The organism is Pseudobutyrivibrio ruminis CF1b (assembly GCF_000424005.1).
In the GTDB taxonomy this organism is placed as follows: domain Bacteria; phylum Bacillota; class Clostridia; order Lachnospirales; family Lachnospiraceae; genus Pseudobutyrivibrio; species Pseudobutyrivibrio ruminis_C.
This window is the reverse complement of the sequence record NZ_AUJB01000016.1, coordinates 1-57,671: the sequence shown is the minus strand read 5'-3', so window position 1 is coordinate 57,671 and position 57,671 is coordinate 1. Positions and strand designations below refer to the sequence as shown.

Genomic DNA, 57,671 nt, shown 5'->3' with positions numbered 1-57,671 from the left:
TCTGGGGTATCAGCACTTACAAATCTTTCAACCTTCATATGACATTCTTTGGAGTAAACATATCCGTAGCAAGTGTAATGCTAAAATGATTTACAAAGGTAACTTTCTTGTGATCCACTTTTTCATTTCTCTGATTCCTCCTTCTCTACACTTAAAGTAATCGTAACATCTCCGTTGCTTAAGATATTTGTGAGTTCATCCTCGGACAACTCAATCTTTCCAAGCTTTGTATAAGCCCATGAATTTGAACCATAAAATACAACCAACTGATTACCGCAGTAAAGTACGATATCTCCCGGTTCTGTAGTGGTCTGTTTGTCATCTCTTGCAATACTTGAACCTATGGAACCCACCTGCTCAAAACCACCATACATTGACATGGAGATTTCAAGACCGGTCTTAGCCAGATTGCTAAGTTCTTTAACGGAATTATTATCTTCCCATGTGACAGGAACCACTGTCCCATTTATATTCATGACCATAATTTCCTCCACCTCCTGAAAGGCCTTTTATATCTCTATGTCTGTACTATACACCTTGGAGTTAACTCCAAATCAATAGTTTTCAATAAAATGTAAAACTAAATTCTTGATTGGGGCAAAAAATATAGAGATTGAAGCACAATCCCCCAATCAAGTATAATTGAACTCAACAAATCGAATTTTTTGGAGGAATGCTCACATGTTTATCGAGAATGTAAAATGGACCAGAAAACCTGCTGTGCATGAGATTCGGGAAGATCGGATAGAAATCACTACGGAGCCACATACTGACTTGTGGCAAAGAACATATTATCATTTTCGTAATGACAATGCACCCGTGCTTCAGATGGAAACGGATAAGAAATTCTTTTCTTTCATCGTGAAAACGGACTTCTCTGGTAGTCACCATCGCTTTGACCAATGCGGAATCGTAATGTATCTTGATAGCGAGAACTGGCTGAAAGGTTCTGTAGAATACGAGAATGATCAGTTTCAGCATCTGGGTTCAGTGGTTACAAATCATGGATATTCTGATTGGGCAACGACAGAAATTCCAGCCGATGTGAAAACAATGTGGTATCGCCTCAGTCGGAGAGAAAGTGATTATTGTATCGAGTGTTCAACGGATGGTGAGCATTTTAGTCAAATGCGTGTCTGCCATATGTGGGAGGGAAATGAAATAATTAGATTCGGTATCTATGCCTGTAGCCCGGAGAATTCAAGCTTCACCGCTGTTTTTACGGATATGAAAATCACGGAATGTGTATGGAAAGCACATGATGGTCAGCAGCCGGATTGACAAATTCAAGTTTGTAGCGAGCCTTTTGAATTTTAAGTAATTCCATTATCATCTTGCCATGGCTTTAGATAATTACTTTGTTGAAAAGTATGATGGTGTCTCTCTAGTATTTTTCAAATATTTTGTCTGAATAAGCTTTCGATTCTAGTATCGTCACTTTATCTGGGAAGAGCTCTCTGCAGATACGAATCTCTAGCTCCTGCCTGTGAGAAAAGTGTTTATATAATTCTTCTTCACCAGATATTTTTCTGTTTTTTGCAAAAGGGGATTCATCAAAATACTTCATCATCAATGGAAACCACATTTCATTTCCATTATCATCAGATCGCTCTTTTCTAATAACACCAATATTTTCTTCAATGTTCTCTGTTTTCAGGTAGAAGATGTGTAGTGGCTTGTTGCCTATGATACCAGCAAGTTCCCTGTAGAAAGCCATGATTTGTTCATCTGAAGCTTCCATGTAAAGAATCATATCTTCAACAATATTTTGAAATAAAGCGCACTCTGAAATCATGTTATCGTCATTCCAGTTTTTGTATCTTTCAAATATAATTCTCTTAAACTCATTTAAGGAAAGATGCCCGTTGTATATTTCGTAGTTTTCTAAATCTTTATGAAATCCTGGCACATCAGTAATAATTTGCGTATAGCAAATAATTCTATGATTACCTTCAATATGAGTTTTTTCATTGATTAATGCGCTAATGCTGTTATATTTCTCGAGAATTTCATCAAATTTATCTTTAGTCAGGTATGCACACCAGGCTAATTCAATAGGTGAATAATCCCCTTCACGAAAAACAGTACATACAGGATATTTTTTAGAAAGCTTTTCCACCAACGTACTTTTGCCGCTTCCTTGTAACCCTTCTATAAAATAATTCATATTCTTAATCCTTCGCTCTAAAGAGCTCGGTCAACTCCGATTTATCTATTACAAAACGCTAATACTTTGTCGTAAAAACCTTTATCTTCTTCAAATAGGCCATGCCCTAGACCATCAAAAATCAGTAATTCACTATTTTCAATGCCTTCTTTTAATTCATATGGTGCATCATTTCCAACAGTATTATCACAGTTACCAGACATGATATATGTAGAACATTTGATTTTTGATAATTCTGCTCTCGCATCAAAATCTAATATCGCATATGCGTTTGTACAAAATCTTTTGTAATTATCTGGTTTTGTAAATCTGGCTAACAATGGAAGGTATTTTTTATTTTTCTCGTTGAACTCTTTTGTGTATACCTTTTCAGCTGTATCAAGCATTAGCTCTGTGTGAGTATTCATAGTTGTCATCTCAATCCATTTTGCAACAACTTTTTTAATTGTGTCATTAGCATAAGGCGCTGTAACAACAAGAATAAGTTTTTCAACCATTTCAGGGTAATAAGCTGCCAAAAACTGTGACACCATTCCGCCCTGAGACACTCCCATAACCATAGCTTTATCTATTCCTAAATTCTTCATAGCCAAGGCCTGATCATTTGCCATCTCTTTTATTGAATATTTTTCTGGAAGTATATTTTTTCGGCTAAACATATATACTGTATAGTCTTTAAAAAAATGCTTATATGAACCAGATAATAACCAAGCCTTTCCTTTAACAGTCCATAAACCATCTGATAATCCAGGCAAAACTACTAGATTCTTTTTTCCCTCTCCAAAAGCCACATAATACATGTCTGTATCTCCGACTTTTACACAACCATTTCTGTGCATGCTATTCCCCCACTAAATGTACTATCTTCCGCATTTTATATAACAATAGCGATACAACTGATTTGCTCTGATTTGGGTTGCTTTTTCATTATTATCCTCGCAAATTACCACAGAATTTCTCCCTCTACTAATTCAAAATTGTTTATTACCATAATCGAGCCTAACTAGCCTCTTCCCATTAGGTAGCGGATTATTATCAATTTTTAATAAGCCATATCCAATATCTTCCATCTCTTGTGTCAGCTTCTTTTCTTCCATTTGATGATGGACTGCATCCAAACCGTCAAAGGCATGAATATATGGAGAATTAGAAACCCAAGTTTCCTCGTCTGTATTTTTCTGAATAATACAAGACACATATTTTGCTTTAGATTTCAATATTCCTTTTTTAAATCGCTCATATCCTACATATTCTATGAATATATTTGCTATAACAAGTTCAGACTCCGGTAGAATATATGATTCTTCATTTAAATCAATCCTACAGCATTCAAGAGTTTCTTCTAAGTAGGAGTAACGCTGCTTTACTGCAGCAAGATATTCTTCATTAATATCAATCCCGTAAATCTTCTCATACTTTTTTTGATTGATATGCTCAAGACCATTTCCGCCTGCTACCCCAAAAACCATTGCTGTTTTTACTGGATAGGCCTCAAACTGCATCTTCATCATTTCATTCAAAGTCTGAAGTTGCTTTACGGAATCTAAACTCATATGATTTTCATAATCAGACAGGCTGATTTCTTCCCATGGATTCATATCATTTTTCTATCTTCACAACTAAAATCTTAGTAACTCATAATCTCTTATTGCATCATCAAAATATTCCCTTAATCATAGTAATTCCTATATTCTTTCCAAAATTCTAAGTGCGATTTGAAGCTTATCGAGATTGTGATTTGCATCTTCCAAATCATCAATGCAATAATCATCCTCAACAAGGACATCACCGGCTGCAAGAAAATCATACAAATCAAATCCATAGAAATCACATACTGCCTGAACTCCAGCAACTTCCATTTCTACTGCAATGCAACCTTCTTGCTTTCTTTTATTTACAAGATTTACTGTTTCACGAATCATAGAATCGGTAGTCCAGATTCTTCCCTGTACAAATGGAACTTTTAATTCCTGGAATATATTTGCAACCGCATCTGAATTTTTTATTTTGATATAATCTTTTGCCTCAGCGAAATAATATGAAAGGCCCTCGCCGCGATAAGATTCTGTTGGAATGATAAATTTACCTGCGGTTTTCTCACTATCCAAACTGCCGCATGAACCAAACATAACAAATTTTGTCGCACCTATAATGTGATTAACTTCTGCTACTGTTCCTCCAGCTATTGCTGAGCCTATTGGCGATAGATAAAAAGCGACCTTTTCTCCTTTGTTATCAAATGACCAAATAGGTATTGCCCCATTGCAGGCACTTATTTCATCTAACTTTGTACATTCATATTTCTGAAGCAAGTGGTCATAAATAACTTTTGAAAAAATAACAATACATTTATCTACCAAATGTTTCTGAGGTCCATAAAAAGCTTCTACATTTACTATTGGTTCACTTTCAATATCATAAAAATCATTCAGCATTTAATTGTCCTCCCTTGTATCTTATCCTACCATTCTTCCATTTACACTGATTTTACAGCAAATATTTTTCAAATGCCTTATGTGGATCAATATGAGCCTCTTTAATAAACAACACTAGCCAAATTATAAAAGTAGGTATAGCCATATATGTTGTAATGAAATATGAAAGCACTGCTCCTACTAACATCACACCTGCCCAAATAAAGCAGTCTTTTTTAATATCACGAGAAATAGCTGCTCTATCATACAGTGCCTGCTCTTCCTCGGAAAAAGTGTTAAATCCCCCTACAATATTGGTAGCCTTTTCTTTCATTATTGCAAATATTATACCTACTACCGTAAATGGTATAACCAGTACACCACACATCCAAGCTCCTAAATTCATATCATTTTCTCCTAGCCTTTCCTAATATACACATCTGCTTGTTTAAGTAATTCTTTCTTATTGTCATGCTCGATAGTTTTAATAGCATCTTTGAGACTTAAGCTTTTCAAAGCTTTAACCTCATTAGGTCTTACTACACGTGGTTTTTCACCAGTATATTTAGCAAGAAAATATACAACCTGCTTTGTAACACCTGGCTTTTCAGCAGGGTCATATTGTTCACTCACCCTAAAATCAGTGTTAAGCTCAACCTCAAGATTGGTCTCTTCCTTTATCTCACGAAGTGCTGTTTCTTCTTCTGTCTCATCATTTTCCATATGTCCTTTTGGGAAACTATGGCAACCACTCATCTCCTCCACAAGAAGATATTTAATATCTCCATCTTCTACTGTATAAACGATTGCTCCACAAGATTTTTCAAGTATCATTTTTCTGCCCTCCATGTTGTCCCTACTTAACTGTCCACTCTGTCCAATCGATATGATTGTATTGCATAACATCATCAGAAAACTTCATTCCCAGCTTTTTATAAAATGGCACCGCATTTTCATTTGCTATGAGATAAACTGCAATATCCTTTTCTCCTCCGGCTAATTCATGAGCCTTTTTCATCATGCTTGTAGCAATCCCCTGTCTCTCATAATTTCTGTCTATACCAAGATCAGTAATATATAACCAATAAGAGAAGTCTGTCAGTCCAAAAAGTACACCAACAACAAGACCATCTTTATTTCTGGCCACAAGACTGATGGATACATTTTTTACAAGCTTCGCTATCCTTTCAGTAAACCTTTCCTTAGGATACTGGGAACCCAGATCAGTTCTTTTTAGGAAGTCTATATATTCTTCTGCTGATATGCGTTCTTCACTTATTATGATATTTTCTACTCCCATATCTCCCCCTAAATTAAAAGGTAGATTTATCTCTTTACCTTTATTGTCATTCATACTTTTTCCATGGTCTCTTCTTTGCAGTCCAACCCTTTTCTTTCCAGTACTCCATATCCAAAGGGTTCCAGCCATGTATCTGGACGAGACGCATAATTCCAAATGTGACTCTCAATTTTAATCCCGGCTTTACTTTGCCGTTGCTTCTTACTATTTTTTCTGCAATTTTCGATGTAGTCTTTTCAATCTGTGCTTTTTTCTTTGGGCTTATACCCTCCCAATCTGTGGCAGCTACTGCCAGACCACATTTATAGATTCGTGGTACTCCCCAGAAATACAAACTGTCTTTCATATCCTTAATAGTGGATTTTGCTCCTGCCCCCGCTGCTGTAGCAACGCACACTGCCTGTTTCTTAAACATACCTTCTTCAGGTCTATGTGCCATCCACATATAACAATGATGATCAAGAAATGCCTTCATAGCACCTGTCACATGATAACCATATACAGGACTCGCCAAAATAATCACATCTGCTGAGAGAAGTTCTTCTGTTATGGGCTGCAACTTTTCAAAGTGAGGACAATACTCTTTACCCTTAACAAAACAATTAGTACATCCCACACAAAACTCTCCGAAATCTTTTGGTAAAAAGAATTCTTTAATTTCACCACCAATTTTTTCTGCCAGCTCTCGTGCAATATTGTATGTGCTACCTTTATGGCTCTGTCCGTGAATTATTACTGTTTTCATACTTCCTTCCCCTTCACTACAAACCTATATTTTTACTCAACCGAAAAAATAGTATTCTTCTCAAACATCCCGATAGCAAATCCCATTTTCATAAACAATGGCATAGGTGAATAGGCTGCAAAACTAGTCCTGCTAAACAATTCTTCCAATGTAAGTTCCTCATAATACCCGTATGGATTAGCCACTGTAATTTTATCATTTGGTATATCTGCACCTATTATCAATGAGTAATGCAACGTCCATTCATCACCATATAGCGCAGCCCACTCAAATGGAACTGGCTTTCCTGAAGAGAGTGTGTCATACATGATGTCTATGAACTCTGTGTTAGACACATATTTATGAATCTCCGTTGTATATTCAGGGAACTGCTTATTCATTTCATCACAAAATTTCTGTCCAGTAGATGTGACTATCTTCCCATATTCTTCATACAGTTTTTCTTCTGTTACGCTACCTCCATTCCAGGCAGAAAACATTTCGATAACTGCATAACCACATGAAATATCCTGTTTAATGACTTCCACATTCTTTATCTCTATAGGAGTTTGATATTTCTCATCCGTATATACGTCAGAATACTCATTCTGTGTAAGTTTTGTTCGAATCACTACAATAAGCAAGGCTACAATCACCACTACCAATAGTGCTGCAACAATGCCCCCTACAATCTTTAATAATTTTTTCATCCCATCACCTCTAAATACTCTTTCATTCTAAATTAGGACTATTCTACCTGTTTATAGATGAAAAAGCCACAAAATTAATGATTCGTTTATAACTTAATTACTTCTGTGGCAACCTTTTCCTGAAATCTCGCATCATGCTCCACTATAAGCATAGTAGGACAGGCATCAAGAATCAGTTTTTCTATCTGCATTCTAGAAAAAACATCAATATAATTTAATGGCTCATCCCAGATATAAATATGTGCAGGCGTTATCAGGCTGGCTGCTATAAGAACCTTTTTCTTTTGCCCCTCCGAGAAATCTTCCATATTTTTGTAAAACTGCTCTCTATTAAAATCAAGCTGCCTTAAGATTGCCAAAAACAGGCTCTTTTCCAAACCGCTGGTCTGACAGAAATCCTCGATTGTTCCTTTCAAAAATGAAGTGTCCTGATTTATGTAGGATATTATCAAACCGGAAGCCACATTCAGATTTCCCTCTACTATCTCTAAATTTTCCAGACCACCAAACTCTCTAGCATTGTTATTCCGCAAAATAGCTTTAATAATGCTTGATTTTCCACAGCCATTCTCCCCTGAAATGACAATTCTGTCTCCTCGTTTAATTTGAAAAGTAAGGTTATCAAATAAGGGCTTTGCATCCTTATAAGAAAGTGACAGCTTCTGTGCATCCACCAAAATATTCTTATGAAACTCTAGAGGCATAACCTTTAAATCCACTACATTTTCAATATCCTGTAAAAGCCCTTCCTTCTCCTCAATCTCACGGTCCACTCTCTTTTCATAAGCCTTGACCCTTGCCTGCATTTTCTTGGTCTTGGCACCTATAAAAGAGCGTGTAGATATACTTCTGTCAGTTTCTTTTATCGGGTCGTAACCGATTTTTGAGCTTTCACTTTTATCTGCCCATCTGCCAGTCCTGTCAGCAGCAGCTCTGAGCTTTCCGATTTCCTTTAAATGCTTTTCATTTTCAGCTTTTGCAAAAGCATCACTTCTTTCCTTGTTCTCCCACCATGTTGAAAAATTTCCTGACTGTACCTCTATAGTACTTCTGTTCATAACCAAAACATGGTCACAGACGGCATCCAGTAAATCTCTGTCATGGGATACAAGAATAAACCCCTTCTTAGTTGCAAGATAACTTTTAACAATATCTCTGGCTGCCTGATCCAGATGATTTGTAGGCTCATCAATTAAAAGAAATTCATTTTCCCCGGCAAACAATACCGCAAGCATAACTCTGGTGCGTTCCCCATGACTAAGAGTTTTTATTGGCCTGTACAAACATTCAGCATCTATCTGAATCTGATTCATCTGAATTAAAATCTGCCATTCTTCTACCCCTGGTTTCCACTTTTCAATCAGCTCACTGGCTGTTTTATCCACATCTTTTTGCGAGATTCTATAAGGAAAATAATCAAAGTATGTGCTGCTTGTAATACTTCCCTGATATTTGTAATCCCCCATAAGAAGTCGAAGAAGTGTAGTTTTTCCCTTTCCGTTACGACCTATGAAGCCCAGTTTCCAATTTGTGTCTATATTAAATGAAACGTTTTCTAAAATCTCGTCTGCACTTCCCTCATATGAAAAAGAGAGATTACTAACCTGTATTTGTGCCATAAATATCACCCCTGTCTAAAAATGGGCACAAAAAAATCTGCTTTACACCTAAAGCAGACTAACGTACATATTTGAAAACACGCTATTAACACACAGATTTTCCACATGGCAAAAGCTTCAAAATGAATACGATAATCTAATTAGGCACACACAAACAGACCCTTTTGGGCCTTCTAACTTCATTTGCATTTACCGAATTAAACTATCTAATAATCATTCCTCCACCTTCGCTACACATAGCGCCTTTCTTGAGTATAAACTCATATTAGCACCTTATAAAAAAAAGTCAAGGGAGTTATAGGCACAATAATAAAGCTCCTATCCCCAAGTGAACTAGATACTCTGTCTGTTCCATTAGGGATAGAAGCTGTGTTGTTATATCTTATTAAATTCTACGATTGCTTTAAATAAATCTCCATCAATAGAGAGCTTCAAGGTTCCTCCCATTGCCTCTGTTAGGCTGCGGGCGATGGAAAGGCCAAGACCATTGCCGTCTGTGTAGCGGGATTTGTCACCACGTACAAATCTTTCCATAAGTTCATCAGCTGAGATATTCAGCTCTTCCTTTGAAGTATTTCTAAAAACAAATCTAAGCTTCTTATCATCCTGCTCTAAATCCACATATGCTCTGGTATTTGGCTGAGCATACTTTACAATATTGCTCATAAGATTATCGAAAACTCTCCATAAATATCTGTTGTCAGCCTTAAGATAAACATCTTTTTCGGGAAGGTTTGCTACAACGCTTATATTATTTGCATCAAGTCTATCTGAAAACTCTCCAAGTGACTGATTCAAAAGAACCACAGCATTTACAGTTTCAATATTGAAATTAATATTTCCACTGGAAACCTTTGAAGCCTCAATCAAATCCTCAATAAGCTTTTTCAATCTCTTAGACTGTCTATCAAGCACCTCTAGATATTCTTTAGCTTTTGCATTTTCAATTTCTTCTTTTTCAAGCAAATCTACGTAATTAATTATAGAGGTAAGAGGAGTCTTAATATCATGAGAAACATTTGTGATAAGCTCTGTCTTCATTCGCTCACTCTTTGTACGCTCTTCTAACGCCACTGAGATACCTGACTGAATATCATTCATAGCTTTTGCATGTTCTTCAAGGAAAAGTGGCATTCCCTTTACATCCACGTGAACATCAGTATTTCCTTTAGCTAATGCAATGGCTGCTCCTTTTACTTTTGCATAGTTTTTTAAAAGAATATACAAAGCAATTCCAAAAAGAACTTTTTCTATAAACCAAAGGAATAAAATATCCTCCGCATTAAAAGCCATAATTCCAAACCACTCTATGAATACAAGGATTGCAAATATAGCCCAGATTCTATAAGTCCACTTTATTGTGGAGCGTATATATTTTGTTTCTCTACTTAAAATGTTTAGCCATTTTTTTAATAACCCAATTAATTTATGTAGTAAGCTATTTTTCCATACCCGGTGAAGCTTTACATTTACTGAAATGTTTGATAGCCAGATGAAACCTGCTGCAAATCCTATTATCATCATGCTAACCATTCCAGTGATTGTGATTATTGGCGAATACTCCCTAATCTTATATATAAATAACACAAAGCCTGACAATGAAAGTGTTACGATTGTAAACATCAATACGAAGGCTAGGTCTGTAGGAATCTTATCCGTTAATGAAGCTGTAATTTCTGCCTCGCCTTTCCTATGTCCTGCTGCACGAATAAAAAGTATCAGAGTAACCCAAAACAGAACAAAGGAAAATATAGCAACAAACGGAATAATGATTTTTAATGTATTAGCCACTGCTATAAATGCTTTTGCCTGGCCATAGAAATCATTTGTGTAGGTATTTGAAGAAAGTTTCTCTTCATTAGGAAAGCATACAAGTGTATATTGCTTTGCACTTATATCAGGCAGATAAATTCCAACCTTGGAAATCTCTTCCAGGTATGCTACATCCATACTCTTATCGCTAGTAAGCTGCTTATGTATTGGAGATAAATCTGCTACATTTTTCAAATTTAGAACTCCATATGATCCACCAGGAGTCTGCAGGGTTAGCGAATACTTATCCACAGTATTTGATAATGGCATAAATCCTACATCGTTTATATACAACAACTTATCAGCGTCATCACCGGATGCGTTTGGAATCAATGTTTCTGCTGAATCAGCAGACTCCATTAATTCTTCATCCTGTACTGTTGTATCTTCAAGTAACTTTTTATTAGATTCTATATCAGGTTTGTTATTCGCCCAGATTTTTTCATAAATTAAATTTGTATTATAAGTTCCTGAATCATCAGATCCGCTAGAATAAATATAATTTCCTTCATTTAATGTATAAAAATGATCATTTGCATATATGTATGCTGTCTGATCTACTAAATCATAACCAATGCCATCTATGCTAAATTCCTTGTACATTGGCTCGTTTCTAGTGTCCATGCTATTTGTTGAAAACAAATCGAAAAGCTTTGGACTTGTAATAAAAGTTGTATCATCACTTATAGAGTAATGGCCAACATATGCATTTTTAGGAACTTCCACATTATTGAAGTTTTTATAAATGTAATTTTGTTCCTTATTAAGATAGGTTTCCCTGCTTCCTTCAATCACCCCATAGTAGCAGTTGGTTGTCTCTATTCCCTGGGGCATAAAATCCTTAGATGAAAAAATCATAGGAGCATAGCTATCCCCTGCATATTGATATATTTCATCCTTAAATCTGTCTGTATCACTATCGTACAATCCCAGCTCGCCTAATATGAGTCCAAGCACTGCACTAATCACAAAAAGTACTGCAAACACAGAACTACATATGGCAAGAATTAATCTCCTGGAACTTCTATAAAATATTTTCATATCATCCTCCAAAGGCATTAGCCTTCAAATTTATACCCGTGCCCCCAGACAGCCTTTAAGTGTCTAGGATTTGCACTATCATATTCCAATTTTTCTCTAAGATGTCTGATATGAACTGCTACGGTACTTTCTGCTCCAAGTCCTGTCTCATTCCAGACACTCTCATAAATGTCGCGTGGGGAGAGAACTTCACCCTTGTGGGTCATAAGTAGCTTTAAAATGTCATATTCTAATGGGGTGAGTGATACCGGAGTTCCATCCAATGTTACTTCTTTTGACTTGTCGTTTAACTCAATGCCGCCTATGGAAATAGTATTCGTATTTACGATATTATCATTGTTCTGTGAGCCAAGCATAGTGTATCTGCGAAGCTGAGACTTCACTCTTGCCATTAACTCTACAGGATTAAATGGCTTTGTCACGTAATCATCAGCTCCCACGGTAAGGCCAATCACCTTATCAGCATCCTCGCTTTTTGCTGTGAGCATTATGATAGGTACATTGGAAGTCTTTCTGATTTCTGCCATAGCAGCTATGCCATCCATCTCTGGCATCATCACATCCATAAGGATAAGCTGCATATCTTTTCCATTTGGCCCTGCCATAATGTCCACAGCCTCTCTTCCGTTTGAAGCTGCAGTGACATTCATACCTTCACTTTCAAGGTAAATGCGAAGGGCAGAAATAATATCTTTTTCATCATCACATATTAGAATATTGTTCATTTTTTCTCCCGATTCCTTTTGGAACTGAGTTTGACAAAGTAGCTCGTCAACTCGATTTCCTTTATGATTAATCACAAATTCATTGTAATGGTTATTATTTTAAGTTCCAAGTATGTAAATCTTTAAGATTTGATTAAGAAATATGTAAATGAGTATCTTTCATATCTCTTATATTGCTGAGAAAATCCATCCAAATATCGGTGAAAGCACAATCATAATCACGGAAAATGTAAATGAATTAATGGACATCAATGTAGCTCTTTGATCAGATGGCACCATATCATTTAATAACACATCCGTGCGTACTTCCAGGAAATTATCGAAAAAGGCACCAATGAACCCACCGACGATAATCAACCATACATTTCCTGTAAATATAGATGCAAGAGCTAAAAGTACGCCCAAAATACTCACACTTCCGATTATCATATATCTAAGCTTAGAGAAATACTGAATCACCTTTGCACCAAGTGCTGCTCCTAATCCCATGATGAAGAGGGCAGGTCCAAGCCATATTTTAGGTAGACCAAATTCAGGAAGCTTCGCCTGCAAAAAGAACAATATTAGGATGGATATAGCACCTGTAAGCGCATTGAAAAAGATTATAAATCTGGCTTTTCTATTGTTCTTTATAAATCTGGTGCTCTCCACTGCAACTTCTTTAAATCTACCAATTACACTTTTCTTTTGATTTAAATTTGTTTTGATTTCAAAAAAGGTACCGGCAATTCCTACGCAAATAATAGCAAGTATGATATCCACCAAATTTGCCTTCTTATAACCTAGCATTAGTGCTACACCTATTAGTAGGGTTCCTGTAGAGCTGAAAATCTGATAAATCATCAAATCGTTTGAGGCAAATTTCTGGTATTCGTTCTCTATCCCAGCATCCTTTAGGCTGTCGTAGGCTAAGGCTTCCCTTGTACCAGAAGCTAGATTATAGCTGAGTGCGCTAAAAATCATAGTGACCGCTATACCAACAAAAGACCTTGATAATATCATAAATGTAGAAGAAATAATGGTCATAATACTGCTTAGTATCATTATCTTTTTTCTTCCGAACACATCTGCCAATGCCCCTGATGGGACTTCAAAAATCATGCTTGCCACATGGAAAATACTTTCTGCAAAACCTATCTCAACAGTACTAAATCCTCTCGCTGCCAAAAGAGCCACCCATGATGCACCACCTATCATGAGACCGCCCAGGCTATCTATTAAATATAATTTCTTAATCTGATTTCTAGCTTTATTTTTGTCCATATAAAATTCCATAAAAAAATCTCCTTAATCATTTGTTTTAACAAAATTAAGGAGATAGTCCAATCTTTTTTTCTACTGTCAATTCAGCCCACTATTCGCAAAACCGCTGCTTCACAGCTTTACTTTTGCACCGAATTGCCTAAAAAAGAGCGCACTATCCCCGTAAACAGCTAAAATCGAACCTTTCATGAGATGAATATTAGTTGTTTTCCAGGTCATTCATGTGCTCCTTCCAATGAAAATTTGACTTAAGTTTACTTGTTATTCATCCACTAGTCAACACCATTAGTGGCGTATTTATAAAAATCTCTCACACAGATAAATAAATGCTGGCAGTGTCACAAGCATTATCAAAGTGTTTTGCATTATTGTAGTGGCTGCGTATTTTACATCTGCATCATACTTACGGCCAATGATTACATTCAGCGAGCCTGACGGCATGGCTGTGAGAAGTACCATGGTCATTGCAAGGGACTTTTCTACATTTAATAGTGCAAGCACCACCAGAGTGATACCCGGCGCAATAATCATTCTGAAAAATGAAGTGATGTAGGCCACCTTATCAGTAAAGACTTCATTAGGCTTGATGGTGTAAAGCTCCGCACCAATAATCATCATTGAAACTGGAAGCATACATCCGCCTAACACATCTACTGTCTCTGTTAAAACCACTGGGAAACGATATGGAATCACATAAAGAATAATTGCAGCGATAGCAATCCATATGATTACATTCTTCATAATTGCATAGATGGAAATCTTTTCCTTTTCGCTCTGCAAAAGCATTACGCCTATAGAAAAATACACTACATCAAAAATGCAATTATATACTGCTGCATATAGAAGTCCTGAGCCTGCCACTGTCTCTCTGATAATAGACATTCCTATGAATCCAGTGTTGGCAAAGGCTATAAGCAGTGCAAACATTCCGCTCTTTGTCTTTTTCTTAAAGAATGGACGACTGCCAAAATAACATATAGAGATGACAATGGCGTAGTACACTAACGTAAATACGATAGTATATCCTATTCCTATCATCTGACTGATTGAAAAATCCGCCTGTGATGACACAAATAAATTGGCTGGAAGAAATATATATATCAGCATTTCTGACATTCCTCTCTTCACAGCCTCATCCATGATTTTAAAATGTGCAGCAAAAAATCCTGCCGCCATTAAAACAAAAATTTTTAATGTAATTGATACTAAAACACTCATCTTACCTAACTAACTCAGTTATCTCCTCGTTTTTACCAGCAAGGAAATAACCAAGATTTGCCCCACTAATTCTTTGAAGTTTCTCGATAGACTCCTGACTGTAGAATGCACTATGAGGCGTTATGATTACATTTTTTCGGCGAAGCAGACTACATTTACTTAAATCAGGATCCTCTTCTTCAAGAACATCAATGCCTGCGCCTCTAATCAATCCTCTGTTCAGAGCATTTACAAGTGCATGTTCATCAACACTGCCGCCACGGCCCACGTTGATGAATATCGGTCTACGCTTCATTTTAGCAAAAGCATCCTCATTAAAAAAGTGTCTGTTTTCCTCGGTAAGATTCATGTGATTGGTAATTATATCTGCTCTGGCAAAAGCTTCCTTCTTATCCACAAACTCCACTCCTGCCACATCAAACTGGCTGGCAGCATATGGGTCCACCGCCAGGACTTTCATTCCAAGAGCCAGAGCTATAGTAGCCACACGTCTGCCTATTCTTCCAAATCCAAAAATTGCCAGTGTCTGGCTGCTAAGATTAGGATTTCCATCTATGGAATAATATTTCCATTCCTTCTTATCATTAATCTGTCTGTCATAGAATTTCAGATTACGATTCAGCGCGCACATCAATGCGATGGCATGCTCTGCCACCTCCTGCGTACAATATTCCTGAATATGGCACACTGCCACATTGTTCTGCTTAGCGCTCTCAAGATTGATATTTGAATATCCCACACCACTAACTGAAATACATTTTAAGCTTGGACATGCGGCCAGTATCTCTTCATCAGCCTCAATAAAACCAGTTACCAAACCATCTGCATCCTGCATAGCGCTGATAAAATCATTCTTGTCCTTATACGCATATACGATAGAGTCTACTGGCTCGCCAAGCGCCTCCTCAATACTTTCAATTGTGATGGTATAATCCTCTTCCAATGCGCTTTCATAATCCGCAATTACGATTTTCTTCAAACCTTAACCTCCGCAAGTATCTCTTTGATGGCAATCAGCACCACTGCCATCTCCTGCTCTGTTCCAATGGTGATTCTTAAATATTTATCCAGTTTTGCATCTGCAAAGTGACGAGTGAGAATTCCTTCTTCTTTCAGCTTCTCACAAAGTTCCGATGAAGAAATAGCATCATGATAACAAAATACAAAGTTTGCCTTTGATGGAATAACATGGAATCCCAAGTTCTCCAAATCTGATTTGAACTGCTCTCGATTAGTTACAATTCGGTTAATACATTTATCCAAATAATAGGTATCCTTTACTGCTGCAATTCCAGCTGCCATTGTCACCGAATTGAGATTAAATGGGTTAAATGAGAACTTGATACTATTCATATCTGCAATGATATCTTTTGAAGCAATAGCAAATCCAATATGTGTTCCCGCCATATTTCTTGACTTAGAGAATGTACGGACAACAACAAGATTTGGGTATTTTGTAGCAAGTGGCAAGCATGTCTCGCCCCAGTAATCTGCATATGCCTCATCCACAATTACCATTCTCTCTGGCTTCTTTTTAACAAGCTTTTCGATATCATCGATTGGAATTGCTCGTCCTGTAGGATTATTAGGGTTTGCAAAAATAATATCCCCTTCCAAATCCATATAATCATTTATGTTGATTGAAAAATCATCCTTTACAGGAATCTCTTCCATATCAAGTCCGTATGTTTTAGCATATGTACGATAAAAACCATAGGTAATATCTGGGAAATAAATCTTCATTCCTCTTCTGAAGAAACTCATAAGTACAAAGGAAAGAACCTCATCAGCCCCATTTCCAACAAAAACCTCTTCCTCTGTCACCCCATAAACAGATGCCACTGCCTTTCTAAATTCGTGACAATGTGGATCAGCATAGTAGCTCATGTTCCAAATCTCACTTTTTGAAATAGCCTCAAATACCTTTGGTGAAGGTGGAAGAGAAGTCTCATTGGCGTTTAATTTGATATACAGCTTATCCTTTGGCTGCTCACCTGGAACATAAGGCTCCATCTCTTTATATTCATCTACTAAAAAAATGCTCATTACAATAGTGTCCCTTCATAATTATTTATATGCGTACAAGTGGAAATGTCATACAGTGTGGTCCACCGCCCGCTTTTAAGATTTCGGTAATATCCATTTCGATTACCTTCATGCCTCGCTTAACAAGCTCCTCATTAACCTTTTTATTTTGTTTCAGCGATAGCACGCAGTGATTTCCAAGAGCCTGCAAATTACATCCATGGAGGAAAATTGCCTCCTCTGGAACGGGAATAAGCTCTATTCCTCTCTCTGCAAGGAGCTTCTTGAATTCCTCTGGTAATCCATCCACATATGCCACAGCCAGATGGTCATCCACCAGATTGAAGCACATGTCCAAATGTAAATATTCCCGCTTAAGAGGAACTCCAGTAACCTCGTATCCAAGTGGCTCAAGAATTGCTTTCAACTCCGCAAGTCCAGCCTCATCTTTTCTTTCAGCCATGCCAACTGCCACCCATTTTTCATTCATAAACATGAAGTCGCCCCCCTCAAAGAGACCTTCCTTCACTTCTCCAATTTTAGGAATTCCAAGCTCCGCCATGCGCTTTTCATAATCAACATGCTCCTTATAGCGCATATCTAGCTTAAAGTTTCCAAGTATATAGCCTTCCTTCACACAGCCACCAAAATCTCTTGCAAAAACTGAGTTTGGACGCTCATCATCCGCATCTAAAAACTCTACTTCGACACCAGCATCCTCATAGCTTTTTACAAACTCCTGATGTTCACGAAGCATCACATCCACATCCATAGTGGTATCCTTCCACTTCTTTGCTATCTCATTTATTGGAGCTGGCTTTAAATATTCTGGCCTTGAAACCAAAACCTTTTTTAATTCCCCCGTTCCATTCTTAACAAACATTTAAAAATACCTCCGTAGTTTTCATAATCAGCTCAGGCAACACTCCAAAGCTGTATGGTATCTGTAATCTTTCTGTGCTTTTATGAGCATCTTTTCCGTAAACTCCAAAATTGACTGCCTTAATATTCAGCTTTTTAATCTGTTCCAATGGAAGTGGATACAACTGCTGCATCTGTGGAAAGTTATGCTTAAGTGTCTCTATAGATTCCATGGAATCATCCAAGGATAAATAACTGCTGTCGGACAGGCTAGGGAAGAATCCGTCCATTCTATATTCAATGTTATTTTCTTCCTCCACTACCTTGAGAATCTTTTCCAGCTTCTCTACAGCCTCATCATTTTTCTCTAAGGTATTATGTGGACAATAAGGAGTTGCATAGTAAAGCACTACAACTGGATGATAAATATTTGCCCTTGCAAGCAAAATTCGTATATACGATACAGGAATCTCCCTTTTATCCACTCCAGCCTCCTGTAGCTTTACAGTCTCCTCAGCAAGAATTTTATCTATGTATTCATCATGATTCTTTACCATCTGATATAAATCTTCATATGACATAACCGACCAGTTGTTTTTTATCTGCTGAAAATCTTTTCCAGACTTTTCACAAAAGGCCTTGTACTTAATATTCAAATCTGCCGATGCTCGTCTAACAGCCTTATCCCCTGCAGACACAAGCTTTTTAGTAATGTCACGAACATCTGAATTCAAAACAAAATAATTAAAATATACCAAAGCTTCCTTGGCTGTCTGCACGTTATACCAGCCCTTCAAGTCCTTACTTTTTAATAAAGTAGGTGGCAATGCATATTCACCTTCATAGACGTCCGAATACTCAGGATTTAAATTCATTTCCTTTATTAACTCTGCCATCACTGTAGTAGGATCATAGCCCTCGAAGCACTGTCCCACATGAGTCTCTCGACCCTGAATATAAAAACAGGGAAGAAGCTTTCCGCCCACTCCTGTGTATATATAATGATGCTTATCTCCAGGATACATAGGACAGGTGTAGTCATTATTTATGGCAAGTACATAATCTAAGTCATATTCTTTCTTTAGCTTTTCAATTACTTCTATTCCCTCAATAATTCCAGTATGAAGATTTTCTTCAACAGGATTCAAAGACAAAAGAATATTTCCCGATAAATCACTGACGTGCTCTGAAAGCTCCTTAAGCAAAATCATGAATACTGCATCTCCGCTCTTCATATCACAGGCACCGCGACCAAAAAGATACTCACCAGACTCTAAATCCTTTTTTACTTCCTCTGGCAATTCAATTTCCTTTAACTGTTCTGCCAAGCCATCACAATCAAAGGCATAGCCGGCAAGAGCCCCATAATCTTCCACTCCCACCGTATCGGTGTGGCCATGGAAAATTATGGTTTTACTATTTTTATCCTTCTGGCCAAGCAACAGTGCAAACACATTTCTTCGTTCCAACTTATCGTTCTTAAGTGTCTGCACAATAACCTGATTGGGATGTTCTTTAAAATATGGTATCGCTCTTAAATAATCTTCAATGAAGAGCCCTATATCCTTTTCTCCCTTTGTAGTATTTACACTGCTTACAGCCACCATATCTTTTGTCAGCTGCAACATTTCTTCATTTATTTTCAACATTTTCCCAAAATAAAAAGGCACTACATCTCTTACAATGTAAAGCGCCTTTGCTTTCTCCTATATTACTTTGTCTAAAAATGTTTTAAGTCTTTCTGACTGTGGATGCTCGAAAATCTGCTCCGGTGTTCCCTGCTCAATTAGCTGGCCTGCATCCATGAAGACTACCTTGTCTGCTACTTCCCTTGCAAAGCCCATCTCATGGGTAACAACCACCATACTCATTCCCTGGGATGCCAGTTCTTTCATTACATCTAAAACTTCTCCTACCATCTCTGGATCCAAAGCTGATGTCGGTTCATCAAACAACATAATCTTAGGATTCATGCAAAGTGCTCTTACAATTGCAATACGCTGTTTTTGACCACCTGAAAGCTGACTAGGATACGCTGCAGCCCTATCTGCCAAGCCAACTCTTTCCAAAAGCTCCATTGCATATTCTGTAGCTTCATCCTTTGACTTTCCTAAAAGTCTGGTTGGTGCGATAGTGAGATTTTTCAAAATGTTCATGTTAGGAAACAGATTGAAGTGTTGGAATACCATTCCCATTTTTTGTCGATGCTTATTAATATCCGTCTTAGGATCTGTAATTAAAACATCATCTACAAAAATATTTCCCTCTGTTGGAATCTCCAGTAGATTCAACGAACGAAGTAACGTGGATTTTCCCGAACCAGAAGGCCCGATAATTACAACAACCTCACCCTCATCTACATTTATTGAAATATTATCCAGGGCCTTGATCGTTCCACCCTTATAATATTTCTTCAGGTTTTCCACTCGAATGATTTTGTTATCTTTCATTAGCGCGTAACCTCCTTTCCAGTTTTCCAACAAGATATGTCAATACAAGTACTAAAAGAAGGTAGATAGCTGCCACTCCGAAAAGTGGAAGGAACGCTGAAAATGTACGTCCTCGAATTAAATCTCCAGCCTTTGTTAAATCCGTAATTCCAATATAACCTGCAATTGATGTTTCCTTAATCAACACGATAAACTCGTTACAAAGAGCTGGTAAAACATTCTTTACCATCTGTGGGATGATTATGTGGAACATTGTCTGCACGTAATTAAATCCTAATGAACGTCCTGCTTCAAACTGCCCCTCCGGCACAGCCATAATTCCTGCACGGATGATTTCTGCCACATAGGCACCTGAGTTAATTCCAAAAGCAAATACTGCTATCTGAACATCGTTATTTGATGTGGCAAATACAATAAAGTAAGCAATCAACAGCTGCACCACGGTAGGTGTTCCTCGAATTACTGTCAGGTAGATTTTGCAGATTACATTACAAACACATAATATGTAGTAACCTAAATTTTTTCTTTTCTTCAGACTTTCAATGTTCTTATCATAGGTCGAACGAATTGAAGCCACCACTGTTCCAAGAGCAATACCGATTAGCACTGCGAACAATGTAATTTCAAGGGTTACTAACAATCCTTCAATGATTAGCTTATAGCGTTCGCTCTCAAGAAAAACAAATTTGAAATCTGAAATAAATTTACTGAGCCACATCATCTTTAGTCCTCAGCAGAAATATATTTGCTTACAATTGAATCGATTGTTCCATCAGCCTTAAGCTTAGCTAATGCATCATTAATCTTTTCAAGAAGCTCATCATCATTCTTTGAAACACAGATTGCATATTCTTCTTCGGCGTATGCTGAATCAAGTAATTCAAGTCCATCATTTGCCTTTACATATGCTTTTGCTGGCTCGTTATCAATGATTACGCAATCAACTTTACCTGATGCCAAAGCCTGAACTGCATCTGGGCCTGCTTTGTAACGAACAATTGCATCATCGCCATAATCGTCTGTAGCATAAATATCACCCGTTGTATCCTGCTGAACACCAATCTTTATGTCAGCTGAAATATCATCAATGGATTTGATATCAGAACCTGCTGGAACTATAACTGACTGAACAGCCACCGCATATGTATCTGAGAATTTTACACTCTTTTTTCTCTCATCTGTAACTGTCATACCAGCCATTCCCATGCTGTATTTACCACTTTCTACACCTGCGATAATAGAACCAAACTCCACATCCTCAATAACAAGTTCAAAGTTCAATTCTTCTGCGATCTTTTCAGCTATCTCAACGTCAATTCCTTCGTACTCTCCATTTTCAACGAATTCATATGGAGGGAATGTAGCATTTGTTGCCATTATCAACTCACCTTCATAGTCTCCAGCCTTTGTCACACTAGCTGCAGACCCACAGCCTGTCATCACTGCCATAGCAACTACCAGTGTCATTATCAATGCTACTAATTTTTTTCGATCCATCATACCATTACCTTCCTTTTCGTTTATTAACGTAAATGCGTTTTTGAATACAAAAAAGGGGCACATGTCATTTGACATATGCCCCTTTGCACATCGACGTTTTATTTATGTGCAAAATTATATCTATCCTTTATTTTGTTTGTCAACAAGAATGTTTATAACACTTTTGTGTATATTTATACTGTGTTAAAAGTGGAATTTAGCGTTAATTTTTATAGCAAATTATTCTCTCTTTTTTCATGTCATTGCATAACATAAATCCCATATCGCTCACATCGTATATACGAATTATATCTTTCAAATTTTCATATTTGGAATCAAACTCCTCAAGAATATTTTTACAATCTTTCAACAGCTCAACATTGAAAATCTTTGTCTTGTCATTTTCAAAAATGGCATTATAAAGAATTCCTGATTCCACTAAATCCTGAAAGAAATGGCTGCCATAAGAAAGCTCCGGATTGTATCCTGCCTCAGAATTTGCAATCTCACATATGGCCTCAAATTCACTAATATCAGCAAAGGATGTAGGCACGCCAAGCTCTGGTGAAGTGGTACCAATGCGGCCCGGCACCATAAGAAGCAGCTTCTTGCCAGAATCCCTCATCTTCCAGTTTATAGTTCCAATAGCATTTGCGATGGTATATTTGTCCTTGTAGTCCATGTTGTAATAATTTACAGGATCCACATAGACAATCATATCAAGCTTCTCCGAACGGGACAGTCCCATGGCCGACTTCTCGCATTCGAACAGTACCTTTTCAGCTCCAATCTCATCAGGCATTTCAAAGTCTCCCGAATCCTCGAAAACCTGTAGTGGTCTGCACTGCAGAATGTTTATTACATAGTCTCCATCCTCGGAAAAATTAATGGTAAACTCAGTATCCACAGGGTAGTCGTATTCCCTCTGAATTGTCCCCAATATATCTTTCATCTGAGCCATAATTTCCTGTTTTTCCACAATACCCTGACAGGAAATAAACTGGATATCACGGTTGTGTCCCTGTTCCCTGAATAATCGCTCCACATCAAAGTCATGCTCCAACAATAGGCGCTGAAGATAATACGGCATAAACGGCTTAATCACATCCAGCTCCACCTGCTGCAATTTTCCTTCACCTCTGTTTATCAGTTCCAGCTTCTTCTGTGAATATTTATGCTTCTCCCCACAGTCTCTTGCAGTGGTAGCCTTTGGATTATCCAAACTTACAAGTCTTGGATAGGAGCCTTCCGTTCTATCTACTGCCGATGTTCCAAGTCCCATTACAAGACGCAGCATACCTGCCTCAGGATCAAGGCTTTCCATAAATCTGTATGGACTGTAGGAATAGCCAACACCTGCTGCACAAGGCATATAAAATTCTCCGTAATAGGAGCCTGAAACTCTCTGAATCAAAAGTGCCATCTGCTCATCACGGGCCTGAAGACCACGTCTATTTCTGTAATCCAATGCAGACTTACTCATTGTGCTGGCATAAACAGTTCTGATAGCATCCTCCAGCTCATTTAATCTCTGATCCATATCACCGGCATTTGGGCAGAAAACCGATTCGTATTTTCCAGCAAATGCATTTCCAAAACCATCCTCCAGAATAGAGCTGGACCTTACGATAATTGGATCCTGACCATAGTACTCCAAAAGCTTTACCAGCTCCTCTTCCATATCTCGGGAGAATTTTCCATCTAACAATCTCTGAGCAAATTCATCAGCCAGACTGAAGTATTCTTCTGGCTTTCTCTGACGCACCCTAATATCCCAAAAATGATTTTCCACTATAAATGTATAGAACACATCAGAGCCCACATAGAAGGAATCATGTGGTTCGAACTTTTCAAACATATCAGGTCTGTTATTCTCTATTATCTTTCTTGCCAAAAGCATTCCGCATGCCTTACCGCCAATCATGCCAGTACCTATCATTCTGCTTTTCACATGAAGATAATCCTCTGGTTTGAAGTTCTCCTTTATCATGAAACGCATCCGCTCATCTCTGGTCATCATGATATTGCACATCCTGCTGCACTGCTCAGTCACATCCATACCATTTTCATGCATGGCTGCAGTCAAATCAAAAAATCTGTCCCAGCTATCCTTGTTATCTCTATCTGAGCTGGTGGCCTCCTTTTCCAATAGCTGATAAAAATGACTGGCCCTAACTCCATCCAGCATTGGCTTGAATGCACCGGTAGATGGCTCATATACATGAGGCAAAAACATAGTCTCTGAGTATCTGTTCCACACCTTATCCGGACGCACAAAGACATTATTAACATCTGAATATACATCCAAAAACAACTGGGTTGTATCACGAATTTTTGCGATTGCTTTAAAAGAATGTTTTCCTCGAATCAGCGGAAAGAACGCCACTGTATCCAGTTGGAAAAGATATGGGCAGGTCACCTGGAAGAAATTGCCCATCATAAGGTCTGTGGCCCACGCAGTCTGCAACTCAGAAAGGCAGTCGAATACATAGAAGGCGTCAAAGCCCTCCTTCTCAATTATTTCATGGATGTCCACTGTGAAGGTTTCAAATCTGTGGGACAGCTCCACATTTACAATCTTCAAACCTTCCTGTGGTTCAAACAGCGGTTCATGGCTTGCAAACCTGATATAAATCAGATTTCTTCCATCCTTTATGGCTTGCTGCACATACGGCCCTGCAAACAGCTTGAAATCCTCCAGCTTATCCACACGCCAAACCACATTATCCCCCAGTCGAATGTTATCAAACTGCTCATCCATCTGTGGAATTCCAGAACACACTCTATCAAACGCTGCCATAAAAACCTCCCCCCAATCCAAGTCCTATATAAAAAAAGGGCGCATGCTACCTGTAGCAAACGCCTTTGTTTTAATTTAACTTTACATCTATTTGGGCTGATATTCAACCCTCGTTGTAGTCCGGTCCTGAAAATCCCGTATCTATTCCATAAACATTATTCAACTGTAACAACTTTTGCCAAATTTCTTGGCTTATCAACATCAAGCCCCTTATCAGCAGAAACAAAATAGCAGTAAATCTGCAGGGCTACGATTTCTGGGAACGCCATATACTCATCTTCCAGATCTGGCAATCCGATAACATGATATTCCTCAGAAAACTCTCCTTTTAGTTCGTTCTTTGCAAGCAGCACGACATTTGCCCCACGAGCTCTTATCTCCTTAACATTTGAAAGAGATTTAGGTATCAAGTGAGTCTGTGTAACTGCTGCAATAACCGGAGTTCCCTCTGAAATAAGTGCAATTGGTCCGTGTTTAAGTTCACCGGATGCATAGGCTTCCGAGTGAATATATGAAATCTCCTTAAGCTTAAGAGCACCTTCCATGAGAACATAATAATCAAGTCCCCTGCCTATCATAAACAAGTCTGATGCAGTAATTACTTCCTTTGCAAGCCTGTGAATAAAGTCCTTCTGTCCAAGGACTGTCTGAATTGCCTCTGGCACTTTTCGTAAGTTATCAATAGCTGAAGCAACATCTTCCTCACTCATCTTACCTCTGACAGTAGCAGTTTTTAATGCGACCAAATAGAAGATAAGAAGCTGAGTTGTATATGCCTTTGTACTGGCAACAGCAATCTCTGGACCTGCATCTGTATAGAGTGTATAATCTGCCACTCTTGAAATGGAAGAACCACGAACATTAAGAATGGCAATGCAAAGTGCTCCGCTTTCCTTAGCCTTGTTCATGGCTTCAAGGGTGTCTATTGTCTCTCCTGACTGGGAAACAGCGATAAACAAAGTATCACTGTCAAGAACAGTGTCTGAATAGATAAATTCTGATGCCATCTCGATTTCCACAGGGATACCACACCATTTCTTAAAGAGCTGTGCCCCCATCATGCCAGCATGCAAAGCTGTTCCACAGGCCACTATACAAATTCTGTTGAAGGACTGTAGAGCTTTATCCAGCTCACCATTAAATCCTAACTCTATTTCATTATTGAGTAAGTAATTGGAAAGAATTCTGCGAATGCAGGAAGGCTGTTCGAAAATTTCTTTTGCCATGTAATAAGGGAATCCCATTTTATCAACAGCAGAAACCTCCCAATCGACCTTGGTCAACTGTACTTCCACTGGATTCTCATCAAAATCTTCGACAGTATATCCTGAAGGTGTCATTGTGAGAATTAAGTCTTCTCCTAAGACATAGTACTCCTTTGCATAGGCATAAAGAGCCGCCGGATCAGATGCAAGAATTGTCTGCTCGTCGGTCTTTGCTACAACAATAGGGCTGACATTTCTGACTGCAAAAATGGTATCAGGAATATCATCAAACATAATTACAAATGCAAAGGTACCCTTTAGCTTTTTGATAGTACGTTTGATTGCTTCCTTTGGATTGCCTTTATAAAATTTATCAATCAGAGCAGCGACCACCTCAGTATCTGTCTCAGAAACAAGCTTATCTTCCAGTTCGAACTCCTCTTTTAATAGGGCATAGTTTTCGATAATACCGTTGTGAACAAGAGTAACTTTTCCTGATTTATGAGGATGGGCATTTTTATCGCTGACACCACCGTGTGTCGCCCATCTGGTATGACCAATGCCGCAGCTAAAATCAGCGTTTGATGGAGCAATCTCTCTCAAATCACTGACTCTGCCCTGGCATTTATAAATCACAGACTGACCCTCGCTATTTCGTCGCACCGCAAGTCCAGCACTGTCGTACCCTCTGTACTCTAATAACTCTAACCCGTTTAAAATATTCGCTAAAGCATCATTTCCAATGAATCCAATAATTCCACACATGATTTATTCCTCATCCTTTCTATGAATGACAGCTACGCTGTTAAATTTATTGTTAATACCTATCGCACTGTTTTTGTTTTGCAGTTACCTGCATATTTGCCAATGCGTACGCGCTAGGCTGCACGGGAGGGCACCCGCCGAATTTTCGAAAATCCCTCCTCCTCGTTAACCAGTATTAACTGGTGCATGGCGCTAAAACGAGGAATAAATACGTGATTTCAAGACCTATTAAATTTTCAATCTACAACAAAAATGATTCTAGTATACCTTATAACCCCTGTCAATTAAAAAGCACACCCTCAGGTGTGCCATCTCTGTCAGAATCCTAAAATATTTACCAGCACGCCTATTGCAATACCTATTACAGTATCCAAAAATCTGTTGCAGGCAAATAAATATGGATTGGAATCCCCAATGTGATTTACAACAATACTTAAGAAAACCACACAGGAGAAATATGACGCTTGCTTTTTCTTTATTATTACCGAGGAATAGATAACAAGAATCACCATCGCAGAAATCATAACAGAGCCAATATAATCATAGGTTCCTATTTCCCGCAAAAATAATTGCTTAATAACAATATAAAGAAACCCATAGAAGGTCCCAATAAATGTTCCAATCATTCGCTGCTTTGCATTCTTAATCGTGCTCTCCTTTGTGGCTTGCATGCACCATAGAGCAGACAACTGTGAATAGAAAACAATTCCTGCTCCATTTCGAAAGTAATCAACTACAAAGCACAAAAGAACTGCTATGGAAGATTTAATTATTCGCATTCCAATTCTTGGAAACTCTAAATGTAATTCTTTCAGTCTCTTCAATAGTTTTAATCCACCAATCCATTTTGAAATCTTGACAAATGTTCGAAAGGTAAAATCTGTCGTCCTCTGAAAAGACCACAGCCATCATTAATTAAACTGTTATTCACCGCTGTAAACATATTTACATCCAGCTCTGACAACTCTATATCCTCCAGTGAAACAACTCTCTCATAAGCCTCATCAAAGTATTTACATTCGCCTACAGGAATCTCCTGTCTTCTATTCTTTTCCTGTTCCTGTGACTCCACATATCTCAGGTGATTTGATACACCAATTTCTGCACTATCATCCATTGATTTTGTTCTTAGCTGAACCTCCACATGGCACCTTGCCATATCATCAAACAAAGTCAAATGTAAAGACCTGTAGCCTGCACTTGTTGGCTTATAAACATAGTCTCTATAGGTGGTCCACAAACTCATATCCAAAAGGTCCGAGCACTCTCGTCCGGTGGTATTTGCTTTTACAATGGTAAATCCCTGCCCCTCCAGGAAGGTCGGTAATTTATTTGCAATCTCATATAAGAGTTTAATCTCTTCCTCTTCTATATTCTGTCCTTCTTTCAAATGACACTTAGGCAAAGAGATAACTATCCTGTATGCAATTATGTCTCTGAAACAGCTGAGCTTCTCCTTGATTTCCTGAAGTGCTGGAAAGTGATGATACATCTGATAATAATCATAAATAAAATCTACAATGTACCTGTTAAACTTTTCCTCAGATCTGATAATAGATTTTATTCTTCCCTTAAATGTAAAAGCCAGATATGGATACTCCACCACCATGTACTTATAAAACTCACGAATTCTCTGGGACTGGGAAGTCAAAAACTCATTATGCTCTAACAACTCATAAATAGTTTCAAGAAATGAGCAGTGTACCAAATCAATCTGATTATGAGTTTCTAGCGCATTTGATTCCAAATCATCTATGTATTTCTGAAGTATCCTAAAAATTGTTTCTCCGTCATATAAATAGTCATTAAGTTTAATCATGCTGCCTTCTCCGTACATTATTTACATTTATTTATAAAAGCACTTACCAGCTTCATGCTGTCCTCATTACTCTCATAAGAAAACTCTGGGTGCCATTGAACAGCTATAGCGAATGTTTGATTTTTCACTCCTATTGCCTCAACAAGTCCATCCTCTGATACTGCCATCTTTTCCACCTCAGGTGATAATTCTTTTATGGCCTGATGATGATAACTGTTCACTTCATGAATACCCTCGCCCAATATTTCTGCCAGCTTTGTCCCTTTTAATATTTCAACCTTATGGGCCGCCCTGTCATATGGAGGTTCCATGTGATGCTCCACTTTACACTGATATTCTGTAGGAAGATCTTGATAAAGTGTTCCTCCTAAATACGCATTTACGAATTGAATACCTCTGCATATTCCAAGTAATGGTTTGTCATCTTCAATACATTTTTTCAAAAGAAAACATTCCATGGAATCCCTTTCAAAACAATCCATGCCGCAGGTACTCTTCTTTTTCTCACCATACAGTGTGGGAGATACATCATGTCCTCCAGTAAAAAGAATACCAGCACAAAGGTTATATGCCTGTTCAAGCTCTTCTTTATCTGTGGTAAGGGGAAGCATTATAGGAAGTCCCCCGCATTTTTCCACAACCTTCATATATCCTGGAAGCATCCAATAGCTCTCTTTTTCGTCATCATACAAAGGTATTAATCCAATAACCGGTTTCAATTTTTACCTCCGAATTTAATACTTGTACTTATGCCGTTGTACCCAAATATGCCTTCTTTACTCTTTCATCCTTTAACAGTTCCTTACCAGTGCCTTCAATGGTAATTCTGCCATTTTCAATAACATAGGCTTTATCTGCCACATGTAATGCCATATTTGCATTTTGCTCTACCAGTAAAACCGTAGTTCCAGCCTCATTTACTCTTTTAATAATTTCAAATATTTCGTTTACGATTATTGGAGCAAGTCCCAGTGATGGTTCATCCATCATAATAAGCTTAGGATTTGCCATAAGAGCTCGTCCTACAGCAAGCATCTGCTGCTCTCCACCTGATAAAGTTCCGGCAGCCTGCCATGATCTTTCTTTTAATCTTGGGAAGATGGAATAAACCTTTTCTATGTCTTCATCCAGATTTCCTTTTCTCAGATAAGCTCCTATTTTTAAATTTTCAAGAACTGTCTGGTCTGGAAATACATGACGTCCTTCTGGAACAAGTGTTATTCCATTTCGAACAATTTCATCTGTGCTGGAACCCATCAACTCCTTACCTGCAAGCTTTATACTTCCTGACTTTGCCTTTACAAGACCAATGATTGAACGGAGTGTACTTGATTTTCCTGCACCATTGGCACCAACCAAAGTTACAATCTGTCCTGATGGGACCACAAAACTTATATCCCTTACAGCCTCTATTCCACCATAATTTATAGATAATCCTTTAATCTCAAGCATCTCATTCCTCCTGTGTTCCAAGATAAGCTTCAATAACCTTTGGATCAGAAGCAACAGCTTCCGGCTTACCCTGCGCAATCATTTTTCCAAAATCTATACAATAAATATGATCTGAAATGCCCATTACAAGATTCATATGATGCTCAATCAAAAGTACTGTAAGATTATACTTATCTCTTATCTGACAGATGAATTCAGCAAGCTCATCTGTCTCCTGTGGATTCATACCAGCAGCAGGCTCATCAAGGCATAAAAGCTTTGGCCCTGTAGCAAGTGCTCTGGCAATCTCCAGTCTTCTTTGCATTCCATATGGAAGACTTCCTGCCTCCCAGTCAGCATACTTATCCAGCCCCTGCTCTTTTAAAAGCTGCCAGGTTTCTTCTCTGCTTCGCTGCTCCTCACTCTTATTTAATCTAAATGTAGCAGTAAAAGGATTCTGCTTTGCCCTCATATGCTTTGCTATCAACACATTGTCAAAAACTGACTGTTTTGGAAACAGTCTTATATTTTGAAAGGTTCTGGCAATACCAAGCTTTGTAATTTCATCTGGTGTATGAGAAATCTTAAAGCTGTTTGCTATAGTTTCACCGCAAAAATCCACCTTTCCATTAGTTGGATGATACACACCTGTAATGCAGTTAAAAGCTGTAGTTTTTCCCGCTCCGTTTGGTCCAATTAGAGCAACTATCTCGCCCTCTTTTACCTGTGCTGAAAGATCATTGACAGCAATTACACCTCCAAACTGCATGGTAAGATGTTCTATATTTAATACTACGTTTTTATCTGCCATCTATTCAGCCTCCGATACAGCTTTTTCTTTCTTGCTTCGCATTAGTTTCTTAGCACCATTTATTAATCTGTCCCAAGTAATCTCTTTACTTCCTGTAAGTCCATGGTTCCAAAAAAGTACCACCAGCATAAGAAGTAAACTAAACACAACCATTCGAAATCCATTTCGTAGCAAAGGAACATTCATGGCACCAAAGCCTGTATTTCCAATGCCTGGAATAAGTTCTGACCAGGTGTACTCTCTGTCTAAGAAACGTAACCACTCCTGCGAACCAGTTACTATAAATGCTCCCAGAATCGAACCACTTATACTTCCAATTCCACCAAGTACTACCATCAACAAAATGTTATATGTCAAAGCAACAGTGAATGTACTTGTAACTGCTGATCTCATATATACTGCTAGAAGTCCTCCTGCCACTCCGGCAAAGGCACTTGATACAACAAATGAAAGCTGCTTGGTTCTAAATAGATTTATTCCCATAGCTTCAGCAGCAACATCATCATCACGAATCGCTTTAAAAGCACGTCCATAACTACTGTTCACCAAAAGAATCATAATAACAATACAGACAGCCGAAATAATAACGCATTCAAAAATACTTTTAAACTCTGGAATATTAGAAACTCCATAAGATGCATTTGTAATTTTTCCCAAGCCATCCCAGCCAAAAATTGCTCTTATTATCTCTGAAAAACCAAGAGTTGCTATTGCCAGATAATCACTCTTCAAACGAAGCACCGGCCAGCCAATCAAGGCTGCAATTCCTGCACAGACCACTGCACATAAAATAAGAGTTACGATAAGTGGAAGCTTGATATCATGTAGCCATGATGCCATTCCATACAGGTAGAAAATCTGGTCTCTCATCTCTACAGGAATAGTTAAGACACCAGTGATATATGCTCCAATGCACATAAAACCAGCTGTTCCAAGTGAAAACTGTCCAGTGAATCCAATAATTAAATTCATGGATACAGCTGCCACTGCATAAATACAGCTTCTTTCAATAATGGTAATTGCATAGGAATGAGCCACACTATCAGACTCCAAAATAAATAAGTATAAACAGCATAGTAAAACCGCTGCTATGCTGAGTATTAAGTTTCTCTTCTCTTTTACTTTCATATGCCTACCTCACACTTTCTGTACCGCTTTTTCACCAAACAAACCTGATGGTCTGAATATAAGAATAAGTACCAGCAAGGCAAAGGTAAAAGCATCACTAAATACTGAATAACCCATAGCCGTGATGACAATCTGGCAGATACCTACAATAAATCCTCCAATAACAGCACCCTGAATATTTCCAATACCACCTATGACTGCTGCGACAAAGCATTTCAATCCTGGAAGTGAGCCGGAATAAGGCTGAACTGTATTGCGGTCTGTGAAATATAGAATTGAACCTACAGCTGCCAGACCACATCCAATTACAAAGGTTGTTGTAATGATGTTATCAACCTTAATTCCCATGATTCTTGCAGTTTCCTGATCCTTACTGCAGGCTCTCATGGCCATACCAAGTTTAGTATGATTTACAAGCATAATAAGTAGGAATGTAAGAACTATGGTAAGCACTGGGGCTATTATAGTTACTCTGGAAACACTTATATTTCCGAATGTATAAACATGTTTTAGGATATCAATCTGAGGATAGCTCTGAGGCATTGCTGTAAAAAGATAGTTTGCAAGATTCTGTAATAGATATGATATTCCTATGGCACTAATCATTACAGACATACGAGGTGCATTTCTAAGTGGCTTATATGCTACTCTCTCGATTACCACACCTAGTACGATTGTGCATAAAATGACAAAAGGTATCGCAAAATACCAAGGAAAAACAGCTAACGAAAAAATCATGAAGTATCCTGCCATCATGAATTCATCGCCGTGAGCAAAGTTAATCATCCTAAGTATTCCGTATACCATAGTGTAACCAATAGCTATGAGTGCATAGGCTCCTCCTAAGGATAATCCATTCAAAAGCTGCTGCAACAAATATGAAATCATATAGTTTTCCACCTTATCTATAGTTTTAGGGCTGTGTGTAATGCACAGCCCCATTTTGCAATCAAATGCTATTTTTGTACTGTCTCAGTACTCTGATATGTCCATTCACCAGAAGTAATCTGGCAGATGTATGATGTATCTTTAATTGCATCACCATTAGCATCAAATTTGTATGGTCCGCATGCGTATCCTTCGCTCTCATCCAAAGCAGCCAGCGCATCTCTAATTGCCGGACCCTCTAATGAATCTGCAGCTTCGATAGCGTCACATAACAACATGTATGCATCGTAGGATACTGCATGATTACCTACAATTGCATCTGTATCAAGGTTGGTAGCTTTTCTTGAAGCATCTGCATTGAGCCATTCCTTAAAGCCTGCATCAAATTCTGGATTACCACCCTCTGAATAAAATGTATCAGCTACAACTCCATTTGCATTATCACCAGCATCCTGAATAAGAACGTTTGAATACCAGGTATCTCCTGCAATCCACTGAACATCAAGACCTAAGTCATGAGCCTGATTCAAAAGAAGTGGAGCATAAAGATAATCAGTAGGAGCGAATACAGCCTTAACACCGCTGTTCTTTATGTTTGTAAGAATAGCCTTAAAATCACTTTCGTTTGTCTGGAATGTTTCCGAATCTACAACTGTACCACCTAAAGCTGTGAATGAATCTGTGAAGGTCTTTACTAGACCTGATGTATATTCGTTACCGATGTTATCGATTGTTGCTACTTCTGTGAAGCCATTACTGTATGCCCAGTTTGCCATTACCTCGCCCTGGAATGGATCAAGATAACATGCTCTGAAGTAGTAATCATTTCCAAGAGTAACATTTGCATTTGTGCAGGATGTTCCGATTGCTGGAATCTTTGCATTGGAATAGTAAGAACCTGCTGCTATACATACACCTGAACCGTATCCACCTACAACTCCAACAACGCCGTCAGCGATAAGCTTCTGTGCAGCTGTAACTGCCACTGTCTTATCTGACTGATTATCCTGCCAGTCAAGTTGAATTTTATATTCCTTACCTCCAACAGTTACGGTTGGGCGAACATAATTCGCATATTCGATAGCCAATTCTTCCTGTGCGCCACCGCCACCATTCTCACCTGTCTTTGGCTCAAAGATTCCAATCTTTATAGTATCTCCTGATGCCGCATCTGAGCCGGTTGAAGAGGACGATGAAGACGCACCACAGCCAATCAGGTTCACAGCCATCAAACATCCAAGAGCGATTCCAAACAATTTAGATCTTTTCATATTACATTTCCTCCTTGGTAATTTCACTTTCGAAATGCATATATGAATACGCAAAAAGGCGCCGCTAAAAAATAGCGACGCCTTTGTCGAAAGCAAAATATATTTTTCTGTATTTTATTAGTTATGCCCATTAATGTCAATACAATTTATATTTAACATTTGGCAATCATTATAATGGTATCAATTTAAAAGCCGCTGTGTTCTGATACACTATCGGGCTATCATATTCAAAGGCTATGATGCCATCCTCCGGTGCTGTCACAATCTGGATGATATCACCTGTTAGTGGCTCTGTGACATGTGCCATTACCTGTCCCCTGATAACCACATCTCCTGCCTGAACCAGCGATTCCATAAAGCCTGCCGAACTGGTTCTGACACTAATAAAATTATTACTGTCAATCACTTTAGACTGACATCCCTGACTGTTTTCATAATCTATTATTTTTTCTTTTTCCAGGAATGCAAGGACTGCATCCACTCCCTGTCTGGCGCTTTTCCTGTTTATCTTTTCCGTACTGGAAGTATAAATAGAGAAGGCAAAGGTGTCCCAGATTTGCCAGTTGTAGTTTAGGGTTGCTGTATCAAAGGGTCTTGGGTTGTGAAGTACCACAAATGGTAATCCGAACTCCTTCGCCATCTCCACGTTTTCATTTCCAGTTTTCATGATTCTTACCTGCGGCACAAAATGCCCTGGCATATAAAAGGATGCAAACTGAATTCCATATCTGTAATCCTTTATCTGGTTAAATATTCCTGCAGCGATTCTCTGTGTGGTCTCGCCTTTATCATATCCTGGAAACATCCTGTTTATATCTGTATTGTCAATGCTCCAGAATCGTTTCTTGATATTTACAGAATATGGATTTCCGCAGGAAACTACCATGATTGATTTGCCCTGCCTAATCTTTCCCGCTTCTTCAAGCTTCTTTAGTTCCTTTATCAACAAGCTGCACACGTATATCTGCTGGTATTCGTTACCTCTCAGACTTCCAACGATGCAGACTGATTTTTCACCTTCTCCAAATTTAAAGCCCTTCACCCGGAAGCTGTCTCTGTATAATCCGTTAAACGAATAAATAGTTTCTTCCTTCATACCTGATTCTCCAATAATACTTTTTCTTTGAGAATTCGTCCCATCAGAGAACCTTCTTCAACTACTGGGTATTCCCTGACTGTAAAAATCATCCCCTTCTCAGGAGCCGTTATTTCTGCCAATACAGCCCCACTTAATGGATTAATAATTTTACCTACAGATTCTCCTTTTTTCACCCTGCTTCCATGGTCCTTTTCCTTCATGTAAATTCCGGAACAAGGAGCATTGAGATAGCATACATCTTCTTCATTGGCGTCATATGCTACTATAGCATTTCTTATTTCAGGCACCTCTCCAGTCCATATTCCCAGTTCGCTCATAAGAGAAAAAATACCGTCTGTAAGCTGATTTCCATATTCTTCCGTGATTCTCATTCCCACACCCATCTCCACAACAAGTGTATTCGTTCCTTTGTTGTTAAGAGAATATGCAAGTGTAGACTCAAGAACTGTGCTTGCTCCATGTACCCAAATCAAATCCATGTTTGCTCTTTTGGCAATTGGAACAAGCACATCTGCATTCAATTCGTTTATACGAATTTGTGGAACTTCCGTCAGGAAAATATTGCTGGCATGAATATCAATTACAAGGTCTGCTCCCTCCAGTTCCTCGATGATTCTTGATGCCACATACTCATTCATATCTCCCTCGAAATTTCCTGGAAATATCCTGTTCATATCAAGATCAAAGGCTGGAATTCCTCTAGTTATAGAATCAATTCCAAAGGGATTCATGGCAGGATATATGTCTACTATGCCGTTTAAGCTGCTTGCACATTCTCTAATACGCCTTGACAGCTCATAGCAGACATATTGTCCCTCAAGTTCATCTCCATGAATTCCGGTCACTATACAAATTCGTCTGAGTCCTTCCTTTTTAGATGACATCAGCCTGTGCTTCGTAATTACGAATTCTTCATCCACTGGAAGGGAAAGTCGTACCACATCTTCAATTGATTCTATTATTCCATTCATCAAAAACCTCTTCTACCACAACATTAATTTCCTGCATCTGACTGACATTTCCCGTGAATATACCCTGATTTACGAGACAATCCTCCGAATCCCGTCCGTTGGAAATCTTAATATACTCATCATTTACAAGCTTATGATTTGTAGGGTCATAGCCAATCCATCTGCCTTCATTCCATATCTCCACCCATGCATGGGATAATCCTTCTCCCATCATCATTCCCGCCACATATCGACAAGGAATTCTTTCCATCCTGCATAATGAAAGCATAATGTGGGCATAATCCTGACATACTCCACATCCACCTGCGAATGCTTCCTCCGCAGTGGTTTCCATATCTGTAATTCCCTGAACATACTGAAAGGCTTCACTGAGGCTATCCATGATGGCTGTGGCTTTATCAGTGGCGCTACCAAATCTTTTTAAATCTAATTTCTGATAGAACTCCAATATTCTGAGCCCCGGTTTTGTCTTTTGAGTCTGGTACTTAAATATACCTATCTTATGAAGTTCATCTGCTTTCTCGTACTCTTCTCTGCCAGTTACGGCAATTCCTTTTACGTCAAATCCGAAACTGTTATGGAGCTCATTTGTATATCCAAATAAGGTAATGTTTCCGTAGGAATCCTCATCCTCACTGGTCACATTATCTGGATATACCTCCACCGACATATTTTCAATTTTTTGTAAATCATTATCATGTGGAACACACTTAAGTGAAAATCTATGATTTTTTACGTAGTCACTAAAAGTAAGCTTCATATGATAGCCAAACTGTAGCTTTTTCAAAGCTCCTCACCTACCAATTGTTCAATCTCATCTGTTAACGTCTCATAAGGCATATCATCCAACTGGACCAGATAATTTATGTGTGCCATCCTCGTACTGTCATATCGCATGGTGCTTTTATCGATACGATTAGTTAGTCTTCTTGTCTCCTTACGAATCCTCTCCGGAAATACTTTTAGTCGTGAATATAAATCAATTCGTTCCACAAGCTTACCAACACGTATCATGTTCCGTATTGAGGACTCCTCAATGTCATCATCCGCCATTCCCCAGAATGCAGCTATATTGTCCGTCACATGCTGCAAGCCAATTAATGGTGATTTGTTAATTGCCGCCTGATTCATGGCATATACCGCCAATTGGATATATGAAAGGGATTCACTTCCGATTTCTTCCCTTAGCACAATCGCATTATCATAGGCCCTCATCAGGTTAGAAAAGATTGAATTCTCATCCTCCAAAGAAAAGCAATATCGAGCAACAAAATCCTCCTTGCTCTTGTAGATGTTTGGAATATCCTGACTTTCACAAAACTTTTCGTACTCCAAATCATCAATATCAATCATTGAATCAAATCTGGCTTCAAAAACCTTTATAGTTGTATACACTCGCTCTGTATATCTGCCAAGCCAGTATAATCTGTCTGTGTTCTCTACTGAGATAATACCCATGTATCTTTAAATCCTCCTCCCTGCGAAGAATTAACAATAAATGAATCTGGATTTCTGGAAAATCTGGTCAATCCACTTTTCCATACCATTGGTTCATCCCCCATAAGTACAAAGGCTCTCAAGTCCGCTTTTCTTGGAAGAAGCTCGCATTTTTCCATGATATCGATATCCAGAAAATCTATAACCTCCTGTGCAATAAATCTTCGAGGCTCACTCTTCAACATCTCCTTGAAGTTTACTTTTTCCTCTGAACTCATCTTGCTGCCGAACACTACTCCGTAACCACCAGCCTCTGCCACATCCTTTAAAACTAGCTTGTCAAAGTTCTCAAGCACATACTTCATATCCTCTTTGTAATATGGTAAATAGGTTGGTGCATTCTGTAATATTGGTTCCTCTCCCAAATAATACTTCACCATCTTTGGAACGAAATAATATATTCCCTTATCATCAGCCACACCATTTCCTGGTGCATTGATAAGTGCAACATTTCCCTTTCTGTAAATATCAAAAATGTGAGGAATGCCAATTACTGAATCCTTCCTAAAGGTCATTGGGTCAAGATATTCATCTGATATTCGTCTGTATACAGCTCCTACTCTCTCTTTACGTCCAGAATAATCAATAAAATACAAGTGATCATTTTCAACTATCAGCTCGTGTCCAGAAGCCAAATGCGCACCTGTCTTTTCTGCAAGATACGAGTGTTCAAAATAAGCTGCATTATATCTGCCTGGAGTCAAGATGACCGTGTGTCCTCCCATATTCACATGGTCCATAGTACGACGTAGCATAGCGGCATAGTTTCTGTTATCCTCAACATGTTTTCCTGTAAAAAGATCCGGTGAACTTCTTCTGGAAATCATTCGCGCAATCATTGGGTAAGATGCGCCTGAAGGAATTCTTAGATTATCCTCCAGAACATACCAGTCTCCATCCTTCGCCTGAACTAAATCAATACCTGCTATGTGGGCATATATTCCCTTTGGTGGCTTAATTCCATCGCACTGAGGTAAGTATCCGCTACCGGCGTAAATGAATTCCTCCGGTATGATGCCGTCTCTAACAATATGCTTATCGCCATAGATGTCGTTAATAAAACAATTTAGAGCTACAACTCTTTGCTTCAATCCCTTTTCAAGGTAAGTAAACTCATCCTTATCAATGATTCTTGGAATCATATCAAACGGAAAAAGCTGCTCTTTGAATTCATTGTTTTTATAAATTCCAAACTTAACACCATACCTGGCCAATTGCTCATTAACAGCCCCAGAACCTGCATAGATTTCCATATCCTCAACCCGTTCTTTTTTACTAAAAATGTCTGCGTATGTTGTCATGCTCTCTCTCCTCCTTTCTGTAAAATAAAAAGGCGCCTCAAGCCACAATTGTGACTCAAAACGCCTTTGTTTGATTAAAGTATACGGAAATTCAAAGAATATGCAACCGTTTTCTATTAAATTATCTCAATTTCTTTCATCCAAAGATTTACTGCTGCATCACTTGGCATTCTGAAATCTCCTCTTGGAGATAATGTTACTGTACCAACCTTGGGACCATCTGGCATGCAGCTTCTCTTGAACTGCTGAGTGAAGAATCTCCAGTAGAACTTCTTCAACCATTTAAGGATTTCTTCACGACTGTAGTCACCATCAAAGGATTTTTGTGCAAGCCTGAAAATCTTTGATGGTGAAAATCCAAAGCGAAGCATGTAATACAAAAAGTAATCGTGAAGCTCGTATGGTCCCACCAAGTCTTCTGTCCTCTGCGAAATCTTTCCATCTTCATCTGGTGGAATAAGCTCTGGGCTGACTGGTGTATCAAAAATATCTTTTAGTGTACTGCTGAGAATTCCCTCTGTTCTGTTTGCCTCATATTCCACAAGCCATCTTACAAGGGTCTTTGGAATAGACGAATTAACAGCATACATTGACATATGATCACCATTATAGGTAGCCCATCCCAGTGCAAGCTCCGATAAATCACCCGTACCAATTACAATTCCACCAAGCATGTTTGCCTTATCCATAAGAATCTGGGTGCGCTCTCGTGCCTGACCATTCTCGTAGGTGACATCATGATTATTACTATCCTGACCAATATCTTCAAAGTGCTGGCTGACACTTGCTATAATGTTAATCTCCTCAAGGGTTGTGCCATATGCTTCTGCTAGTCTGCAGGCATTGATGTAGGTTCTATCTGTAGTACCAAAGCATGGCATTGTAATACAGTGGATTCCCTTTTTATCAAGTCCCAATCTGTCATAGGCATGAACTGTAACAATAAGAGCAAGTGTAGAATCAAGACCTCCGGACAAACCAATAATCACATTTTTGCAACCAATATGTCTGATTCTAGTCATGAGACCTACTGCCTGCATAGTAAGAATCTCCTCACATCGGCTTTCCAAATCATATTTTACAGTAGGAACGAATGGTGTCTTTGGTGGAGCAAATGTTATCTTTGTCTCCACTGGCTTTAATGAAAACTCTGACTGATGACTTTCACAATCCGTATTTACGATAAAAGTATTCATGCGCCTGCGCTCATGAGCCAGTCTATCCACATCTACATCAGCAATTATCATCTCATTATCGAATATCTTTGATTCCGCATATACGGTACCATTTTCTGCAATGATATTGTGACCTGCAAAAACCATATCCTGTGTGGACTCTCCCACACCTGCATCTGCATATGCATAGGCACAAAGAAGACTTCCCGATTTTGCCTTAATAAGATTTCTTCTGTAATCAGCCTTTCCTATCACCTCATCACTTGCTGAAAGATTGAAAATAATAATGGCTCCGCTTTTAGCCAGATTTACCGATGGAGTCTCTGCCACCCAAAGATCCTCACAAATCTCTATTCCAAATTTCAGATTATTAAGCTCCTGGCAAACAAAAATGTGATTGCTGCAAAGTACTGCGATCCCTGCTGCACCAAAGCTAATCTCTTCATAAAGGCTGTCATCTGCTGGTGTGAAATGTCTCAGCTCATAGAACTCGCTGTAGTTTGGAATATTCCTTTTTGCTGTGGCACCGATTACTTTGCCACCCTTAATAACTGCTGCAATGTTATATAGCTTATTTCTCACCTGATACGGCAAGCCTACAATGCTGACAATATCTAAGGTGGCTGTAGCACTGGCAATATCCTCTACTGCCTTCACCGCCCCCTTTAACAAAACATCCTGTAAGAACAAATCTCCACAGGTATATCCTGTAACACAAAGCTCTGGAAAACATATAATTTTTACTCCCTTTTCCTGGGCTTCTTTGACTAATCTAATTATTTCATCTGCATTGTGCTCTGTATCTGCCACCTTAATATCAGGTGTAGCACATGCAATTTTTATAAATCCGTCTTTCAATTTAATTTCCTTCCCGAAAAAAAATAAAAGACGCCCGCTATCATAGCAGACGCCTTTGTCTTTTAAGATTTTAAAACTTATGATTTAATTTTGCAATACTTGGCCAGATTCATCATTGATTAGTCTATATAGACTTTATATGGCTTCCCACAACCTCAGAAACATCTGAAATGGTGGTGAAGGTACTTCCTGGAAAATCATTAAGCAGTGCCTTGAGCTCATAAATCTCAGCACGGGTTACAACACAATATAGAATATCCTTCTCATTGTTTGAAACAAGGCCTTCGCCGTGCATAAATGTTACAGTGCGCCCCAGCTTTGTGAATATCTCGTCAGCCAGCTTACTTCCCTCGTCAGTAATTATCATTACAGACTTTGCACTGCCAAAGCCTATTTCAACAACATCAATCACCTTTGAAGAAATAAAATACATCAACAAAGAATACATTCCTCTGTCAAAATCAAATACAACTCCGGCAACTGTAAAAATAAATACATTAAAAATCAAAATAACCTGACCTGTGGATATAGAAAAATTCCTGTTTAGGATAACAGCAACAACTTCTGTTCCATCCAGGCAGCCACCACCTTTAAGTACCAGACCAACACCCAGACCAAGAAGAACTCCGCCGTATGTAATGGCAAGCAACATCTCACCTGTAGCATTTTCAACTGGCTCAAAAACTCCTGTCATTACAGAGAAAAGAATGATGGCGTAAACCATTCTGACAACCAGCTGATGTCCCATTTTTCTGAAAGCCACTATAACAAATGGTGCATTTATAATTACAATCATTATTCCAAGTGGAAGTTGTATAAAGTGAGACACAATCATACTTATACCAGTAACTCCACCATCAAAAATCTTATTTGGAACCAAGAACTCTTCAATAGCAAATGCCGCTATAATAGCACCTAAAGTAAGCTCAACATAGGAAACCAACAGATTTTTCTTCTCTTTCATAGGCGATTCCTCTCACTAAAAAGCACATTAAATTATCTGTCTGAAGGTGTATAACAACATTCTAATCGTACAACTTCTCCTTTTCAAGAAAACTATCTGTTAAAATTTCTTGTAGACTTTGCTGCTTTAATGTGCTAAACTGTCCGTAATTTATTATGGCTTTAATTTTGGAGGGTTGTATATGGAAAACTTTTTAGCTTCTGTCGAAAACATCAATAATGCAGTGAATGGTTTCGTCTGGGGACTACCTATGCTTATCCTTTTGGTAGGTACTGGTATTCTTATGACCTGTCTTACAAGATTCTTTCAGATTTCACATTTTAAACATTGGATTAAGAACACTATAGGTGGTATCTTCAAAGATTCTCACGTAACAGCTCACACTGATAAAGAAGATACTCAGATTTCTCAGTTCCAGAGTCTTTGCACAGCCTTAGCTGCAACAATTGGTACTGGTAATATCGCAGGTGTTGCTGCTGCCATCGCTTCCGGTGGTCCTGGTGCGATTTTCTGGATGTGGATTGTTGCATTCTTTGGAATGATGACAAACTTCTCTGAAAATGTTCTCGGTATCTACTACCGTAGAAGAAATGAAAAGAACGAGTGGTGTGGTGGTGCCATGTACTATCTTCGCGATGGTCTTGGCGGAAAGAAGGGCTATAGACATCTTGGCTCTGGCCTTGCAGTTCTGTTCTCAGTTTTCTGTATTTTAGCTTCATTTGGTATCGGAAACATGGGACAGATTAATTCCATCGCTGTGAATTTAAATTCCGTTTTTGGAATTCCTTATATCGTTACCGGTATTTTCCTTATGATTTTCGCCGCTCTGGTAATTGTAGGTGGTTTAAAAAGAATCGCCGCTGTTACAGAAAAGTTGGTTCCATTTATGGCTCTTATCTACATGGTTTGTGCACTTATTGTATGTGCCTTCCATATTGACCAGTTCGGAGCAGTTTTCACTTCTATCATCAAGAGTGCCTTTGGTATGCGTGCTGTTGGTGGTGGTATCGTTGGTAGTGGTGTTGCCATGGCTGTACAGTTTGGTATGAAGCGAGGCGTTTTCTCAAATGAGGCAGGTCTTGGTTCTTCCGTAATGGTTCACTCAAGCTCAAATGTAAGAGAGCCTGTAGTACAGGGTATGTGGGGAATCTTCGAGGTTTTTGCTGATACAATCATTGTTTGTAGTGTTACAGCTTTTGCTGTCCTTTCAAGTGGATTGGTTGATTTGGAAACTGGAAAGGTAATTTCAGATCAGGTTTCTACTGCACTTGTTGCAGAGGCTTTCTCTACTGTATTTGGAAAATTTGGTTCTGCCTTTATCGCTATCGCAATAATTCCATTTGCTTTTTCTACTGTTCTCGGCTGGAGCCAGTATGGTAGCAAGGCTTTTGAGTATCTTTTTGGCAGAAAAACAATCAAGTTCTACCATATAGTTTTCGTTGCTTTTATCGTAGTTGGTGCCACTATGGATTTGACACTTGCATGGGATCTTTCAGATACATTCAATGGACTTATGGCTATACCAAACCTTATCGGTGTAGTTACTCTTAGCGGTACTGTTATGAAGATTACACACAACTATGTTCAGAGAAATATCCTTCATATGAACGTAAAGCCTATGCTTTCTGCTTTAGAAGACATTCAGGAATTACATGAGCAGGAGCTCCTTGAGAAAGCTCTCCAAAAAGAATTAAAAGAAAAAGAAAAAACAGCTTAAATAACTACAAAAAATTAGAGCTAAGACATTTGCGATATGCATTGTCTTAGCTCTTTTTTTATCTTTATTTTAAATATTCTGCTCATGAACTAATTTCATGGCTCTATAGGAAATCAACTCATCATCTGTCATGGCCAAAAGTTCATCTCGTGAAATCCATCTGTAATCAATTGTCTCACCCTCCTGCAAAACAATAGAATCTTTTTTGCAATCAGTCTCACAAAGGTACAGAACGTAGATAGAATGATTCTTATCAATTGACATACGACCGATTTCTCTTAGTGTTCCTTCTATGCCGGTTTCCTCTTTAAGCTCTCGCTTTGATGCCACCTCTGGTCCTTCGCCCTGTAGTGCTGAGCCTCCAGCAGAAAGTTCCCACTGACCACCATGAGTTTTCTCATGGTCGCGCTGCATTATCAGGTAGGTTCCATCTACATGTCTTACGATAATATCGCAAACCAGGTGATAGATATTGTCAGGAATATGCTGTCCACGTACAAGTGTGGTGCCTTCTATTTTAGTAAAATCTTTGTTGTACGCATCCCATAATTCTGCCATAAAGACTCCTTTCATCGACTACTTATAGCAATGATAAAAGATAGTAGCAATATCTACCACTACCTGTCCATCCTTTTCCAGTAATTTGGCAAAATATTCTTCAAGCTTTTTGCTGTTAGCCTTAATGTATTTTCCGCTGTTTGGGTAGCGTCTGTTGAGACGCTCCATCAGCTCTTCTACAGTAGTAAATCTAAGTGGCTGAGGAAGAATATCTACCTCAATCTCACGAAAAAATTCGGAAAGCATCTCCTTAGTCTGAGCCTGACGCTGCTCCATGGCTACACGCTCCTCCACCGCAAATGCTGGATTCACTCCTGCATCCTTGAGAATACACTCCCAGTAGCCATACTCTTCTACAACTCCATAATAATTTACAGAGAACATTCCGCCTGGCTTTAAAGTCTTTGCTGCACGCTTTACAAAAGCCTTCATGTCACTGAAGAAATTCAAAAGATAATGTGCAATCACCTTGTCATAAGTATTTTCTGGAATAGTGTCCCATGTAGCTTCCTGCTCCAGGTCTCCCCAGTAAAGGTTAATCTCTGTATCCTTTGAAAGTGAAGCCTACATGCTTAAGTGCAATTATCTTCTCCAAAACTGCAAGAGATTCATTATCGTATAAACGATAATTCCCTTCTGTGTATCCTACTGGCTTTAATAATCCCTTCTCGTCATATAATCTTAAAGCCTTCTGTGATACTCCTGTCTTCTCAGCGATCTCTCCTGATGTCATTTTCTTTTCCATTTTAGTTTTCCCTTTCCGAGGAAAGATTTCATGCGCATGTTTTGTTTCCCCTTGCTCTTCTTGTTTACAAATAGAAGAATAAAGTATGCCCCAAGGGAAGAGTCAACACATAATTTTAAAAAATTCCTTTTAAATATTTATAGCATATATCCAATATGTAATCACTTTGTGTCTTACATTAAATATTCATAAATTCTGTATGTCAAAAAGTCTAATGCTTCTTCATCCACCGAATAAATCATGAAGCTACCCTTGCGACTTTTTGATACTAGCCCGCCTGCACTCAATACTTTTAACTGCTTTGATACAGCAGCCTCAGATATTCCCAGCTTCAAAGCCAAATGTTGAGTTGTGTCCGGCATATTTTTCAGGCTTCTAAGGATTTTCAATCTGGTGCCATCTGCCAAGCCCTTGTAGAGCTTCACCAGCTCCTCAGGAGGACATGTATCCACAGCCTCCGCATAAAAGTGCTTCACTGTAAACAAATTATTCTTATGCAATCCAAGTATCAAATGTGGACTGAGGAAAATACTTCCTGTCACATATACTTTCCCCACATTCTCATATTCGAAATGATATTCCTTGTTCTTATAAAAAATAATTTCTTCCTGGGTAAGCTTTAATCGCTCATGAATTTCTGACAGGGATTTTGCCATCCCCTCATCCTCCCATGACTTCAACATTTTTCTTAAGGCTGAATTCATAAGAGGCTCAATTATAATTATCTCCTGATAAAAATATTTATCATAAAACTCTCTGGCAACCTGAATAATTTTTTTCTTTTGCGTTGGCGTAATTGTTTTACCATTGTCTTCAAAAATTCTTTTCCAATTACTAATGGGATAGGCTTCTAAAGTTATCAACGCCTCAGGTACATTCATATCTCTGATTTCCACCGATGCATCGCCAAAGGCAAAATCCATCGGTGCAAGCCATTCATCCGTACAATCTGACAACCCTCGAATTTCCTCTATCAGCTCTTCGTCTATCTGCTGCTGCAATCTTTCCCACCAATGGAGCCTCGCCGTGTGATGCTCAGGATTGCAGATTACATGCATAGCCGCAAACATCTCAAAAAGTGGGGAAAAGAAAATCTCCCCACTCATTTGATAAGTCAACGAATCTTCAATTCTATCAGTGCAAATGCCTATCCTCATAAAACTACTTTCTAAAACAGGACAACGTTTCCTGTCTTTCTCATATGTTTTTCAACTATTTGTATTGTAATCAATGTTGCACCTAAAAGCACCATAATTATTACCAAGCTGATTAAAATTGTTGTCTTTATTGAGGATATGCTGGCTGCATTTAATGAAACCTGTCTAAGGGCTTCCAGTACATAGGTCAAAGGGAAAATGCAGCTGATTATTCTTGCCCATCCTGGGAAAATCACCACAGGAACCTTCACCCCAGCAAATATTTCCATTGGCTCCTCCAAGATAGTAAACAGAAAATCTGTATCTCTCGAATATAAAAAGCACGCATTCAAAAATACTCCCCACAAAAGTGCCATCACCATAAAAATCGCCAACACCAAAATCAGTCCTACAATATTTACATTAAGTGCACTTCTGTTGAACAGTATGATGAGCATTCCAAAAATAAACATTACCACCGCACTTTCAAATACAGATGAAAGGGCATTTCCCAGTAGAACCGCCAGTCTGTTTGCTGGTGAAAGGTAAATGTACTCCAGTGTTCCGCTCTGTCTCTCCCGGGAAAAATTCCATGCGGACTGCACTACTGATCTAAAAAAGCTCATGGCCATATAGCCTAAAAGTATAAATACCAAAATGTTTTCTGTGCTGATATACGAAATAATATTTCCACCAAAATCAAATGCTCTATAGCTGTAATAGGCTGCCAAAAAGCTAAACATTGGCCATACAAATAGGGATACATATATCAGCCTGTTATTAAAATAATTTCTATGTTGCTTGTAGCTTTCAGCCAATAAAACTTTCATAAAATATTTCATGCGATGCCCTTTTCCTCTCTTTCAATATTTTTTGATAGCTTTATCACTGCCTGCTCCAAGGATGGCTCCAGCTTGTGAAGCTCGTTAATAACAAGACCCTCTCTAACTGCAAACTCTGCAAGTATGGATGATAATTCCAAGCGTGATGATATATTGGCAGTCCTTCCTTCCAGCTCTACACTTGAATCACCATCAAGGATTAACAAATGATTTCTCAGCTTTGCCACAACAGCTTCATCCATCCCCTGCACTGAGAATGCATAATACTTCTTCGTAAATACGAAGTCAGTCAATTCCTTCTTTGTTCCTTCCACAACCAGCTCACCATTATTTACCATATAGATATAATCGCAAAGCTCTTCCACTTCTGACAAATAATGAGATGTTAATAGGATTCCTTTTCCCTGCTCCTTGGCAAGATTTTTGATTTCCTCATGAAGCTCCTGAGTTACCACAGCATCCAGGCCTATTGTTGGCTCATCTAAGAAAATGTACTTTGGATTATTTATCATTCCTCTGGCTATCTGCAAACGCTGCTTCATGCCTTTCGAAAAAGTCTCCACAGGAAGATTTGCCTTATCCTCCAATCCTACCAGCTTTAAAAGCTTATCGATTCTACGGCGAAGCTCATTGTTTTCAATTCCATATAGCTGGCCATAGTACCAGAGATTTTCATAGGCTGTCAGTCGCCAGTAAATCATTCTCTCGCCACCAGCAATCATATTTATCTGCTTTTTAACCTGATGAGGATTCATCAACGCATCCATTCCATCAAACATATATGAGCCAGAAGTTGGTTCTATCAGTGTTGTAAGCATCTTGATTGTCGTTGTTTTTCCTGCTCCATTTATTCCAAGCAGACCTACTATCTGCCCCGCTTCTATTTTCATGGAAATATCTTTTACGGCTTCCACCTTCTCCCTTGTTGAATGGAAAAAGTTCTGTCTTCTCTTTACGTCATAGGTTTTCTTTAAATTATGTACTTCAATCATCTTCTAGCCCTCCATCTTTTCCAACGCTATTCTCTCCACCTGTTTCATCAGTGGAAATCCCACCACAATATATATTGTTCCTAGAATAAATACTCTCAAACTTACTAGCATAAAGCTTTCTGTGGATAACCCACCTAATAAAGCTCCGCGCATCAAGGTAAGTGCATCTGTAACAGGAATTATGCTTCCTATAAGCTGCAACCAACTAGGTAAATATTCCTTAGGAAATGTGATTCCACACACTAAAAACATTGCCGTAAACAAAGTGTTTTGGGAAATGTATGTATCTCTGGCATAGAGCATCAAGCATCCAAGCATTAGTGATAATCCGAAGAAACCATATAAGGAAAGTAATGTGGCTACCACAAATTTCAATAATGAAAAATCGTGTATTCTAAGTCCAAAAAATACTCCGATTAATGTGGCTATTGCTGTCTCACCAAAGGTCATAAACGTCTGAAGAAGCATGTTTCCCAGAAAATATGATGTTCGTTTGAAAGGAGCCAACATCAGACTTTCCAGTGTTCCCTCCCTCAGTTCCGTAATCAATGTCCTGCTTACATTCAGGCAAGTCCTGACCACAAACAGATACATCAAGCTACCAACAATGGCATAACTCATGTAATCACTGGTTCCTGCCAGCTCCGTAAAATCCACGGCTAATCGTTTTCTAAAAAAATAATGATACATAAGCCATGCACCAAAGGTGGTATAGAAGGATGTCAAAATGCATCCCACCATGAAGCTCATTGGGTAGGCGTGGAGTCTTATTTGAAACTCCTTTTTAATTGTTGCGTTCAAAACTTTTAAGTCCATTTACCCTCCCTTTTGATTAACCATTTAGTTAATCATTTTTATTTTTTCAAAAATATACGGAAGTATAATGGGTCATAAGCTTTTTGTCAACAAAAAAAAGAGACAGGTATATAAACCTGTCTCTCAGCTTATAAAGTTTTTTTAGCTCTAATCACTGAATACTTTTCTAATTCACAAACGTCCCCAAATTTAGCAAAGCCATTCTTTATCCAAAAGGCCTCTGCCTGTGGGTTTCCATCCACCCACGCCAACTGAATGGTACTAAAGCCATCATTCACAAGAACAGCTGACAGCTGGGCTATAATATCACTTCCGATGCCCTGCTTTTGCAAATCAGCATCTACCATGAAAAACCCTATATAAGCAGTCTGTGGACTTGGATATTTGCGAATCAAATCCAGTACTGCTATAAGCTTGTCCCCATCATAATATCCCACATAAAATTTATCTGAGATATTCTTACCAAAAGGCACAGCTTTCATATCAGATTCTATGCTCTGCTCAGTAACATATGGCGGGCAATAATCATAATACATTTTATTCTTGCTACACAGATTATATATTACCGGTATGTCATCCTGCTGCAATTTTCTCACAACGTAATTTTTTGAAAAACCAGCTATGTCCATGTGATACCCCCAATTCGTGCCAAATCCAAGTCTTTATATTTTGGTGACTTCTATAATAGCACTATTGAGTGCCCATTCTGTGACGTGAAAGAAAATTATAATAATCCGCCGTATTCGTAACCAGCTTCCTCAACTGCTGACTTGATAGCTGCCTCATCAACATCCTTTGAGTTATTGATTGTCACAAGGTTCTCCTCGTGTGATGCTACTACGCTGTCAATACCATCGATAGCCTCAAGTGCCTTCTGTACATGAGCCTCACAATGTCCACACATCATTCCAGTAACTTTAATCTTCATTTTTTTCTCTTCCTTTCTATCTTCAACTTTATTATTTTGTTCTATTAAAATCCCTGATACAGGGTTCTTAATCATTTTATCTTTTGAGCTATCATATGGCTTAATCAGGTTAAGTCTCAGTGCGTTACTTACCACGCAAAAACTTGATAGCCCCATAGCTGCTGCGCCAAAAATTGGATTAAGCTCCCATCCAAATGCAGCTACGTAGCATCCTGCTGCAAGAGGAATGCCAAGTACATTGTAGAAGAATGCCCAGAACAGGTTCTCATGAATATTTGTGAGAGTCTTTCTGGAAATCCTTATGGCAGCTGCCACATCTTTAATACTACTCTTCATTAATACTACATCTGCAGCATCAATTGCAATATCTGTTCCTGCACCAATGGCTATTCCAAGATTTGCGGAGGTAAGTGCTGGCGCATCATTTATGCCATCACCTACCATGGTAGTCATGCCATGTTCCATAAGCTGTCTTACCACAGTTTCCTTTCCATCAGGCTTCACTGATGCCACAACCTGGTCAACTCCTGCCTGCTTGGCAATAGCATCTGCCGTAATTTCATTGTCACCTGTCAGCATTACCACATGGATTCCCATGTTCTTAAGCTCTGTGATGGCTTCTTTGGAATCTTCCTTGATTACATCAGCTACTGCGATTATGCCTAGAAGCTCACCTTCCCTGGCAAAAAGTAGTGGTGTTTTGCCCATTCTTGCCAAATCATCGATTACCTTCTTATTCTCCTGGCTAAGTTCACCGGCAACACTCTTAATGTATTTGGCATTTCCACCATACACAATCTTGCCATCTATTCTTGCCTTCAATCCACTGCCTGAAAGTACTTCAAATTCTGTAGTCTCTTTCAGCTCTAAATTCTTCTCAGAGGCATATTCTGTAATGGCCTTTGAGATAGGATGTTCACTTTTTGACTCAAGTGCATAAGCAATTGTCAACAATTCCTCCTGTGAAATGTCAGCTACAGGAGTGATGTCTGTGACCTTCATCTCGCCTGTTGTGATTGTGCCAGTCTTATCCAGAGCCACAATCTGAGTCTTGCCAGCCTGCTCCAAAGAAGCTGCAGTTTTGAAAAGTACTCCAGTCTTTGCTGCCACACCATTTCCAACCATGATGGCTACTGGTGTTGCCAGGCCAAGTGCACATGGGCAGCTGATTACCAGCACTGATACAGCCCTTGCTATGGCATAACCTACAGTCTGTCCGACCAAAAGCCAGGCAATAAATGTTATAACCGAAATAGAAATTACCGCTGGCACAAACACTCCAGACACCCTGTCAGCAATCTTTGCGATAGGTGCTTTTGTGGCTGCCGCATCACTTACCATCTTTATAATGGCAGAAAGTGTTGTGTCCTCTCCTACTCGCTGAGCCTCGCAGACCATATATCCCGATGAGTTGATTGTGGCAGCGTATACTTTGTCGCCTACAGCCTTCTCAGCTGGAACGCTTTCGCCTGTGAGGGCCGCTTCATTTACAGCACTTTCACCTTCCACTACGATACCGTCCACCGGTATGCTGTCTCCAGGTCTTACTACAAATCTGTCGCCCACCTGCACCTCTTCAATAGCTACTGTGGTCTCCACTCCATCTCTGAGGATTACTGCTGTTTTTGGAGAAAGGTTCATCAATCCCTTTAAGGCATCCGTAGTCTTTCCTTTTGATTTTGCCTCAAGCATCTTACCAACTGTAATCAGTGTAAGAATCATGGCTGCAGCCTCAAAATAGAACTGCTTCATGAAATACATTACCTGCGTTTCGTCATTTGCCAGCACGGCTGATGTCATGGCAAAAAGTGCAACCACGCTGTACACATATGATGCTGTGGCACCTAATGCCACCAGCGTATCCATATTAGGAGATCTGTGAATCAAGCCCTTAAATCCACTGATGAAAAACTTCTGGTTAATCACCATGACAAGTCCAGCTAAAATAAGCTGATACAATCCCATTGCCACGTGATTGCCATCAAGAAATCCTGGAAGTGGCCAGTCCCACAGCATATGTCCCATAGACACATATAAAAGTGGAATCAAAAGAATAATTGAAGCAATCAATCTCTTCTTCATCTTTGGTGTCTCTGTGTCTTTTAGGGAATCATCGGATTGGGCCTGCGTCTTTTTGCCACCTTCTGCCTTAATGCTTGCACCATAGCCTGCTGCCTCAACAGCTGCTATGATTGCCTCGGGAGATGCTGTTCCCTTTACTCCCATAGAATTTGTTAATAAGCTGACTGCACAGCTGTCCACACCTTCCACAGCACTAACTGCCTTTTCTACTCTGGTCTGGCAGGCAGCGCAGCTCATTCCTGTTACTTTGTATTGTTCCATATAATCACCTAGATTCTTCTAAAAGCTAATTTCTAAGTCCTACTTTTAATCACCACTTAATTGTAAGAATTTTTATTAATTTCTAATTCATACTTAATTGCAATGATTATCCTTTTATTTCATTAATTTTTGTAATGTGCATACAAGCTCATCGATAACCTCGTCATTGCCTTCACGAATATTATCAGCCACACAGGTCTTCATATGATTTGCCAGTAAGACCTTGTTAAAGCTGTTTAATGCAGATGTAATAGCTGAAACCTGTACGAGAATATCTGTACAGTACGCATCATTCTCAAGCATGTTCTCTACACCTCTCACCTGGCCCTCGATTCTCTTGAGCCTGTTCATGAGATCCTTAAACTCTTTATCATCTCTTTCCTTTGTCTTTCCTGAGCAGCAGCAACATTCCTCCTGCATCATGTTCTCTTTATTTGTATTCTCTGCCATAAGAATAACTCCTTTTACATTTCTAACCGGGTATCCCAGATACCCCTATGGGGTATCTTTATTGATTGGATTATATACCCCCATAGGGTATCCTGTCAACCTAAAAAAGAGATAGGCTTTGACCTATCTCTTTTTGTTTGAATCGCTATGTTATTAAACGCTCTTTAGGATTAGCATTACTCCTGAAATAATCAAAAGAATTATCACTATTCTCTTTACTATTTTTTCATCAATAATAGTGGCACTTTTAATACCTGTAAATAATCCTATAAGTACAAATGGCAATAAAATGGCTGCTTGTTTTATGCTTGAAAATGTAATGATCCCCAGCACACTATATAGAATTAATCTGAATGTATTATCAACTATAAATACTGCACTGATATTAGCTTTGAATTCATTGCTGGTGTCTGCCACTCTCCCTATGTATGCTGCCAGTAATGCTCCTACGCCAAATAATCCACAAAGGACACCTGACAATATTCCAATAATCAACAAAAGTACTTTAGATTCTTTGAATTTTAGCGTCTGAACTTCTCTCAAATACATCTCTATCCCAAGAAGAATTATTATCACTCCAAAGAATGCTTTAATATGATTTGTGTTTGCATTCTTCAAAAGCAACGCCCCTGGAATACTTCCAAGTAGTACTAATATTGATAATGGAAGAAATATTTTTATATCCAGCTGCTTTCTATGTCTGTATGTGAGTATGAGATTTGTGGGATAACCAAGCATAAGCTCCACCGGCGATATGGCAATATTATTAACTCCAAATCCCAATATTGAAGTAAACACCAATGTATTTGCAAACCCGCACAGCCCCTTAATATAAAAAGCTGCCAACGTTGCTAGTATCCATAAAAACAATTTTCAAAATCCTCTTTTCTTTAAATAACTCTTTTAGGATTTTACACCAAATGAAATCAAATGACATCTGGCAGAAAAATAATTTGTGGCATCACTATATTTTTCATCTATGCCATGGTTATGCATAAAGGATTCTTTGCCTTCCTTGTAGTTTTCGGTCCCACTTTTGCTAATAAAATCCACATAGTCATTGACTCTGACTGAAACATTTTTCAATCCCAGCTGATTCATATAGCCAGGTATTTTCAATCCCACCAAAAAGTCTCTTCCACCATTTGAATATTCCTGCTGCCATCTCTCTTTTAAGAATTCATCATTCTCAAAAACATCAAAATCCTTGTCATCGATATAAAGCCCTGCATTTTCCATTCTTCTGCTAGGCTCTATACATATTACCAGACCTCCAGTGACTGCAGAATCTATCATCTTCTGTAAAACTTCTTTTACTTCCGGAATATGGCGGAGTACAGACTGACATATTACAATATCATATTTATCTGTGGGTTCGTATTCTAGAAGATTTATCACCTCAAAGTCTGTATTGTATTTTGTCTCCTTAAAATCTTCTCTAGCTTTTTCTATCAAATCCTCAGCGATATCTATTCCTTTATAGCTGCTTCCATCAGGAACTATAGGTAATAATCTTGTACCTAAATCACCATATCCACAGCCCACATCGAGAATCTTTACTGGATGATCTATCTTCCATACCTGCTTAACCAGAAATTCAAAATAGTCATCATTCCACATTCTTTTACGAGTATTTTCTAAATAGCCAACTTCTTTATTCCAGTCCTTCATTACCTCTCCTTGTTTAATTTTTTCTGAGTTTACACCTTTACGCTGCGTTAAGGTCAATACTACTTTTTAATTATTTTTCCTTGCAACAAAAGTTACTACATTTGTGGATAAAGAGCTTCTTATATTTTCTCTTGGAATCTCATAGTTCTGCTGAACCACATTCTTTTTAAGAATTTTCCAATCTTTGAAAATACTATCCAGCCTTTTTAAAAGGACCTCAGTAGCCAAATTTACTTCGAAGTTAGGCTCTATTTCAGCCACATTATTTATATTAAATTCAGTAACCTCAGTGTTTATAACCAAGCACACTATTCCGTATTTACGAATCCCTAGCTCTATCTCTCTTAGTTTATCAAAGAAATGTTCCTCTGTATCTATGTGTTCCAGAGCTGAAATAGCCATAATCAAATCATATGAATTCGCTTGTATTTTGTATTCTTCAATAGGTTTAATAATCCCACTAATATTCCCACTAACATCGTATTGTTCCGCATTACTTACAAGTATCTCAACAGCTATTTCAAGAATATCCACACAGTCAATCTGACAATTATTTTCCTTTAATTCCTGTGCAAGAAAAATACTATTTCTTCCTACTCCAGCCCCTAAATCTAAAATCCTTACTTCTTCATAATGTACAAATAAAGGAACTAATTCCTCAACAGTTTTTATAGGTTTCCTCAGCCATGTATCGGAATCATAAAGCTTCTCTTTGGTATAAACTTCAGTATGAGATTTTTCTTCATTTTGCCTAATTCTTGATATACGTGAATCCATTTTCCCATTAAACCTCACGCTCGTTCCTTCTAAATAATACCTTCTAATTTAATTTTTCTTATAAGTGTTTAATCTACATAATACAATAATAGTTGCTTTTTATATAGATATTTTTCGATTAATAAAATACAATATTTAACATATCACATAATGGAAGGGAGAAAGCTAATGCCAACGATAGATAATTTAGAATGGACCTTTGATAAAGTTCCAGAACTATATGCAAAAATCAGACCATCTTATCCTACTGAGTTATATGAATGCATTTTTGATTATTTTAATGTTGATGACAACAGCAAGCTAATAGAAATTGGCATTGGCGGTGGCCAAGCCACACCTCCATTTCTTAAAACACGATGTGATCTAACAGCAATTGAGTATGGTGAAAAGCTTTCCAAGCTTTGTAGAGACAAGTTCAAAGACTATCCAAAATTTAAAGTTATTACTGGGAAATTTGAGGACATTGAAATACCTGAGAATACTTATGACCTTATCTATTCTGCCTCAGCATTTCACTGGGTACCAGAAGAACTCGGATACACCAAAGTCTATAATTCTTTAGTAAGTGGTGGTGTATTTGCCAGATTTGCAAACCATCCATTCAGATGTAAAAATGATCCTGAATTATCAAAAGCAATAGATGAAATATATGAGCAGTACTATTATAGCTATTACGATAAGGCTCCTGCAGCACCTTCTGAATATACAGAGGAAGATGCTAAACTTCGAGCTGATATAGCTTTAAAATATGGCTTTAAGGATGTCACCTATAAACTCTTTCATAGAATTAGAGAATTTAATGCTCAGGAATATATACAGCTTCTTGGCACTTATTCTGATCACATTGCCATAGAATCATCAATAAGAGAAAAGTTCTTTAATGAGATTGAAAAGGCTATTGAAGCATACGGAGATACCATAAAACTTTATGATACCCTCGACCTTCAACTGGCTAGAAAATAATAACAAAGCTTATTTTATTGGTACAATTTCAGCATGAGCAGTTTTAAAATGTACTTCTTTATTTGTATATTCGATTCCTTCCTCTATGCAGCGAATGATATTAATCACTCCTGCATGGGTAACTAGAAGAATATCACCTTCTAATGCTTCTGTACTAATCTTAAACTTATTCCAGGCTTCCTTTATGCGATTATAGACCTGCTTAGGGCTTTCACCGTTAGGATACTGCTGCTCCCAATCCAGCGAAGAGAAATAAAGACCAGGATATTCTTTTTCAAATCTCACTTTTGGAATACCTGCCAAATCTCCATTATTTGTCTCTCTAAATCCTTCAAGTAAAGTAACTGGTAATCCCAGGTGCTTTGAAACTATTTCTGCTGTTTCTCTAGCTCGAGGTAAATCACTGGAATAAATATACTTTATATTAAAATTATTTTCATCTATTAACTTACAGGATTTCTCTACCTGCTCTTTTCCTTTTTGTGACAGACCTGCATCGCTCCAACCACCCAGTCTGGAATCATCATCTGCGCCATGTCGCATCAAAATAATCATATTCCCCTCCAAGTCACTCTATGTTATTTAACAATTATAATAGACAAGTGATTGAAATTATATATTATGCAATAAGATATTTCAAATATATTCTTAAATTTAAAACAAAAAAAGAGATAGGTTAAAACCTATCTCTTTCAAATAAAGCGTGCGTGAGAGGATTCGAACCCCCGACACCTTGGTCCGTAGCCAAGTGCTCTATCCAGCTGAGCTACACACACATATAATTTATTACTCCAGTGAGTAAATGCCGTAGACCGGAATCGAACCGGTACGATGTCGCCACCACGGGATTTTAAGTCCCGCGCGTCTGCCAGTTCCGCCACTACGGCATAGCCAAAAGGCTAATGGGACCTACAGGGCTCGAACCTGTGACCCCCTGCTTGTAAGGCAGATGCTCTCCCAGCTGAGCTAAGATCCCATAATGTTAAAACTGGAAACGACCCCAGAGGGACTTGAACCCTCGACCTCCGCCGTGACAGGGCGGCGCTCTAACCAACTGAGCCATGAGGCCATATTAAAAACTGAAATAGAAAGTGGACCCTCAGGGACTCGAACCCTGGACCGACCGGTTATGAGCCGGTTGCTCTAACCAACTGAGCTAAAGGTCCATATTGTAACAATAACAAGCAAGACCCTTACAAAAAAAATTGGCCTCTTTCTACTCAATAGAAAAAAGCCGATGATCGGACTCGAACCGATAACCTGCTGATTACAAATCAGCTGCTCTGCCAATTGAGCCACATCGGCTTAATACTAAGTATTGCCTTTAGGCAAATGACTCCGACGGGAATTGAACCCGTGTTACCGCCGTGAAAGGGCGATGTCTTAACCGCTTGACCACGGAGCCAAACTAGCTGAAATCCAACGCCTGAATTCAGCGACTGATTAATGATAACATACAAAATTGAAATAATCAACCTCATATGAGCTCCCCAAGTAGGACTCGAACCTACGACAACTCGGTTAACAGCCGAGTGCTCTACCAACTGAGCTATTGAGGAATATTACTTTGGCTGACTAGCAACCTCAAAACTTCACACAGTCATGCGAGAATTATTCGCTAAACATCTTTATAGAATAAACCTTCGATCTATTAGTATTCATCAGCTGAATGCGTTACCGCACTTACACCTTGAACCTATCTACCTTATCGTCTTTAAGGGATCTTATCTCCTTGAAGGAGGGGATATCTCATCTTGAGGGGGGCTTCACGCTTAGATGCCTTCAGCGTTTATCCCGTCCAGACTTGGCTACTCAGCTATGCCGTTGGTCGACAGCTGATACACCAGTGGTCCGTCCACCCCGGTCCTCTCGTACTAGGGGCAGCTCCTCTCAAATATCCTCCGCCCGCGCCGGATAGGGACCGAACTGTCTCACGACGTTC

The 57,671-nt window shown here is 38.6% G+C and carries 56 protein-coding genes, 8 tRNA genes and 1 rRNA gene; 3 read left to right on the top strand and 62 right to left on the bottom strand.

The features are described from left to right. Positions 1 to 122: 122 nt before the first annotated feature. Complete coding sequence (locus G592_RS0112945) at positions 123 to 476, bottom strand: cyclophilin-like fold protein (protein WP_242830180.1); 354 nt, start codon at positions 474 to 476, stop codon at positions 123 to 125. Between the two features lie 205 nt (positions 477 to 681). On the opposite strand from G592_RS0112945, the gene G592_RS0112940 reads away from it, so the two are divergent. Then, positions 682 to 1,281, top strand: a complete 600-nt coding sequence (locus tag G592_RS0112940; protein WP_028248187.1) for a DUF1349 domain-containing protein — start codon at positions 682 to 684, stop codon at positions 1,279 to 1,281. A 103-nt stretch (positions 1,282 to 1,384) separates the two neighbouring features. Here G592_RS0112940 and G592_RS0112935 read toward each other — a convergent pair whose 3' ends face one another. The 38 genes from G592_RS0112935 to G592_RS0112745 all read right to left on the bottom strand — a co-directional run bounded on the left by G592_RS0112935 (position 1,385) and on the right by G592_RS0112745 (position 41,791). Further along, entirely contained in the window at positions 1,385 to 2,167 is a 783-nt protein-coding gene (locus tag G592_RS0112935) for a hypothetical protein (protein WP_028248186.1), read from the bottom strand. 41 nt (positions 2,168 to 2,208) lie between these two features. Continuing rightward, positions 2,209 to 2,967 (bottom strand): alpha/beta fold hydrolase, encoded by a 759-nt coding sequence (locus tag G592_RS0112930; RefSeq protein ID WP_176757688.1) that lies wholly within the window; start codon positions 2,965 to 2,967, stop codon positions 2,209 to 2,211. Positions 2,968 to 3,138: 171 nt separating this feature from the next. Next, positions 3,139 to 3,765: a class I SAM-dependent methyltransferase gene (locus G592_RS0112925; RefSeq protein ID WP_028248184.1), complete on the bottom strand. Its 627-nt coding sequence runs from the start codon at positions 3,763 to 3,765 to the stop codon at positions 3,139 to 3,141. A gap of 87 nt (positions 3,766 to 3,852) precedes the next feature. After that, complete coding sequence (locus G592_RS0112920) at positions 3,853 to 4,602, bottom strand: nucleoside phosphorylase (protein WP_028248183.1); 750 nt, start codon at positions 4,600 to 4,602, stop codon at positions 3,853 to 3,855. 52 nt (positions 4,603 to 4,654) lie between these two features. Beyond that, on the bottom strand, positions 4,655 to 4,987 hold the full coding sequence (locus tag G592_RS0112915; RefSeq protein WP_028248182.1) for a DUF3784 domain-containing protein: 333 nt from the start codon (positions 4,985 to 4,987) through the stop codon (positions 4,655 to 4,657). Between the two features lie 11 nt (positions 4,988 to 4,998). Further along, positions 4,999 to 5,415 carry a bis(5'-nucleosyl)-tetraphosphatase gene (locus tag G592_RS17740; RefSeq protein WP_028248181.1) on the bottom strand — a complete coding sequence of 139 codons (417 nt, stop codon included), beginning with the start codon at positions 5,413 to 5,415 and terminating at the stop codon, positions 4,999 to 5,001. A 22-nt stretch (positions 5,416 to 5,437) separates the two neighbouring features. Next, a complete protein-coding gene (locus G592_RS17735; RefSeq protein WP_028248180.1) occupies positions 5,438 to 5,881 on the bottom strand; it encodes a GNAT family N-acetyltransferase in 444 nt (147 codons plus the stop codon). Between the two features lie 46 nt (positions 5,882 to 5,927). Then, the gene (locus G592_RS0112900; protein WP_028248179.1) at positions 5,928 to 6,626 is read right to left on the bottom strand and encodes a flavodoxin family protein; all 699 of its coding nucleotides are present in this window, start codon (positions 6,624 to 6,626) and stop codon (positions 5,928 to 5,930) included. Between the two features lie 32 nt (positions 6,627 to 6,658). Next, positions 6,659 to 7,315 (bottom strand): hypothetical protein, encoded by a 657-nt coding sequence (locus G592_RS0112895; RefSeq protein ID WP_028248178.1) that lies wholly within the window; start codon positions 7,313 to 7,315, stop codon positions 6,659 to 6,661. An 86-nt stretch (positions 7,316 to 7,401) separates the two neighbouring features. Further along, a complete protein-coding gene (gene abc-f / locus G592_RS0112890) occupies positions 7,402 to 8,934 on the bottom strand; it encodes a ribosomal protection-like ABC-F family protein (RefSeq protein WP_028248177.1) in 1,533 nt (510 codons plus the stop codon). A gap of 375 nt (positions 8,935 to 9,309) precedes the next feature. Further along, positions 9,310 to 11,787 carry a sensor histidine kinase gene (locus tag G592_RS17175; protein ID WP_196801845.1) on the bottom strand — a complete coding sequence of 826 codons (2,478 nt, stop codon included), beginning with the start codon at positions 11,785 to 11,787 and terminating at the stop codon, positions 9,310 to 9,312. A 17-nt stretch (positions 11,788 to 11,804) separates the two neighbouring features. Then, positions 11,805 to 12,512: a response regulator transcription factor gene (locus G592_RS0112880; RefSeq protein ID WP_028248176.1), complete on the bottom strand. Its 708-nt coding sequence runs from the start codon at positions 12,510 to 12,512 to the stop codon at positions 11,805 to 11,807. Between the two features lie 168 nt (positions 12,513 to 12,680). Further along, the gene (locus tag G592_RS0112875) at positions 12,681 to 13,787 is read right to left on the bottom strand and encodes an MFS transporter (RefSeq protein WP_155942210.1); all 1,107 of its coding nucleotides are present in this window, start codon (positions 13,785 to 13,787) and stop codon (positions 12,681 to 12,683) included. 285 nt (positions 13,788 to 14,072) lie between these two features. Continuing rightward, the gene (locus G592_RS0112865; protein ID WP_028248174.1) at positions 14,073 to 14,993 is read right to left on the bottom strand and encodes an AEC family transporter; all 921 of its coding nucleotides are present in this window, start codon (positions 14,991 to 14,993) and stop codon (positions 14,073 to 14,075) included. A gap of 1 nt (position 14,994) precedes the next feature. Next, positions 14,995 to 15,972, bottom strand: coding sequence for a C-terminal binding protein (locus G592_RS0112860; RefSeq protein WP_028248173.1), 978 nt, complete (start codon positions 15,970 to 15,972; stop codon positions 14,995 to 14,997). Continuing rightward, positions 15,969 to 17,039 (bottom strand): histidinol-phosphate transaminase, encoded by a 1,071-nt coding sequence (gene hisC / locus G592_RS0112855; RefSeq protein WP_028248172.1) that lies wholly within the window; start codon positions 17,037 to 17,039, stop codon positions 15,969 to 15,971. The genes G592_RS0112860 and hisC overlap by 4 nt, the downstream gene beginning before the upstream one ends. Positions 17,040 to 17,064: 25 nt before the next feature. Then, on the bottom strand, positions 17,065 to 17,901 hold the full coding sequence (locus G592_RS0112850) for a dimethylarginine dimethylaminohydrolase family protein (protein WP_028248171.1): 837 nt from the start codon (positions 17,899 to 17,901) through the stop codon (positions 17,065 to 17,067). After that, positions 17,891 to 19,528, bottom strand: a complete 1,638-nt coding sequence (locus tag G592_RS0112845) for a M20/M25/M40 family metallo-hydrolase (RefSeq protein WP_028248170.1) — start codon at positions 19,526 to 19,528, stop codon at positions 17,891 to 17,893. Before G592_RS0112845 ends, G592_RS0112850 begins: the two co-directional genes overlap by 11 nt. A gap of 57 nt (positions 19,529 to 19,585) precedes the next feature. Then, positions 19,586 to 20,329, bottom strand: a complete 744-nt coding sequence (locus G592_RS0112840; RefSeq protein WP_028248169.1) for an amino acid ABC transporter ATP-binding protein — start codon at positions 20,327 to 20,329, stop codon at positions 19,586 to 19,588. Next, on the bottom strand, positions 20,319 to 21,047 hold the full coding sequence (locus G592_RS0112835) for an amino acid ABC transporter permease (RefSeq protein WP_028248168.1): 729 nt from the start codon (positions 21,045 to 21,047) through the stop codon (positions 20,319 to 20,321). The genes G592_RS0112840 and G592_RS0112835 overlap by 11 nt, the downstream gene beginning before the upstream one ends. 5 nt (positions 21,048 to 21,052) lie before the next feature. Next, on the bottom strand, positions 21,053 to 21,829 hold the full coding sequence (locus tag G592_RS0112830; protein WP_330365457.1) for a transporter substrate-binding domain-containing protein: 777 nt from the start codon (positions 21,827 to 21,829) through the stop codon (positions 21,053 to 21,055). A 202-nt stretch (positions 21,830 to 22,031) separates the two neighbouring features. Then, positions 22,032 to 24,608 carry a PEP/pyruvate-binding domain-containing protein gene (locus G592_RS0112825; RefSeq protein WP_028248166.1) on the bottom strand — a complete coding sequence of 859 codons (2,577 nt, stop codon included), beginning with the start codon at positions 24,606 to 24,608 and terminating at the stop codon, positions 22,032 to 22,034. A 155-nt stretch (positions 24,609 to 24,763) separates the two neighbouring features. Beyond that, positions 24,764 to 26,578 (bottom strand): glutamine--fructose-6-phosphate transaminase (isomerizing), encoded by a 1,815-nt coding sequence (glmS, locus tag G592_RS0112820; RefSeq protein ID WP_028248165.1) that lies wholly within the window; start codon positions 26,576 to 26,578, stop codon positions 24,764 to 24,766. A 317-nt stretch (positions 26,579 to 26,895) separates the two neighbouring features. Then, the gene (locus G592_RS0112815) at positions 26,896 to 27,402 is read right to left on the bottom strand and encodes an FUSC family protein (RefSeq protein ID WP_028248164.1); all 507 of its coding nucleotides are present in this window, start codon (positions 27,400 to 27,402) and stop codon (positions 26,896 to 26,898) included. Positions 27,403 to 27,407: 5 nt separating this feature from the next. Then, a complete protein-coding gene (locus tag G592_RS0112810; protein WP_028248163.1) occupies positions 27,408 to 28,397 on the bottom strand; it encodes a guanosine polyphosphate pyrophosphohydrolase in 990 nt (329 codons plus the stop codon). A gap of 17 nt (positions 28,398 to 28,414) precedes the next feature. After that, on the bottom strand, positions 28,415 to 29,116 hold the full coding sequence (locus G592_RS0112805) for a gamma-glutamyl-gamma-aminobutyrate hydrolase family protein (RefSeq protein ID WP_028248162.1): 702 nt from the start codon (positions 29,114 to 29,116) through the stop codon (positions 28,415 to 28,417). A gap of 28 nt (positions 29,117 to 29,144) precedes the next feature. After that, positions 29,145 to 29,849: an ABC transporter ATP-binding protein gene (locus tag G592_RS0112800; RefSeq protein ID WP_028248161.1), complete on the bottom strand. Its 705-nt coding sequence runs from the start codon at positions 29,847 to 29,849 to the stop codon at positions 29,145 to 29,147. Position 29,850: 1 nt separating this feature from the next. Continuing rightward, positions 29,851 to 30,639, bottom strand: a complete 789-nt coding sequence (locus G592_RS0112795; protein ID WP_028248160.1) for an ABC transporter ATP-binding protein — start codon at positions 30,637 to 30,639, stop codon at positions 29,851 to 29,853. Then, complete coding sequence (locus G592_RS0112790) at positions 30,640 to 31,767, bottom strand: branched-chain amino acid ABC transporter permease (protein ID WP_028248159.1); 1,128 nt, start codon at positions 31,765 to 31,767, stop codon at positions 30,640 to 30,642. 9 nt (positions 31,768 to 31,776) lie between these two features. Beyond that, positions 31,777 to 32,655: a branched-chain amino acid ABC transporter permease gene (locus G592_RS0112785; RefSeq protein ID WP_036952973.1), complete on the bottom strand. Its 879-nt coding sequence runs from the start codon at positions 32,653 to 32,655 to the stop codon at positions 31,777 to 31,779. A gap of 68 nt (positions 32,656 to 32,723) precedes the next feature. After that, positions 32,724 to 33,926, bottom strand: a complete 1,203-nt coding sequence (locus tag G592_RS0112780; protein ID WP_028248157.1) for an ABC transporter substrate-binding protein — start codon at positions 33,924 to 33,926, stop codon at positions 32,724 to 32,726. A gap of 169 nt (positions 33,927 to 34,095) precedes the next feature. Continuing rightward, positions 34,096 to 35,022, bottom strand: a complete 927-nt coding sequence (locus tag G592_RS0112775) for a M14 family metallopeptidase (protein ID WP_028248156.1) — start codon at positions 35,020 to 35,022, stop codon at positions 34,096 to 34,098. Next, a complete protein-coding gene (locus G592_RS0112770; protein ID WP_028248155.1) occupies positions 35,019 to 35,996 on the bottom strand; it encodes a M14 family metallopeptidase in 978 nt (325 codons plus the stop codon). Before G592_RS0112770 ends, G592_RS0112775 begins: the two co-directional genes overlap by 4 nt. Next, complete coding sequence (locus tag G592_RS0112765) at positions 35,971 to 36,783, bottom strand: transglutaminase-like domain-containing protein (RefSeq protein ID WP_028248154.1); 813 nt, start codon at positions 36,781 to 36,783, stop codon at positions 35,971 to 35,973. The genes G592_RS0112770 and G592_RS0112765 overlap by 26 nt, the downstream gene beginning before the upstream one ends. Then, positions 36,780 to 37,454 (bottom strand): alpha-E domain-containing protein, encoded by a 675-nt coding sequence (locus tag G592_RS0112760; RefSeq protein WP_028248153.1) that lies wholly within the window; start codon positions 37,452 to 37,454, stop codon positions 36,780 to 36,782. Before G592_RS0112760 ends, G592_RS0112765 begins: the two co-directional genes overlap by 4 nt. Next, positions 37,436 to 38,794 (bottom strand): circularly permuted type 2 ATP-grasp protein, encoded by a 1,359-nt coding sequence (locus G592_RS0112755; protein ID WP_051194921.1) that lies wholly within the window; start codon positions 38,792 to 38,794, stop codon positions 37,436 to 37,438. The genes G592_RS0112760 and G592_RS0112755 overlap by 19 nt, the downstream gene beginning before the upstream one ends. A 116-nt stretch (positions 38,795 to 38,910) precedes the next feature. Continuing rightward, positions 38,911 to 40,827, bottom strand: a complete 1,917-nt coding sequence (locus G592_RS0112750) for an NAD(+) synthase (RefSeq protein WP_028248151.1) — start codon at positions 40,825 to 40,827, stop codon at positions 38,911 to 38,913. A gap of 124 nt (positions 40,828 to 40,951) precedes the next feature. Next, positions 40,952 to 41,791: a YitT family protein gene (locus G592_RS0112745; RefSeq protein WP_028248150.1), complete on the bottom strand. Its 840-nt coding sequence runs from the start codon at positions 41,789 to 41,791 to the stop codon at positions 40,952 to 40,954. Positions 41,792 to 41,972: 181 nt separating this feature from the next. Here G592_RS0112745 and G592_RS0112740 point away from each other — a divergent pair, with 181 nt between their 5' ends. Further along, on the top strand, positions 41,973 to 43,508 hold the full coding sequence (locus G592_RS0112740) for an alanine/glycine:cation symporter family protein (protein ID WP_028248149.1): 1,536 nt from the start codon (positions 41,973 to 41,975) through the stop codon (positions 43,506 to 43,508). Positions 43,509 to 43,577: 69 nt separating this feature from the next. Here G592_RS0112740 and G592_RS0112735 read toward each other — a convergent pair whose 3' ends face one another. The 13 genes from G592_RS0112735 to G592_RS0112675 all read right to left on the bottom strand — a co-directional run bounded on the left by G592_RS0112735 (position 43,578) and on the right by G592_RS0112675 (position 54,784). Next, the gene (locus G592_RS0112735; protein WP_028248148.1) at positions 43,578 to 44,066 is read right to left on the bottom strand and encodes an NUDIX hydrolase; all 489 of its coding nucleotides are present in this window, start codon (positions 44,064 to 44,066) and stop codon (positions 43,578 to 43,580) included. An 18-nt stretch (positions 44,067 to 44,084) separates the two neighbouring features. Continuing rightward, positions 44,085 to 44,516 carry a hypothetical protein gene (locus tag G592_RS17885; protein WP_242830179.1) on the bottom strand — a complete coding sequence of 144 codons (432 nt, stop codon included), beginning with the start codon at positions 44,514 to 44,516 and terminating at the stop codon, positions 44,085 to 44,087. A gap of 85 nt (positions 44,517 to 44,601) precedes the next feature. Then, positions 44,602 to 44,811, bottom strand: coding sequence for a MerR family transcriptional regulator (locus G592_RS17880; RefSeq protein ID WP_051194920.1), 210 nt, complete (start codon positions 44,809 to 44,811; stop codon positions 44,602 to 44,604). 173 nt (positions 44,812 to 44,984) lie between these two features. Then, entirely contained in the window at positions 44,985 to 45,968 is a 984-nt protein-coding gene (locus G592_RS0112720) for a metalloregulator ArsR/SmtB family transcription factor (RefSeq protein ID WP_028248146.1), read from the bottom strand. An 11-nt stretch (positions 45,969 to 45,979) separates the two neighbouring features. Beyond that, positions 45,980 to 46,789, bottom strand: a complete 810-nt coding sequence (locus G592_RS0112715) for an ABC transporter permease (protein ID WP_028248145.1) — start codon at positions 46,787 to 46,789, stop codon at positions 45,980 to 45,982. Further along, on the bottom strand, positions 46,786 to 47,781 hold the full coding sequence (locus G592_RS0112710) for an ABC transporter ATP-binding protein (RefSeq protein ID WP_028248144.1): 996 nt from the start codon (positions 47,779 to 47,781) through the stop codon (positions 46,786 to 46,788). The genes G592_RS0112715 and G592_RS0112710 overlap by 4 nt, the downstream gene beginning before the upstream one ends. Positions 47,782 to 47,784: 3 nt before the next feature. Beyond that, positions 47,785 to 48,597 (bottom strand): ABC transporter permease, encoded by an 813-nt coding sequence (locus tag G592_RS0112705; RefSeq protein ID WP_028248143.1) that lies wholly within the window; start codon positions 48,595 to 48,597, stop codon positions 47,785 to 47,787. A gap of 128 nt (positions 48,598 to 48,725) precedes the next feature. Beyond that, positions 48,726 to 49,226 (bottom strand): GNAT family N-acetyltransferase, encoded by a 501-nt coding sequence (locus G592_RS0112700; protein WP_028248142.1) that lies wholly within the window; start codon positions 49,224 to 49,226, stop codon positions 48,726 to 48,728. A 95-nt stretch (positions 49,227 to 49,321) separates the two neighbouring features. Continuing rightward, positions 49,322 to 51,868, bottom strand: coding sequence for a heavy metal translocating P-type ATPase (locus tag G592_RS0112695; protein WP_028248141.1), 2,547 nt, complete (start codon positions 51,866 to 51,868; stop codon positions 49,322 to 49,324). A 114-nt stretch (positions 51,869 to 51,982) separates the two neighbouring features. Next, on the bottom strand, positions 51,983 to 52,288 hold the full coding sequence (locus G592_RS0112690; protein WP_196801849.1) for a metal-sensing transcriptional repressor: 306 nt from the start codon (positions 52,286 to 52,288) through the stop codon (positions 51,983 to 51,985). 183 nt (positions 52,289 to 52,471) lie between these two features. After that, positions 52,472 to 53,164, bottom strand: coding sequence for a sulfite exporter TauE/SafE family protein (locus tag G592_RS0112685; protein ID WP_242830178.1), 693 nt, complete (start codon positions 53,162 to 53,164; stop codon positions 52,472 to 52,474). A gap of 57 nt (positions 53,165 to 53,221) precedes the next feature. Continuing rightward, complete coding sequence (locus tag G592_RS16550) at positions 53,222 to 53,989, bottom strand: class I SAM-dependent methyltransferase (protein WP_051194918.1); 768 nt, start codon at positions 53,987 to 53,989, stop codon at positions 53,222 to 53,224. 66 nt (positions 53,990 to 54,055) lie between these two features. Beyond that, complete coding sequence (locus G592_RS0112675; RefSeq protein ID WP_028248138.1) at positions 54,056 to 54,784, bottom strand: class I SAM-dependent methyltransferase; 729 nt, start codon at positions 54,782 to 54,784, stop codon at positions 54,056 to 54,058. A gap of 150 nt (positions 54,785 to 54,934) precedes the next feature. Here G592_RS0112675 and G592_RS0112670 point away from each other — a divergent pair, with 150 nt between their 5' ends. Continuing rightward, a complete protein-coding gene (locus G592_RS0112670; RefSeq protein ID WP_028248137.1) occupies positions 54,935 to 55,729 on the top strand; it encodes a class I SAM-dependent methyltransferase in 795 nt (264 codons plus the stop codon). A 9-nt stretch (positions 55,730 to 55,738) separates the two neighbouring features. On the opposite strand, the gene G592_RS0112665 is transcribed toward G592_RS0112670, so the two are convergent. The 10 genes from G592_RS0112665 to G592_RS0112620 all read right to left on the bottom strand — a co-directional run. Next, a complete protein-coding gene (locus G592_RS0112665) occupies positions 55,739 to 56,284 on the bottom strand; it encodes a histidine phosphatase family protein (RefSeq protein WP_028248136.1) in 546 nt (181 codons plus the stop codon). Positions 56,285 to 56,431: 147 nt separating this feature from the next. Further along, positions 56,432 to 56,505: transfer RNA gene (locus tag G592_RS0112660), tRNA-Arg, on the bottom strand. 27 nt (positions 56,506 to 56,532) lie between these two features. Further along, positions 56,533 to 56,616 (bottom strand) — tRNA-Leu (locus tag G592_RS0112655). Positions 56,617 to 56,632: 16 nt separating this feature from the next. After that, positions 56,633 to 56,705, bottom strand: a tRNA-Val gene (locus G592_RS0112650). A gap of 19 nt (positions 56,706 to 56,724) precedes the next feature. Continuing rightward, positions 56,725 to 56,798 (bottom strand) — tRNA-Asp (locus G592_RS0112645). 23 nt (positions 56,799 to 56,821) lie between these two features. Further along, positions 56,822 to 56,895 (bottom strand) — tRNA-Ile (locus G592_RS0112640). Positions 56,896 to 56,961: 66 nt separating this feature from the next. Then, positions 56,962 to 57,034, bottom strand: a tRNA-Thr gene (locus tag G592_RS0112635). 28 nt (positions 57,035 to 57,062) lie between these two features. Next, positions 57,063 to 57,134 (bottom strand) — tRNA-Glu (locus G592_RS0112630). An 81-nt stretch (positions 57,135 to 57,215) separates the two neighbouring features. Continuing rightward, positions 57,216 to 57,288: transfer RNA gene (locus tag G592_RS0112625), tRNA-Asn, on the bottom strand. A gap of 72 nt (positions 57,289 to 57,360) precedes the next feature. Further along, positions 57,361 to 57,671, bottom strand: a 23S ribosomal RNA gene (locus tag G592_RS0112620); the annotation flags it as partial.

What these genes read in the sequence shown, in the direction of transcription:
- G592_RS0112945 (WP_242830180.1), bottom strand. Translation starts at nt 476, where the DNA reads ATGAATATAAATGGGACAGTGGTTCCTGTCACATGGGAAGATAATAAT.
- G592_RS0112940 (WP_028248187.1), top strand. Translation starts at nt 682, where the DNA reads ATGTTTATCGAGAATGTAAAATGGACCAGAAAACCTGCTGTGCATGAG.
- G592_RS0112935 (WP_028248186.1), bottom strand. Translation starts at nt 2,167, where the DNA reads ATGAATTATTTTATAGAAGGGTTACAAGGAAGCGGCAAAAGTACGTTG.
- G592_RS0112930 (WP_176757688.1), bottom strand. Translation starts at nt 2,967, where the DNA reads ATGTATTATGTGGCTTTTGGAGAGGGAAAAAAGAATCTAGTAGTTTTG.
- G592_RS0112925 (WP_028248184.1), bottom strand. Translation starts at nt 3,765, where the DNA reads ATGAATCCATGGGAAGAAATCAGCCTGTCTGATTATGAAAATCATATG.
- G592_RS0112920 (WP_028248183.1), bottom strand. Translation starts at nt 4,602, where the DNA reads ATGCTGAATGATTTTTATGATATTGAAAGTGAACCAATAGTAAATGTA.
- G592_RS0112915 (WP_028248182.1), bottom strand. Translation starts at nt 4,987, where the DNA reads ATGAATTTAGGAGCTTGGATGTGTGGTGTACTGGTTATACCATTTACG.
- G592_RS17740 (WP_028248181.1), bottom strand. Translation starts at nt 5,415, where the DNA reads ATGATACTTGAAAAATCTTGTGGAGCAATCGTTTATACAGTAGAAGAT.
- G592_RS17735 (WP_028248180.1), bottom strand. Translation starts at nt 5,881, where the DNA reads ATGGGAGTAGAAAATATCATAATAAGTGAAGAACGCATATCAGCAGAA.
- G592_RS0112900 (WP_028248179.1), bottom strand. Translation starts at nt 6,626, where the DNA reads ATGAAAACAGTAATAATTCACGGACAGAGCCATAAAGGTAGCACATAC.
- G592_RS0112895 (WP_028248178.1), bottom strand. Translation starts at nt 7,315, where the DNA reads ATGAAAAAATTATTAAAGATTGTAGGGGGCATTGTTGCAGCACTATTG.
- abc-f (WP_028248177.1), bottom strand. Translation starts at nt 8,934, where the DNA reads ATGGCACAAATACAGGTTAGTAATCTCTCTTTTTCATATGAGGGAAGT.
- G592_RS17175 (WP_196801845.1), bottom strand. Translation starts at nt 11,787, where the DNA reads ATGAAAATATTTTATAGAAGTTCCAGGAGATTAATTCTTGCCATATGT.
- G592_RS0112880 (WP_028248176.1), bottom strand. Translation starts at nt 12,512, where the DNA reads ATGAACAATATTCTAATATGTGATGATGAAAAAGATATTATTTCTGCC.
- G592_RS0112875 (WP_155942210.1), bottom strand. Translation starts at nt 13,787, where the DNA reads ATGGAATTTTATATGGACAAAAATAAAGCTAGAAATCAGATTAAGAAA.
- G592_RS0112865 (WP_028248174.1), bottom strand. Translation starts at nt 14,993, where the DNA reads ATGAGTGTTTTAGTATCAATTACATTAAAAATTTTTGTTTTAATGGCG.
- hisC (WP_028248172.1), bottom strand. Translation starts at nt 17,039, where the DNA reads ATGAGCATTTTTTTAGTAGATGAATATAAAGAGATGGAGCCTTATGTT.
- G592_RS0112850 (WP_028248171.1), bottom strand. Translation starts at nt 17,901, where the DNA reads ATGTTTGTTAAGAATGGAACGGGGGAATTAAAAAAGGTTTTGGTTTCA.
- G592_RS0112845 (WP_028248170.1), bottom strand. Translation starts at nt 19,528, where the DNA reads ATGTTGAAAATAAATGAAGAAATGTTGCAGCTGACAAAAGATATGGTG.
- G592_RS0112840 (WP_028248169.1), bottom strand. Translation starts at nt 20,329, where the DNA reads ATGAAAGATAACAAAATCATTCGAGTGGAAAACCTGAAGAAATATTAT.
- G592_RS0112835 (WP_028248168.1), bottom strand. Translation starts at nt 21,047, where the DNA reads ATGTGGCTCAGTAAATTTATTTCAGATTTCAAATTTGTTTTTCTTGAG.
- G592_RS0112830 (WP_330365457.1), bottom strand. Translation starts at nt 21,829, where the DNA reads ATGATGGATCGAAAAAAATTAGTAGCATTGATAATGACACTGGTAGTT.
- G592_RS0112825 (WP_028248166.1), bottom strand. Translation starts at nt 24,608, where the DNA reads ATGGCAGCGTTTGATAGAGTGTGTTCTGGAATTCCACAGATGGATGAG.
- glmS (WP_028248165.1), bottom strand. Translation starts at nt 26,578, where the DNA reads ATGTGTGGAATTATTGGATTCATTGGAAATGATGCTTTAGCGAATATT.
- G592_RS0112810 (WP_028248163.1), bottom strand. Translation starts at nt 28,397, where the DNA reads ATGATTAAACTTAATGACTATTTATATGACGGAGAAACAATTTTTAGG.
- G592_RS0112800 (WP_028248161.1), bottom strand. Translation starts at nt 29,849, where the DNA reads ATGCTTGAGATTAAAGGATTATCTATAAATTATGGTGGAATAGAGGCT.
- G592_RS0112795 (WP_028248160.1), bottom strand. Translation starts at nt 30,639, where the DNA reads ATGGCAGATAAAAACGTAGTATTAAATATAGAACATCTTACCATGCAG.
- G592_RS0112790 (WP_028248159.1), bottom strand. Translation starts at nt 31,767, where the DNA reads ATGAAAGTAAAAGAGAAGAGAAACTTAATACTCAGCATAGCAGCGGTT.
- G592_RS0112785 (WP_036952973.1), bottom strand. Translation starts at nt 32,655, where the DNA reads ATGATTTCATATTTGTTGCAGCAGCTTTTGAATGGATTATCCTTAGGA.
- G592_RS0112780 (WP_028248157.1), bottom strand. Translation starts at nt 33,926, where the DNA reads ATGAAAAGATCTAAATTGTTTGGAATCGCTCTTGGATGTTTGATGGCT.
- G592_RS0112775 (WP_028248156.1), bottom strand. Translation starts at nt 35,022, where the DNA reads ATGAAGGAAGAAACTATTTATTCGTTTAACGGATTATACAGAGACAGC.
- G592_RS0112770 (WP_028248155.1), bottom strand. Translation starts at nt 35,996, where the DNA reads ATGAATGGAATAATAGAATCAATTGAAGATGTGGTACGACTTTCCCTT.
- G592_RS0112760 (WP_028248153.1), bottom strand. Translation starts at nt 37,454, where the DNA reads ATGGGTATTATCTCAGTAGAGAACACAGACAGATTATACTGGCTTGGC.
- G592_RS0112755 (WP_051194921.1), bottom strand. Translation starts at nt 38,794, where the DNA reads ATGACAACATACGCAGACATTTTTAGTAAAAAAGAACGGGTTGAGGAT.
- G592_RS0112745 (WP_028248150.1), bottom strand. Translation starts at nt 41,791, where the DNA reads ATGAAAGAGAAGAAAAATCTGTTGGTTTCCTATGTTGAGCTTACTTTA.
- G592_RS0112740 (WP_028248149.1), top strand. Translation starts at nt 41,973, where the DNA reads ATGGAAAACTTTTTAGCTTCTGTCGAAAACATCAATAATGCAGTGAAT.
- G592_RS0112735 (WP_028248148.1), bottom strand. Translation starts at nt 44,066, where the DNA reads ATGGCAGAATTATGGGATGCGTACAACAAAGATTTTACTAAAATAGAA.
- G592_RS17880 (WP_051194920.1), bottom strand. Translation starts at nt 44,811, where the DNA reads ATGGAAAAGAAAATGACATCAGGAGAGATCGCTGAGAAGACAGGAGTA.
- G592_RS0112720 (WP_028248146.1), bottom strand. Translation starts at nt 45,968, where the DNA reads ATGAGGATAGGCATTTGCACTGATAGAATTGAAGATTCGTTGACTTAT.
- G592_RS0112715 (WP_028248145.1), bottom strand. Translation starts at nt 46,789, where the DNA reads ATGAAATATTTTATGAAAGTTTTATTGGCTGAAAGCTACAAGCAACAT.
- G592_RS0112710 (WP_028248144.1), bottom strand. Translation starts at nt 47,781, where the DNA reads ATGATTGAAGTACATAATTTAAAGAAAACCTATGACGTAAAGAGAAGA.
- G592_RS0112705 (WP_028248143.1), bottom strand. Translation starts at nt 48,597, where the DNA reads ATGGACTTAAAAGTTTTGAACGCAACAATTAAAAAGGAGTTTCAAATA.
- G592_RS0112700 (WP_028248142.1), bottom strand. Translation starts at nt 49,226, where the DNA reads ATGGACATAGCTGGTTTTTCAAAAAATTACGTTGTGAGAAAATTGCAG.
- G592_RS0112695 (WP_028248141.1), bottom strand. Translation starts at nt 51,868, where the DNA reads ATGGAACAATACAAAGTAACAGGAATGAGCTGCGCTGCCTGCCAGACC.
- G592_RS0112690 (WP_196801849.1), bottom strand. Translation starts at nt 52,288, where the DNA reads ATGCAGGAGGAATGTTGCTGCTGCTCAGGAAAGACAAAGGAAAGAGAT.
- G592_RS16550 (WP_051194918.1), bottom strand. Translation starts at nt 53,989, where the DNA reads ATGAAGGACTGGAATAAAGAAGTTGGCTATTTAGAAAATACTCGTAAA.
- G592_RS0112670 (WP_028248137.1), top strand. Translation starts at nt 54,935, where the DNA reads ATGCCAACGATAGATAATTTAGAATGGACCTTTGATAAAGTTCCAGAA.
- G592_RS0112665 (WP_028248136.1), bottom strand. Translation starts at nt 56,284, where the DNA reads ATGATTATTTTGATGCGACATGGCGCAGATGATGATTCCAGACTGGGT.